The sequence below is a fragment of the Flavihumibacter petaseus NBRC 106054 genome (genome assembly GCF_000974785.1).
Classification (GTDB): Bacteria; Bacteroidota; Bacteroidia; order Chitinophagales; family Chitinophagaceae; genus Flavihumibacter; species Flavihumibacter petaseus.
On sequence record NZ_BBWV01000004.1, the window covers coordinates 346,029 to 403,699 of the forward strand.

The following is a 57,671-nucleotide window of genomic DNA, read 5'->3' on the forward strand; positions in this document are numbered from 1 at the left end:
TCTCGTGAAAATCATTTCCGATATAGATGTCCGGATAGCCATCGAGATTGATGTCTGAAACAACAATTCCGAGCCCGTACCCGATTGCGCTGCTGTTGATGCCACAGGCCCGGGTGATGTCAGTATAGCGGTTCCCTTCATTACGGAAAAACCGGTCACCTGACAACGGATGGTAAGTACCTGTAAATAATTTACGTTCACCGAAAGTGCCATTGTGATGTACGCTATGGTTCAGCAGGAACATATCGAGATCCCCGTCTTTATCGAAATCCAGGAAAGCAGCCTGTGTTGAAAATCCCGAAAAATCAAGTCCCCATTCCGCGGCAGCTTCGCGGTAAGCCGGGATACCGTTTTTAATGCCAGTGCAGAGCAGCAGCTGGTTTTTGCTGATCAGATGTTCATATTGCCCGACCCGGCAAACATAGATATCGAGAAGGCCGTCATTATTGATATCCACCACTGACACGCCGGTCGACCATGCGTGATCATCGGGAATACCGGCTTCGGCGGACACGTCCGTGAAATGCAGATCGCCTTCATTGAGATAAAGCCTGTTGGATTGCTGGTTGGCTGCAAAAAAAAGGTCAATCTTTCCGTCATTATTAAAATCACCTGCCCCTACTCCTGCACCATTGTAGAAATACATGTATTTAAAAAGGTTCAGTTCCGGAGAAGGCGTAAGCACGTTACTGAACGCTATTCCGGTTTTTTTTGCCGGCACCAGGTCAAATGCCGCCTTTTCCTCAGGCGCTGAGCATGCTGCCAGGAATCCCGAAAACAGCACTACCAATACTTTTTTCATAGTCAGTGCTTTTCAGATTTAGCGTGTTGCACCGACAGCAAAACAGGAACACTATCATTCTGTGTCACCAATAACGACAGGCGTTGCTGAAATTCCAGGAACTGCAATCCCCTTATTTCTCCTTTCAACTGCAATCCCGAAAATGCAGGATCATTGTTTTGCCATTGCCGGTTTCCCTGGTTGAACAGGAGATGTCCTTCACTGGCATCAAGCCTGCAGAATTGCGGTTGCAGGTGGAGGTTATTCCCGCCCATAACCATGTCAGCCTTTCCATCGCCATTAATATCCTTTACAGCAATTGCATTTACAGACGACAATTGAACAGGATACGGCAATTCACTGACGGAGAAATTACCCTTCCCGTCATTCCAGGCCACAATGGATGCATTGTAATTAAAGATCCTGACGGTAGCCTTAGACAAAACTTTCTCAGGAAACAATTCCTGGATAGATTTCAAAGCGTATTGTTCATGCTTTAGATTCTGTTTTTTCAAACTCGGAATCTGATCCGTCAGTTCTCTTTTCAGAAACACCGGTTTGTCTTTCCCGTCAATGGTGCGGGTCAGTATTTTCTCTTCCTGGCCATTCTGGTCAAAATCGCCGATCCAGAGTTTAATCGGATGTTTTTCATCCGGTTTCAGGTAGAAATTCTTTCCGGAATTTCCGAGTACCAGGTCCGTTTTACCGTCATTATCAAGGTCTGCAGCAACCAACGCACCCCACCATCCCTGTAAGGCATCCAGTGATGTTTTAGTGCGAACAAGTTTTCCACCCTGGTTGAGAAACACCTGAGGCGACATCCACTCACCGGTGATCACGAGGTCAGCCCTGCCGTCCTGATTAATATCCGCCCATGCCGCACCGGTAATCATCCCTGCCTGAACCAGTTCAGGACTGACAGATGCCGTCTGATCAGAAAAATTTCCCTTTCCGTCATTGATGTAGATATAACTATTCGGGGCATTGCCATACTGCTGCGGCACATTCCTGCCACCCACAAAAAGATCGGCATCACCATCACCATCTATATCGTTTGCTATGGCCACGCTGATATTTTCTGTGTTTGCCGGAAAGGCGTTCTGCTTCCATTCAAAATTGCCCTTTCCGTCATTCAGGAAAAGCCGGTGTGCGAGTCCTGATGGCTGCGGCGTAATAAAGTTGCCGCCAGCGCCGATAAACAGGTCCTGGTCGCCATCATGATCTGCATCAAAGAACAATACAGCATCGTCATCAATCCCGCGGTTAAGGTTGAATGCAGGGATCTCTTTTTTCACAAACCCGTTTGCCTGCTGCAGGTAGATCATCCTCGGCTGGTTCACTGCACTTCCGATAAACAGATCCGTCAGGCCGTCTCCGTTCACATCTGCGGCTGTTATTTTCGGTCCTTCCCGGGACAGCATCACAGGAAGGTTTCTTTCATAGTAAAAATCGATATAATCATCTTCCTGGTGCTTGTCAAAAGGGGCACCGGCAACCCGGGTAAACAGCACGGGCGGGACGCCGGCATCCGGAACGAATGGTTTTGCTGCAGCGGACGCTGTTAAATGGTAAGTGGAATCCACAGCGGGATGAAGCCAGGTGTCAACGCTCCTGTCAGGCCAGATCACCTGCATACTGTCAACGGGCAACTTGCCGGTACCGATCACAATTTTATAATCAACTGAAGACTGAAATCCACGGGAAGGTATCAGTTCACGCGACAAGACTTTACCGCCCTGGAAAATCCGCACCTGCGAACCAACTGCAAAAGTATTCAGCCCCTTTCCTTTCAGCACAACGGAGATCGTATGATTGCCGTCATTTCTGTTCTGCATATTCCTGTACACAAATGCCTTGGCGTTAACGTTGTTCACCACGAGGTCCAGGTCACCGTCATTGTCCAGGTCCCCATAGGCAGCGCCATTGGAAAAGGACGGTTCATCGAGGCCCCATCGGCTGGCCATGTCTTCAAACTGAACGTCACCTTTGTTGCGGAACATTTTATTGGCGATCGGTCTTGACGGCATATTGTTGATGACCTCATCCACTTCTTCCCGCTTTCCCGTGAGCACCATTTTTTGAATAATATCGTTGGCAAAGAAGTCGATGAAATCCTGGTCCGTAACATCCTGGAAGATCCCGTTGCAAACGTAGAGATCGGTAAGTCCGTCATTATCGGCATCGAAGAACAATCCGCCCCAGCTCCAGTCGGAAGCTGCCACGCCACTGTAAAATGCTGTTTCCATAAATTGACCATTACCATTATTCACCTGCAGCGTATTCTGCATGAACTGATTGTAAAAGCCGCTTTTCTGTTTGAGGCGTTGTATGTCGATGTTCTCAAAAGAAGTGGTTGTTTTCAGCCTGGTTTCATTGTCGGGAAGCATTTCCGTAACGAAAATGTCTTCACGTCCGTCGTTGTTGATATCAGCCATATCTGCACCCATGGAAGAGTGGCTGATGTGCTGTACCCTGTTTTCCAGTTCGTCACGGAAAGTGCCGTCCCGCTGGTTGATATAGAGATAGTCCCGCTCGAAAAAATCGTTGGACACATAGATATCGGGATAGCGATCACCGTTTACATCGCCTACTGTTACGCCGAGACCGAAGCCGATCAGGCTTCCGTAAATATGGGCGGCTTCACTGACATCAGTAAACCGACCACCATCATTGCGGAGCAGTTTGTCGCCACCTCCTTTCAGGAAATCTGCCACGGGCCAGTCTTTGGCACGGAGGTCCCGTTTATTGGCATAGTTGAGTGTATTGACAGGAATAAAACTGTTGTTCAGAATATAGCAGTCGAGATCCCCATCCAGATCGTAATCAAAGAATGCGGCATGGGTGGTATAGCCGCCTTTGTTATCGAGGCCATATATCGCAGCATGATCAGTAAAAGTATTGTCGCGGTTGTTTACATACATTTTACAGACCGGCACGCGGCCGTTGATATACCCTGCATTGCACACAAAAATATCCAGCCAGCCATCGTGATTGATATCAACCATTACAACTCCGGTGCTCCAGTTTTCTGCATCGGCAACGCCGGCTTTGTCAGTAATGTCCTGGAAAGCGAAATTGCCCTTGTTGAGGTAGAGTTTGTTGCTGCCCATATTGGCAGTGAAAAAGACATCGGCCAGGCCATCATTGTTGATATCGCCGATTGCACAACCGCTTCCGTTATAAAAGTTGCGGTAGTTGAAAATGTTGAAATCGCGGGTGTTCTCAATCTTGTTCTGAAAGTCGATACCAGAATTTTCCACCCGGTTGAACAGGGGGTTTGAACTGGATTTATCGCGGCAGGAAATCAGCAAGCAGCCCATCAACGCGAACAAAGCGATTCTTTTCATAAAGGACTCAATCTAAATAAAAAAAGGTCATTACAGGAATGACCTTTTTTTATTTAAGAAAAAACTAAGGTGATTAATAGCCGGGGTTCTGCTCCAGGGCAGGGTTTGCAGCTTTAGCTGCATTGGGAATCGGGAACAGCAGGTATTTATCGTCAGATTTTTCAGGCTTTGTAGGTCCGAACGGATCCAGGAATTTACCGAAGCGGATCAGGTCGTTCCTGCGCCAGCTTTCCCAATACAGTTCGCGGCCACGCTCATCGAGGAGTTTGTCCAGGTCAAGCGTTGCCAGCGCTGTTGCGCCGCGCTTCACACGGATCTCATTAACGATGTCCAGTGCATCCTCTGCATTACCGGTGCGGAGCAGGGCTTCTGCTTTCATGAGCAACACATCTGAATAGCGGAGAAATACATAGTCATTCTCTGCGATATCCTTGTCACCGCTGTAATCTGACTTCATATCCGGAACATATTTCACTACGCGGATACCGGGCAGCTCAACGTTTCCATCGACAATCGGGGTAATATCACGGGTGAACACCAGGGGATTACCACCACGGTCAACCAACGCAACATTGTCTTTGCCATACTGCTGACCAACCAGGAAGCCAACCCTCATTCCCACCTTGTCGGTGAAACCGGTGTAAGCTTTACCCTTCCGCTGGTCCTGGTCTTCAAACTTGTCGTAGAAATTTGCCAGGGTCGTGAAACCATTCCAGCCGCTTGGGTTCTGGTTGTAGTGGGTACCGGCATGCCAGTGGAAACGCACGTTACCTGCTTCTGTTGTTGTATTCTCGTTGGCAAAAATGATCTCTTTGGAAGTCTCCGTATTCTTGGGAATAAAGCTGGAATAAAAATCACTTTCCAGGGCAAACTTGCCGCTGTTGATGATCTCATCAGCCAGGGAGATGACCTTCTGCATGTCAGCTGCGTCGAAAGTTGGCGCTTTTCTGTTCAGGAAGGCGCCCCTGTTCAGATACAGTTTCATGAGTATGGCTTTTGCCGCCCATTTGTTGGACTTGTTGGCCGGGCCGTCGCCGAGATCCGGCAACGCCTTGTCAATATCCGCTTGTATCTGGTCGATTGCAGCCTGCCCCTCAAGAATTTCAGGAGGAAGGTTAAGATCAGATCCTACCTGGCGGAAAGGCACTTTGTTGTACAGGTCAAACACGTTATAGGTTACCCAGGCACGCAGCATATAAGCCTGCGCTGCAACATCTGCAGGCGGATTATAATTCTGGATATCCGTTGTAAGGAACACAATCTGAAGGAGGTTAGAAAAGTTGTCGCGGATCCGCTGATTCTCAGCATCCCATTTCTGCGTATGCAACACGCGCCACACGCCGTTATCATCCCAGTCACCACCACGGGTTGGTCCGATTGCATCATCAGATGTCATATCCTGCAGACACCAGATACCTGTCTGATCCTGGAATGGTCCGTACATGGCAGTGTAACAGGATTTCAGCAAACCAGGAATGTCCGCATTCTCTTTGAATTCATTTTGGGGAATGGAACCATTCAGGCTCTCGTCCAGCTTGGTACAACCAACGGTTGTAACCATGCCTCCCAGGACTATTATAAATGTTTTTAACGCTTTCATTGTTTCAGCAATTGAGATTAAAGTGACAGATTAAGTCCCACCATGAAAACTCTGGCAGAAGGGTAAGGCGTGTACTCGATACCGAATGAAGGAACACCATCAACAGGTTTGGGGGTGTTTACTTCCGGATCAAATCCTGTGTATTTGGTAATCACGAACAGGTTTTGTCCGGTGATATATACAGAGGAATTCCTTACATACTTTGAAATTTTGCCCAGCTGATAAGAAAAGGTCAGGTTGGCCATTTTGAAATAGTCACCTTTTTCAAGATACCGGGTAGACACCGGCTGGGGAGCATTGGTAACTTCATGCAGACTCGGTACATACACAGAGCTCGCAACGTTTTTGTTGGTAGCGAGGTTGTTAATGGTCAACACTGCCTGGGTGGTGTTGTTGTAAACTTCCTGGCCGAATGCACCATTCATATTCGCTGTTGCTGAAAACTTCTTATAGGCAAAAGTAGTGCTGAAACCCAGCAAAGTTTTGGGGTTGGGATCTCCTACAAAATATTTGTTCGCTACATTATTGGGATCGCCGCCTTCAAACTGTGCATTACCATTTTTGTCAATGCCCAGGAATTTACCCATGTAGAAAGCATTGATGGGCTGACCATTCTCCAGTTTTTGAGAAGTGGCTCCTGTAAGGCCCTGACCTGTGATAGCACCGGTATAGATCGGGGGACCGAAATAATCATTCATTTCATTCTTGAGGAAAGAAGCAAACACGCCTACGGTCCAGGTCATGTCATCCTTACTGATAATCTCACTGTTGATGGTAACTTCAAGACCACTATTGGTTACCGTTCCGGGGATGTTGCTCCACCCGAGGTAACCAGGAGCAGGATCGACTGCCTTGGAATTGATCAGGAGGTCATCTGTTTTCTTGATAAAGTATTCTACACTACCATACAGGCGGCTCTTGAACAGGGAGTAGTCAACACCGAAGTTCAGTGTGGTTGAAGTCTCCCATTTCAGATTGGGGTTGGCGAGCTGGATTTGTCGAACAGTACCGGGACCAGTATATACGTACCTGGCCTGGGAAGCTCCTGAAGGGAAATCCTGGTTACCCGTTACACCATAACCAACGCGGAGTTTCAGGTTGTTCACTACGCTGGAACTTTTCATGAAATCTTCGTTGGTGATATTCCATGCAAAAGCTGCAGAGGGGAAGTAACCGTACCGGTTGTTTTTACCGAATTTATTGGACCCGTCAGCACGCATTGTACCGGTTAGCAGGAAACGGTCCTTGAAGTTCAGGTTTACCCTGCCAAAGAAAGATTGCAATTCTGCAGTGGGATCGATAAAGGAACCCATATCCCTGGAAGCAACAGACGAACCGCCCATGTAGTCCCAGTAAGGCAATGAATTGGAAGGGAAGTCACGGGCAGTCTGATAGTGACCATTGTAGTCAAACTTCATGTATTCGTAACCCAGCGTAGCACCGAGATAGAGCGACTTATTCAGTTGCTTGTTGTAGTTCAGGGTGTGGGTGAGTTGTTTGGTAGTCATCTCGTTGTCGAGAATGCCTGCCCAGCCACGATCCAGGTTACCCTGGAGATTCATCCAGTTCGCCATTTGCGCTTTACGGTTACCAAGGCCATAATTGATGGATACCAGGAAACGGTATTCCAGGTCATTGGTAATCTTAAAATAAGGGGAGAGGCTGGCCAGAATGTTGGTAGTCCGGGCGCGGTCCTCATAAGCTTCTGACATCGCGAGCGGGTTATAGTTCGTTTCCGGGAACGGCGCCTTGCGGATGTTCAGCGATCCGTCAGGATTGCGGAGCGGACGCGTTGGGTTCCACTGAAGCGCCATACCGATCAAACTTCCTTCGAAACCGGCGTCATTCGAAATAGGCGCCACATGTTCTACGGTCTGTGATGTCAGGATATTGATATCAAGACCGAGTCTTTTGTTTTCCAGGAATTTGAAATTGCCGTTAAGGGAAGCGGTGTATTTTTTCATGTCGGTCTTCTGCACGATACCATCCTGGTCGTAATAACCGATGGATGCACGCAGTCTCGCATTTTCATTTCCACCACTGATACCGGCAGTATAATTCTGGAAGAAACCGGAACGGGTAATGGCGTCCATGGCATCAACATTTCCGCCATAATCGTTGGTATCTTTTTTATATAAACCATAATCTTTCAGTGCGGCCCGGTATTGATCACCGTCAAGAACGTCCAGTTGTTTCAACATCTGGCTGAAACCGAAATTGGTAGTAACATCCAGTTTCGGCGCACCTGAAGTACCTCTTTTGGTAGTGATCAGCACCACACCGTTTGCACCGCGTGATCCATAGATCGCTGTCGCAGAGGCATCTTTCAGCACATCCATGCTGGCAATGTCCTGTGGGTTGATGAAGTTAAGAGGGTTGGCGTCAGGTGTATTACCCAATCCCGGAGAGTTCAGACCCGGACGGGCAGAACGGCCATCAAGGGGAACACCATCCACTACGTACAAAGGACCACCGCCTGCACGGATAGTGGCCGTACCGCGGATCCTTACTGTTGTGGCGCCACCAGGCTGACCACTGTTGTTCAGGATCTGAACACCGGCGATCTTGCCCTGGATCAACTGATCCGGAGCACTCATGATACCCTGGTTAAAGTCTTTTTCCTTTACGGTGGCTACTGATCCGGTCAGGTCCTTTTTACGGGCTGTACCATAACCTACCACCACCACCTCATTGAGGTTGGAGTTTGATGCAGTCAACGCTACCGCCAGATCTGATGTCGTTGCCGAAATCGACTGTTCGGTAGAACCAAATCCAATTGAACTGATAACCAGTGTCTTGGCAGAAGCCGGAACACTGATCTTGAATGTACCATCAGCACCGGTAGAGACCCCCTGTGTAGAGCCTTTTACCGTAACTGTCGCCCCCACAATCGGAGACCCATCTTTTTGATCCGTGATTTTTCCTGAGATCACCCTTTGGTCCTGTGCCTGGATGGCAGAGCAGAGCAAGAGCAGTAGCAAGAGAGCAGAGAGCCCCCTTACCCAACGTGGCAATGCAGCAATCATAATGTTAGAGTTTTGATTTTTGTTTCTCGTGACGGTTTATAAAAAAAGAGTTTTTAGTAAACATTGTCTTTCGAACACCAATCAAATCGGCAGCAATCTTCAATCTCACCTACAAGCATTTCTTCTGATCCACAAGCAATCATTTCACTTCGCTTATTACTTAAAAGGCACCGGAAGATGTCAAAATGCTGCCAGACGGGACAGCTATTTGTTCATATTTTCTTAACCTTTCAATCAACAACAGTCTGCTGACTATTTGCTGTGTACAAAGTACATATATCGGGTAAAAATAGTGGTTTTTTTTTAACAAAAACTTATTTTTTTTAACCTCAATAAATAACTCCCGGAGTTCTAATGCATTAATTATCAGTACCCTAGTTCACTAGATAAGTACAACCCAATAATCGCCGGAAATCCCGGTCCGGTTTCTTCGCGGTTCACCAAAATGACAGGAATAAAGGTATAAATGACACTACTCCACGCTGGCAAGGACTGCCGCTTTCCTGGCGGTATTTTTTGCAGGCGGAAGAACAATCCTGTTCTCCAGCAAACCCGCAAAAGCCTCCAGATACGCCTCCAGGTCTTCCCGCCGGTTCCGCTTCAGCCACCGGAAACCGCCCGGCAGGGCCTCCAGCACCTCCCGGTCGCTCAGGTATTCCAGGTGATGGATATCTGTGGGTGTCATGCCGATATCCGTCAACGCCTTCATCAGCAGCTCCACCGGTGTTCCCGTTACCGGACAATATTCCGCCGCAATCTCTGTCCATTCTCCCGGTACAGTATGCGCCCCGGTCAGGATCTCCTCCTTGCTGAAATGGGTTACCACCTGCAGTAGCTGCCCGCAATTACAGGCACCATGATGCCCCCAGGAATAGTAAACTCCTTCCCTTAAACGATCGGCTGCGGCACGAAGGGCCGCGATCAGTGTTGGATGAGGATATGCCATTGTATCTGTTTTGTGCACCACTCATACCTGAATTCCTGCGGTGATGCAAAGGCGCTTTTTCAATTCAGCCGGTTGGCTACCTTTAAATCTACTAAATAGCTGACACATGAAACTTCTCACCACTGCCCTGCTGCTGGCGGCCGGAATAGCCCCCGCCCTGGCGCAGGACAATCCCCTCTGGTTAAGGTACCCCGCCATCAGTCCCGATGGCAAAACCATCGCATTTGGTTATAAGGGTGATATCTACCGCGTGGACGCCGGCGGCGGCATTGCCGTTCCCCTGACGATTCATGAAGCGCATGATATGATGCCCGTCTGGAGCCACGACGGCAAAAGCATCGCATTCGCCTCCGACCGCCACGGCAACTTCGATGTTTACATCATGCCGGCCACCGGTGGTAATCCCACCCGTGTTACGACCAACAGTTCCGGCGACTATCCCTACGACTTTAGCCCCGACGACAAAAACGTGATCTTCGGCAGCGCCCGCAACATCCCCGAAAAAAACATCCGTTTCTACAGTCCGCGGCTCTTTCTCAACCTCTATTCAGTTTCTGTAAAGGGCGGCCGCAACCTCCTGATCAGTTCCGCCGGTATGGAAAATGCCCACTACAACAGCAAGGGAACGGAACTGGTATTCCAGGACCGCAAGGGGTATGAAGATGCCTGGCGCAAACACCACAATTCTTCCGTTACCCGCGATATCTGGATCATGGAAACGGGCAACAATACCTTCCGGCAGATCAGTGGCTACGAAGGGGAAGACCGCGAACCCGTTTTCAGCGGCGATGACCAGTTCGTCTATTACCTGAGTGAAAAATCGGGCAGCCAGAACATCTTTAAGGCTCCCGTCAAAAACCGGATGGCGGAGCAACAGATCACTCAGCTAAAGAATAATCCTGTCCGTCACCTCAGCGTCAGCAAAAACAACACCCTCTGCTTCACTTATGACGGCGAGATTTATACCCTTAACGACGGGGGACAACCGAAAAAACTGACTGTCCAGATCTTCAACGACGGGCGTGCCGGGGTGGACAAGAATATCTCTATCAACGGCAGTGTTTCCGAATTCGCACTTTCGCCCAACGGCAAGGAAATCGCATTTGTCAATCGCGGGGAGATCTTCGTTACCAGCGTAGAAGGCACACAAACCAAAAGGGTGACCAATACACCAGAACAGGAAAGAATGGTGGAATGGAGTCCCGACGGCCGCTCCCTGATTTATTCAGCAGAACGCAACGAGAACTGGGATATCTACACGGCAACGATCAGCCGTAAAGATGAACCCTATTTCTATGCCGCCACATTGCTCACCGAAACACCGCTGATTGCCAACGCCGCCGAAGAATATCAACCAAAATATTCTCCCGACGGAAAAGAAGTGGCCTATGTGAGTGACCGCAACATTCTTAAAGTATACAATATCGCTTCCAAAACTTCACGCACCCTTTTGCCTGAGGGACATAACTATTCCTATTCAGATGGCGACTGGTCCTTCAACTGGAGCCCCGATGGCAAATACATCATCAGTGACGACGGCGAAGGAAATTTCTTCACCGGCAATGCCGCACTCATCAAATCCGATGGCTCCGGTGGTATCGAGCATCCGCTGCGTAGCGGGTTCGGCCAGGGCAATGTTAAATGGGCGATGGACGGAAAAGTGATTACCTGGGCCAGCGCCCGCGAAGGCCGTAAATCACTTGCGAACCAGGGCAGCCGTGAAGTTGATATCTATGCAGGTTTCCTCGACCAGGACCTGTATGATAAATTCAAACTCAGCAAAGACGATTATGCCCTGCTGAAAGAAAAAGAAGAAAAGGAAAAAGCAGAGAAAGATAAGGCTGCAAAAGATGCCGCTGCATCAGAATCAGCTGATAAAAAAAGTAAGGATAAGAAGAATGGGGACAAAAAGAGCAGTGCACCTGCAGCACCTGCCAAGCCGGCGTTCCAGCCCAACCTCGACAACCTGGATACCCGCATGGCCCGTCTCACCATTAACTCCTCTTCCATCGCTGACTATGCACTCAGCAGTGATGGCAGCAAGATCTACTATCTCGCTTCCTTTGAAAAAGGATATGACCTGTGGGTGACTGAGCCCCGTACACGGGAAACCAAAATACTGGCGAAACTCGGAGGCTCCCCCAGTGGTATTGAGATGAGCAAAGACGGCAAGTCGCTTTTCGTTACCAACCGCGGCTCGCTGGTGAAAGTGGATGAAACCGGAAAAATCACACCGATCGGCATCAACGGCGAAATGGTGCTGGATGCCGCGAAAGAAAGGGAATACATATTTGACCACGCCTGGCGCCAGGTGAAAGAGAAGTTCTACGATCCTAAACTTCACGGAATTGACTGGGATGGATTCAAGACAAATTATGCGCGTTTCCTGCCGCATATCAGCAACAACTATGACTTCCAGGAACTGCTGAGCGAACTGCTGGGAGAACTGAATGCTTCGCATACAGGTGGTCGTTACAGCCCCAAAATGGACAATCCTGATGCTACGGCAGCACTCGGTCTGTTATATGATGAAACCAAAGGTGGAAACGGTCTCCAGATCACAGAAGTGATCGCAGGTGGCCCGCTTGACCGCAGCAGCAGCAAGGTGAAGGCAGGCGCCATTCTTGAAAAGATCGATGGCGAAGCGATCACCGACAGCACCGACTGGTCAGCCTTCCTGAACCGCAAAGACGGCAAAAACACACTGCTTTCCTTCTATGATCCAGCTACCAAAAACCGCTGGGATGAAACCGTAAAACCGATCACCTTTGGCGAAGAAGCAGGGTTGATGTACAAACGATGGGTGAAGAAAATGGATGATATGGTCAACAAGCTCAGTGATGGCAAAGTAGGCTACGTGCACGTGCAGGGCATGAACGATGGCAGTTTCCGCAGCACGTTTGATGCCGTATTGGGCAAGAACTTCGACAAGCAGGCCCTCATTGTGGATACCCGTTTTAACGGCGGCGGCTGGCTGCATGATGACCTGTACACTTTCCTCAGCGGCAAACGTTACCTGGATTTTGCACCGCAGGGGCACCGGCTGAATGACGGCGAACCCATGGGCCGCTGGTCCAAGCCCAGCTGCGTGCTGATGAGTGAAAGTAACTACAGTGACGCCTTCATCTTTCCCTATGTGTACAAACAGAATGGCACCGGCAAACTGATCGGAATGCCTGTTCCGGGTACCGGTACAGCGGTATGGTGGGAGCAGCAGATCGATCCGACAATCGTATTTGGTATTCCGATGATCGCCACCATTGGTAAGGAGAACCGCCCGACGGAAAACCTCCAGCTGGAACCGGATATCAGGGTACCCTTGAAGTATGAAGAGTTTCTGAATGGAAAAGATGCGCAGATTGAAGCGGCCGTGAAAGAAATGCTGAAAACGTTGAGTGAAAGCAAAGACAAGAAGGCATTTTAAGTTTACCGCGCCCTCCGAAGCTTTAGCGTAGGTGGGGAAGTTTAACAGTTGGGTCCCCGGGTGGGGACCCAACTGTTTTATGGGGTACCCTGTTGAACATCGTTTTATTGGATTTTCTGTTGACTATATGTTTTGTGCTTTACTGATTTTGGATTTGAGCTCCTCTGTTTCGGGATGTAAAACTGGGTTTTATACAGAAACAAGGCCGGTCTTTTCTGGGTAGGAAGGTACTAGCAAGGTAGTAGGAAGGTAGTAGGAAGGATAAGAACCACCTACAAACCCCGAACACCCTCCCTTCAGATACGGTTACCATCCAAAAGGAAAGGTATTTGATGCCGCTGTCAACTTTACCATTTCGTTTGTACTAGTTTTCCCATCAGTTCGTTAGTTTGGTGACAACAAACCATCCATGCTGAAACCAATTTTGTCGTACCTCACTGTCTTCCTATGTCTTTTTATCGTAAACGTTCAGGCTCAGACGATTACCGGCGTCTGGCGGGGAAAGGTCAACCGCCAGCAGACGGAACTGAAACTGGTCAAAAACGGTGACCAGCTGGTCGGGGTAGCCTATTATTACTCAGGAAAAAATCAATACAAAAAATATAGCGTGAAGGGCCATTTCGACCCGGAAACCAATGGGGTGATCTGGTGGGATGAAGTATTGCTGGAAGAACAGAAATCCAGGTTGCCGCTGTCTTTAAAGGCAAATCCTGATGCACAGCTGATGGTTGCGGATTTTAATTGTCCCGGTGCCGATGAAATGCTCCTGGATGGCAACAGTACGTCGCGTGACGATAAATCGAAAAAACATGGTACGCTTCACCTGGAGAAGACCAGCGATACCATGTTCCCGGATGAATGGGATGAGATCATAGAGAACTATTTCGTAGGCGCCAATGATCCGGAACTCATCGACAGCATCTACCGGTACAGCCTGGCAGCCAATTTTCCCGATGAGGAGTCTGCTGATCTGCCTCCCGCAGCAGTAAGACAGGATCGCCCCGCCGGGCCTTCCGGAAATGCTGTTGTAGCAGCTCCCCTACCGGCAAAGACAGCAACGGCTGCAACAGCTCCGGTTGTAACACCACCTGCTGCAACTGCGCCGGCAACGGTGGCGGCCGCGGCACCCAAAACACCCAATCTGACCAAATTCAGCACCCGTAAAAATGTGCTGCAGACCGTCATCCCGATAACGGCAAAAACCATCGAACTGCGCTTCTATGACAATGCGCAGGTCGATGGTGATTCCATTGCGTTATTCCTCAATGGCAAGCTGTTACTGGAGCACATCCTGCTTACAGAACAGCCCTACACGGTTAAACTTGATGCCAGCGAACTGGGCGCCGACAATGAACTGGTGATGGTGGCCGAAAACCTTGGCAGTATACCTCCCAATACTTCGTTCATGGTGGCGATCGTAGGCGACAAAAGGTATGAAGCCCGTCTCTTTGCCAACGAGAACAGCAGTGCACTGATCCGCATCATCCGCGAACAGGAAAAATAACCGTTATTTTCTCACTTCAAAAACGCGGTTAAAGGGTGTTTCTGCGGCCCTGCGGAAGCGCTTGAAGCCGGCTTTATTGCTAACTTCTTCCAATGCCTGGTCGCTGGCAACGGTTCCCAGCACGTATCCGCCAGAGGCCATGGCGTTCGGGGAGCAGCACAACACTGATGCGCCGGAATAGACCCTGCCTACGGGGTTCAGGTTCTCCACAGCTTTCCTTCCGGCCATGGGCTCCACGAGCATGATGGTGCCGTCATCTTTCAGCACTTCCCTTGCGTGGGCCATGGCGCCCACGGGATCACCCATATCATGGAGGCAGTCAAAATAAGCGATCAGGTCAAACTGGCGGTCTGGAAACTTCTGAGCACTGCCGACATCAAAGCGAACGTTTTTGAGCCCTTCTTCACCGGCCAGCGCATTGGCCCTTTCGATGGAAGGCACGTGGTTATCGTAACCAACAAAATTAGATTGCGGGAAGGCCCGGGCCATGATCATTGTACTGATGCCATGCCCACAGCCGATATCAGCTACCAGGGCGCCTTTCTTGAGTTTGTCCACCACACCCTCCAGCGCAGGCAGCCACTGGGCTACCAGGTTACCGGTGTAACCCGGACGGAAAAATCTTTCGGTGCCTTCAAAGAGTCCATGGTGATGTTCTCCCCACAACATGCCCGCACCTGTTTTGAACAGTTCGGTGATGCGCTCCTCTGCTTTCTGCATGGAGCTGATCACCTGGAATCCCCCGGCAACATAAAAGGGGCTGTTTTCATCGGTGAGCGCAACGGCATGTTCGTCCGGAAGGCGGTATGTACCTTTCTTTTCATCAAATTCAATGTATCCGCCGGCGGCCTGGTTGATCAGCCATTCCCGCACATACCGTTCGGTTGTGTTGGTTTTTTTGGCCAGATCTGCCGCCGTTACCGGACCGGCAAATGCCATGGCTTTGTACAATCCCAGTTTGTCGCCGATAAAACTGAGGGTGATACTGAGGGAAGAACCGAAATCGCTGACTACTTTGTTCAGGAAGCTCTCCATCTTACCCATGTCGATGGCGGGAGCACCCGCAGTTTTTGCTGAAGTTGTTGCTGTTTCCATACCAGTATTTTTTTTGAGGACAACTAAGTTATTCTCCCAGCCCGCGAAGCACGCCTTTTGTGAAGGAGTTACCGCCTTCATTTGACACATTTTTAAACCAACCAGACAGCCGGGTATCTGGGATATGCCAGACGGGTAGAAATCAAATCAATGGGCAAAAGAAAGTCCCGCCTGGACGGGCGGGACAAATTTTTTTCCGGGACGAGTTACAACCAGTGGGCATCATAGGTATCGGCTGTTCTTTCATAGGATCAGTTTCCATGCCCGGATAAGGATTGTGCTTTCAATGGATAATGGATACATCGCTTTCAAAGGATCTGGATCAACTTAGGACGGACAAAAACGCTTGCGGAACAAAATTGCGTTACCTGCAGTCATCTGCCGAAACACTTCGATCAATCCCCTGCTTTTTTCGATTTTTGGGCGCGGAGCAGGGATTTTCATCAGTTCCCCTGCCCCGCGGGATATTATATGACCACATTGATCATCTTATTCTTTACGTAGATCACCTTTTTCGGTGCGCGGCCTTCCAGCCATTTCGCTACCGTTTCATCTGCCATGATAATACTTTCCACATCCTGCTGGCTGGCATCAAGAGAAATGGTGATCTCCGCCCTTGTTTTGCCGTTGATGGCAACAGGGTATGCCTTGGCTGATTCCCGTACGTACTGCTCTTCAAAAACGGGAAACGCGGCATCGAGGATGCTTCCTGTATTGCCGATCTGCTTCCAAAGCTCTTCGCAAACGTGCGGCGCATAGGGTGTCAGGAGGATTAATACCTGTTCCAGTATACCTTTCTTGCGGCATTTCAGGTCGCTGAGTTCATTGGTACAGATCATGAAGGTGCTGACGGCTGTATTGAAAGAAAATCTTTCCGTATCCTCTTCAATTTTGCGGATAGTGCGATGAAGCACTTTCAGTTCCGTTGGTGTTGCCGGCTGATCCACTACCTGCAGCCCTTTTTCTTCATCGGCGAAAAGTCGCCAGAATTTCTTCAGGAAACGGTGTACACCTTCAATACCCTTGGTGTCCCAGGGTTTGCTCATTTCAACCGGGCCAAGGAACATTTCGTACATGCGGAAGGTATCAGCACCATATTTGTCTACGAGGTCATCAGGGTTGACGGTGTTATACAGTCGCTTGCTCATTTTCTCAGTTAATGAGCCGCAGATATATTTCCCTTCTTCCAAAATAAATACAGCACTTTGATATTCTGTTCGCCATTTTTTGAATTTCTCAATATCCAACTCATACCCATCAACAATATTGACATCGACATGAATAGGCGTAACAGTTATTGTGGAGAAGTCTGAATTCTCTTCAAGGTTAAAAAACGCAATCTGTTCATTGACCAATAATGCAAGCTCTTTTCCTGTTATCTCACCGCTGACAAATTTCTGATAGTAATGACCCGAAATAAATACCGGCGTTGAAGTATTGACTACAATGCCTGCGCTACCGTCATCATTACGTCCCATGCTATCAACCCGGTATACAAACCGGCTGCTGCCCTGGATCATTCCCTGGTTCACCAGTTTGCGATAGGGTTCATCAAACCCGATATGACCGAGGTCATACAGGGCTTTGGTCCACATCCGGCTGTACAACAGGTGTCCTACAGCATGTTCGGTACCACCGATATACAGGTCTACCTGGTTCCAGTAGTCACTGGCTTTGCGGCTGCAGAATTCCTGGTCATTGTGCGGGTCCATATACCGGAGGAAATACCAGCTGGAACCGGCGTATCCGGGCATGGTGTTGGTTTCCAGTTCGCGGGCAACCCACTCAGGGATATTGGCCAGCGGTCCTTCTCCGTCGGGTCCGGGCTTGTAACTTTCCACATAGGGAAGTTCCAGCGGCAAAGCGGATTCGGGAAGCGGTACCGCTACTCCTGATTTCCACTGAACCGGGAAAGGCTCACCCCAGTAACGCTGCCGGCTAAACGCCGCATCGCGCATTTTGAAATTCACTTTCTTGCGGCCGATACCCAAGGCTTCCACTTTGTCATTTACCACATCAATGGCTTTCCTCATCTGCAGTCCGTTAAGGAAGCCGCTGTTTTCCAGGATGGCATCTTTTGTGGGATTGGCTTCGTTGCCGTCGAAGGCATCACCAATGATATTGGTAACCGGGATATTGAAATGGCGGGCAAATTTGAAATCTCTTTCGTCACCACAAGGCACAGCCATGATGGCGCCTGTACCGTAACCGGCCAGCACATATTCAGAGATCCAGATCGGGATCTCCCGGCCGTCGAAGGGGTTGATCGCATAGGCACCGGTGAATACGCCGGTGATCTTTTTCTCGGCCATGCGTTCACGGTCGCTCCGGCTCTTCACGTATGCCAGGTAGGTTTCCACGGCTTCAGATTGAGCGGCAGCAACCAGTTGGGGTACCCATTCCATTTCCGGGGCTACTACCATAAAGTCGACACCGAAGATCGTGTCGGGCCGGGTGGTGTACACCCGCAGGGTTTTCATCAGGTTCTGCTCACTTTTTACGGCGAAATCCATTTCTGCACCAAAGCTCTTGCCGATCCAGTTGGATTGCATTTCCTTCATGGCATCGCTGAACTCAATCTGTTCCAGTCCTGACAACAGGCGGTCGGCATATTCGGTAATACGCAGGTACCACTGGCGGAGTTTTTTCTTGACTACCGGAAAGCCGCCGCGTTCACTTACCCCGTTGATCACCTCATCGTTGGCCAGGACTGTGCCCAGCGCTTCGCACCAGTTCACTTCGCCATAACCGCAGTAAGCCAGGCGGTAATCCATCAGGATTTCCTGTTGCCGCGAATTGTCATAACTTTTCCAGTCAGCCGCGGAAAACTGCAGGGAAGGGTTGCCAGGGCTCGGATGGCTGCTATTCCCTTCAGACTCAAATGCTGCAGTGAGTTCGGTCAGGGGTTCTGCCTTGCCTTTCTGCCGGTTAAAAAAAGACTGGAACAACTGGAGGAAGATCCATTGCGTCCAGCGGTAATATTTCGGATCGGAAGTGCGCACTTCGCGGCTCCAGTCATAACAGAAGCCGATATTGTCGAGTTGTTTCCTGAATGTGGCGATGTTCTTTTCGGTGCTCACGGCGGGATGCACGCCATTTTCGATGGCATACTGTTCGGCAGGAAGTCCGAAGGCATCATAGCCCATGGGGTGAAGCACATTAAAACCTTTAAGCCGTTTGAAGCGGCTGTAAATATCACTGGCGATATAGCCCAGCGGGTGGCCTACATGAAGCCCTGCACCGCTTGGATAGGGAAACATGTCAAGCACGTAAGCTTTCGGCTTGCTGCTGTCGTTGGAAACCTGATACGCGCCGGCGGATTGCCAGGCTGCCTGCCATTCTTTTTCGATTCGTCTGAAATTATACTCCATCGATGGTATCTGTTATCGGGAAGGATGTTTGGGAATTGTGAAAGGCAACTTAAAAATGTCAGCCTTCGCTGAAACCCGCAATAACATTGCCCCTCCCCTTCGTTTAACGGGCGACAAAAATACAAACTGAATAGCGAAAACGGCTATTTTTGTCACTAGCCGCCAGTACTAACCCACTGAAAATCTATAAAATGACGCAAATCGGAAAGTCATCCGCGAAACGTTCGCAACCCTCCTATTTTATGTCCATTCTGGGCGTATCCCTGGTACTTTTCATCCTGGGGCTGCTGGGATGGATCGTGATCAACGCCAACAAGCTGGGGCAGTATTTTAAGGAGAATGTGGAAGTTCGGGTATACCTCCGGGAGAATATCAACGAGAAAGACAGTGTGACACTGGTTCAATACATTGCCAACAAGCCATATGTAAAGGAGTACGAATATATTACCAAGGAAATGGCCCGTGCCAAGTTCCTGGCGGATGGCAATGAAGACTGGAAAAACATCCTGGATGTCAATCCTTTGCCTGCGAGCATTGATTTCAAGCTGCGGAACCAATATGTTCATGCTGACAGCCTGGCGGCGATCAAAGCCGATCTGATGCAGAACATCGGGGTGAATGATGTGCAGTATCCGCAGAGCCTGGTCAGCAACCTCAATGAGAATGTCCGTAAAATCAGCCTGATCCTGCTGATCATCGCCATTGTCCTATGTGTGGTGGTGATCGTGCTGATCGACAATACCATCAAATTGGCCATGTTCAGCAACCGTTTCCTGATCAAGACCATGCAAATGGTAGGCGCTACCCGGGGATTTATTTCGAAGCCAATGGATCTGCGGGCGGTGATCAACGGTACCATCAGCGGACTGATCGCCCTGGCGGGAATCCTGGTGCTGGTGGTTTTTGCAGAAAAGCAGCTGCCTGAACTCAGGGCCATGCGGGACATCACCTGGCTGACCCTGCTGGGAATCGGCATCGTTGTATTGGGCATTCTGATATCTTTGCTCAGCACACACCGCAGCGTGGTGAAGTATCTCAAGATGAAACTCGACGAACTGTATTAATATATTGACACATGTCCAGGAAAGAAATAAAGACCGCCTCGATTCACACTTCTGAAAACCTTTTCGGAAAAGAAAACTATCTCTATATGATCGTTGGCGTGGTGATCATTGCCATCGGCATGCTCCTGATGTCAGGCGGCAAGAGCAGTGACCCTGCTGTATTTGATCAGAAGGAAGTGTACAGCACTACGCGCATTACCATTGCTCCCATCCTGATCCTGCTTGGACTCGGCGTAGAAATCTTTGCCATTTTCAAGAAGCCGAAAGCCTAGTTTACATGACGATAGTTGAAGCGGTCATCATTGCCATCGTGGAAGGATTGACCGAGTTCCTTCCGGTTTCCTCAACCGGCCACATGATCATTGCCAGCTCCCTGATGGGCATTGAAAAAGATGCCTTTACCAAATTGTTTGAAGTGGCGATCCAGCTTGGAGCGATCATGGCGGTAGTGGTGCTCTACTGGAAAAAATTCTTTGATTTCAAGAGGCCGCTGTTTTATGTGAAACTGGCGGTTGCCGTAATCCCTGCCCTCGTGCTCGGATACCTGTTTTCAGACAAGATCGACGCGATGCTCGAGAGTCCGCTGACGGTGGCGCTCTCCCTTTTACTGGGCGGCCTGGTACTCGTTTGGATCGACCGCGCGTTTCAACGGCCGGGCATTCACGAGGAAGAAAATATCTCCTTCGGAAAAGCCTTTATCATTGGCTGCTGGCAGTGCCTGGCGATGATCCCCGGTGTGAGCCGAAGCGCATCCTCCATCATTGGCGGTATGCAGCAGAAGCTGGATCGCAACCTCGCAGCCGAGTTCTCATTTTTCCTTGCTGTTCCGACGATGGCAGCTGCAACTGCACACAGCCTGATCCTGAAAGACTGGGAACTGGCACCCGGCGTGAAAAGCAAAGGTTATGAGATGCTGCTCGGGTCAACTGATAAACTGGTATTGTTTATTGTGGGCAACGTAGTGGCCTTTGCCGTTGCCTGGCTGGCGATCCGGTTTTTTATCGGGTTCCTGCAACGCCATGGGTTCCGGTGGTTTGGCTACTACCGTATCGCTGCAGGTGTTATTCTTCTTATATTGCTGGGATTGAAGGTTATCCAATAGATAATCCAAAAAGCAACTATGCCAACTGCTTCGAAGAAAGTCATCAATGGCTGGGCCATGTACGACTGGGCGAACAGCGCCTATAATCTTGTCATCACCACTACCATTTTTCCAGCCTACTATATTGCCATTACCGAAAAGGGCAATGAACATGGGGCACACTATGTGAATTTTTTCGGCAGGAACTTCATCAATACAGCGCTGATGGATTATACACTCTCAGTGGTTTTCCTGCTGGTTGCCCTTTGTTCTCCCATCCTGGGCTCAATAGCCGATTACAGGAGAAATAAGAAAGTCTGGCTCCGTTTGTTTTGTACGATTGGTTCAGCAGCAAGCATCGGTTTGTTCTTTTTTTATCCCGGTAAGGTCGAATATGGCATGATCATCTTTGCCATAGCCACCCTGGGCTTCTGGGCAAGTCTGGTATTTTACAATTCTTATCTTCCGGAGATAGCGGCGCCTGAAGACCAGGACAGGGTCTCTGCCAAAGGATTTTCACTGGGATATTTAGGCAGCGTTTTGCTTCAGCTTATTTGTTTTGTCCTGATTCTGAACCCATCCCTGCTGGCTTATTTCGGACTGAACCCGGAAGACGGCACAGCTGGTCCCCGATTCGCCTTCCTGCTTGTCGGACTTTGGTGGTTTGGCTTTGCCCAGATCACGCTCAATGTTTTACCGGGTACCAGCAAAAGTGAGCGTAAAGCCAAAAAGAATGTACTGACCAATGGCTTCCACGAGCTGAAACTGGTATGGAAACAACTGACCCATCTGCCCCTGCTCAAAAGATTCCTGCTGGCTTTTTTTCTCTACAGTATGGGCGTACAAACAGTTATGCTTGTCGCAGCAGGATTTGCCAAAAAAGAGATCTTTCCTGATCCGAATGACCAGGGAAAGCTGATGGGCACCATGATCATCATTCAGCTGGTTGCCATTATTGGCGCCATTGCTATGAGCCGGCTGTCGCGCCGCATTGGTAACCTGTGGGTACTGGTGCTGGCAGTGTGTATCTGGATTGGCATTTGTGTGGCAGGCTATTTTATCACCGGCCAGATGGAATTTTATGTGCTTGCAGGCGTCGTGGGACTGGTAATGGGTGGCATTCAGAGCATGAGCCGGAGTACCTATTCCAAGTTTCTTCCCGAAACCCAGGACACCACTTCCTTTTTCAGTTTTTATGATGTGACAGAAAAGATTGCAATGGTGATCGGCCTCTTTACCTTTGGCTTCCTGGAAGACCTTACGGGAAGCATGCGGAATTCCATCGTCGCACTTGGCATATTTTTCGTTTTGGGATTACTGGCACTCTTCTACACCAAAAAAGTTTACGATCGCAGCCATGCAACTGTACACCATTGAAACCGGATTCTTTAAGCTCGATGGCGGCGCCATGTTCGGCGTGGTGCCCAAACAAATGTGGAATAAGCTGAACCCGGGTGATGAGAACAATCTCTGCTCCTGGGCTATGCGGTGCCTGCTGATCGAGACCGACGGCCGGCTGATACTGGTGGATAATGGTATCGGCGACAAACAGGATGCAAAATTTATGGGGCATTATCATCTTCATGGTGATGCCACACTTGACAGGAGCCTTGCTGCCCATGGATTTCACAGGAATGATATTACAGACGTGCTGCTCACCCACCTGCATTTTGACCATTGCGGTGGCAGTATCCGGAGAGAAGGTGAGAAACTCGTACCGGCATTTCCCAATGCCGTCTACTGGTCCAATGAGGGGCATTGGAACTGGGCTGTTCATCCCAATGATCGGGAGAAAGCTTCTTTCCTGAAAGAGAATATACTGCCCATCCAGGAAAGCGGGCAGCTGCGTTTTATCGCGCATCCGCTGGTGCCGGATAACCATCCTTCCCTGCATGCCCCATTGGCCACAGCCCGGTTTGCGCCGGGGATAGACGTCCGCTTTGCACAGGGCCATACTCATGCCATGATGTTGCCGCAACTGCAGTACAAAGGCAGAACAATCGTGTTCATGGCTGACCTGCTTCCCTCAGTGCACCATATTCCATTGCCGTATGTGATGGCATATGATATGTTTCCTCTTACCACACTACTGGAAAAAAAATCGTTTTTACAGGAAGCACAGCAGCACAATTATGTACTGTTTTATGAACATGATCCCGTAACCGAGTGCAGCGAGCTTGTACTGACGGAGAAAGGCATCCGGGCGGGCAGCAGCTTTACTATCGCAGACTTATAAGTGATGAAAGGGGATAACGCAGGTTCTTGTAATCCATCATATCCACTTTCACGCTGCCCACGCTGATGGGGCTTTCCACGCGGAGCGGAAGGTGATTGGCATCATCACTTACCCACACTTCCATTTTTTCGCCGCCCTCAAAGATGGTTCCTTTTACCAGCAGGGGCTTGAATTTGATGGCTTTGAATTTCCCGTATTTGGTTTTGATGGTTTCTTTGCCGAGGTAACGGATATACAGGTTGTAGGTTTCGTTATCCAGGAACATGGAAAAAGGAATGCGGTCGTTCACCTTGTATTTGGAGAAATCAATATTACGGGCGTAATAGATCGCGCTGACAACATCCTGCACACAATTGGGCACATTGAACACCCCTTCATTGGTCACCGCCTTGTTGTTCTGGTGATCGAAAGCCACGGTCTGATATTTGGTATACCCCCCTTCATAAACGTTGCGGATGAATTTATAGGGTTGAAGGGAGGCTGTATCCACATAAGATTCGTACCGGTCGCGGACTTTAAAAAAACTATCGTAAAAACTATAGGTTTTGCCATCGCCCACCAGGTGGTAGACCGGAGTGGTGTTCAGTTTTTCGAGGGATGCGATAAATTTGGCTTCACCGGCACCGATGTACACACCTGCCAGTGTATAGAAAACCTTGAAGGTGATGCTTTCGGAATGTTTGAAAGCAACATTCCGGATACCGCAAAATTCGTCGCCCGCATCGAGCCGGGAAGTCAGCAGAACCAAACAAAAGGCCAGTAAGGTCATTCTCTTCATCGCATCATTTTTCTATAGGTGTGCGCGTAGCAAAAATTTTGATCCTGATGATCAGCAACGAGCCTGCTACAGCAGGCAGTACCAGGTTGATCAGCCAGATACAGCTCGAAGCGGTAATGATCCCCAGGGAATTGGTACTGATCCATCCAAACAATGTCAATGCCACTCTTCCGCGAATACCCAATTCTGCCAGCGCAATGGATGGGATGACTGCCATCACCAGGAATTGCACGGCAACGAGCCATCCGGCAATCAGCCATTCATCCGTTACATCAAACAATTGCAACAGTAATATATACTGAAACAAAAAAACAGCATACCGCAACAGGGACCACCCCAACACTCTTAACAAAATTCTAACCGGCAGGTGATCAATCAGCCACCCGGGAATCTTGTGAACCCACCGCACCATCCAGCTTATACGAAGGTATATCAACAACGATAAACCGCTGATAGTTGTAAGGATCCAGCACAAAACACCAATCCACAAACGGTAAGACTCCCAACCTTCGGGAAGGTTTAGTCCGGGTTTGCCTGCATACATGCACCATAACCCCGCCGTACCAACGATCATGGTCACCAATAATTGTGCGAAGCTTCCGAGAATGGTGAGTGAAACTGCTTCCAGTCTTTTTCCTTCCGGCATGTACAACACCCTGCCGCCATATTCGCCGATCCTGTTGGGAGTATTTACTGCAAAAGCAAGGCCTGCCAGTACAGCTTTTAAGGAACGCATCCAGGAAACAGGAGTGAGCGGAAAAACGAGCAGCTGCCATTTTGCTGCTTCAATGCCCCAGTTTGCCAGCATGAGCAGTAAGACGAGCCAGCCTTTCCATGCAGCGTTTCCACTCATGGCTGCCTTGATATGTAACCATGCATCGGGGAGGTCGGGTTGCCTGCGAAGCTGGTGAAAAATGGACCAGGACAACCAGAGGAATATCACCGGACCCAGCCAGTAGTTGAGAAAGATTTTGATACTTTTGTTCCTGATCATCCCCGATAAAAATAAGTTGTTGTTGCAAAACCCTCCGAAAATAATTCTCGGCATTGATCCCGGCACCATCGTGATGGGTTATGGATTACTCCAGGTGCAGGCGGGTCGTCTGTCTTTACTTAAGATGGATGTATTGAAGCTGAATCCGAAGGCGGATCAGCATTTGCGGTTGGAACTGATCTACCGGACAGTAGCTGAACTGATCGGCACCTTTCGTCCGGATACTTTTGCCATTGAGGCACCATTCTACGGGAAGAATGTACAGAGCATGCTGAAACTGGGAAGGGCCCAGGGCGTTGCCATCGCTGCTGCTATCCAGGCAGGGCTCGAGGTATGTGAATATTCTCCCAAAAAAGTGAAGCAGTCGATTACCGGTAATGGCAATGCCGATAAGGAACAGGTGTGGCAGATGTTGCAGCGTATACTCCCGATCGGCGAGGCACCACAATACATGGATGCATCTGATGCGCTGGCGGTTGCGATCTGTCATCATTTCCAGGCCGGGCATCCGCAATTGCCTGCGGCGACATCGAAAACCGGAAAAGGTAAAAAGGCTGCTGCAAAAGCCGGTAACTGGGAGGCCTTTGTTAAACTGAATGCCGACAGGGTCAGGGGTGTCTGACCAGCTGCATTTTTTACAGGTAGGCCAGGATTTTCTCCTGGCAGGTCTTCAATTCTTCGGGAGACAGTTTGAGTTTGGGCCTTGTAAAGTTGAGATCGTCTGAACCGTTGATGGGTGCCAGGTGAAGGTGTGCATGCGGAATTTCGAGGCCTATAACGGCTGCGCCTACCCGATCACAGGGAAAAGCCTGTTCAATGGCTTTTGCGATGGGCTTGGCAAATACAAGGATCTCAGACAGGTAAGTATCCGGCACTTCGAAAAACTTATCCACTTCAATTTTGGGAACGACCAGTACATGACCGTGTACCAGGGGGAAGATATCGAGGAAAGCGTAAAATTTATCGTTTTCGGCGACCTTGTAGGCAGGGATTTCGCCGTTAATGATCCTGGTGAATAATGTCATCTTGCGGTGATTGGTTGCAGATCTGCCCCCAATGACATCGTCAGTTTGATCTCTTTTGCGTCCCAGGTATCAAAGAAAGGCTGCCAGCGGCCCATACTGTAAAAGATATCGAAAAGCTCCCTTTCGTTGGCAGGAATGTCTTCCTTATCTGCCCATTCCACATTGGTCACCTTGCCCGATGCATTGATGGTGAGTACAAAGTTATGGTTCCAGTTGGGAATGGTATTGCTTTTATAATAGGCTGCGCTGAAATATTCCTGCAGTCTTGCACGGCCAAACATGTACAGCGGATCGATCTTGGTGGTGTAACAGGTCTTAAGGTCTTTCAGATCGCCGTCAGAGAAACCTTCGGGTAACCTGTCGAGTTCGATCCTGAATTTGTCGTTTACCCAGGAGAACAGGCCGCTGATGGGCTGACCATGGTAATAATAGATGAAGTGTTCGGAACTATCTTCCGGCGAAAAGCGGAGCAGGGTAGTGTCGCCGGCGGAATTATAGAACACGCGCGGCCCGGTGGGCTGATCATTGTGGAAAGCGCATTGCATCCTGACAGTGCCGGTGCTGTCGAAAAATAGCCATTCTCCCTGCTTTCTGCCCTGTTTGTCCAGCGCGTTCAGCTGCATTCCTTTCCAGGCGATCGTCTTCTGTGCGAGGAGACCGAGCGGAAGGAGGAGGACCAGCAGGAATAGTTTTTTCAACATGCCGCAAAGCTACCGGCCCAATGTTACCTCAATGTAAAGTCAATGTTACCGGAATATTAACTGCAATAAAAAACCGCCCCGTCGGGGGCGGCTTCTTCCGGATATGGGTCCGTTCAACTGCCTGTCAGGCAGAAATCTTGTCAATTCTGAATTTCAGTACGCCGGCAGGCGCCTTCACTTCGGCAACTTCGCCTACCAGTTTACCCAGCAGGCCCTGACCGATCGGGGACGTAACGGAGATCTTTCCGCTCTTCAGATCAGCTTCCTTTTCAGAAACGATCTGGTAGGTCATGGTCTTATTGGTAGTAATATTGGTCACGGATACGCGGGTCAGGATCGAAACCTTAGAGGTATCAATCGCATCAGCTTCGAGGATACGTGCGTTTGCCATATCCCCTTCCATTTTCTTGATCTTGGCTTCCAGGATGCCCTGTGCCTCTTTAGCCGCATCATATTCGGCATTTTCCCGCAAATCTCCCTTTTCCCTTGCTTCGGCAATCGCTCTGGAAGCAGCAGGCCGCTCAACTGCCTTCATATGGTGCAGTTCAGCTTTCATTTGCTCCAGTGTCTCTTTGGACACATAAATAACATCAGACATAATTAACCTCCTTTGGTTAAAAAGTAAAAAAAAAGAACAACGCCTTCAGATCTCTTGAAAGCGTTGTACTTGTATTTCAAAGATAGGAAAACAGGGCTACAATCCCAATTTTTCCAGTACTACCTGTGCCATTTTAAGATAGGCTTCATGGCTGTATCCCGCGATATGGGGAGTTACCAGCACATTCGGTTTGCTGACCAGTGTCTGGAGGCGGTTGTATTCTTCGGGAGAATAGGTATCGAGGCGCTCATTTTCAAGAACATCGAGGCCGGCGGCGCTTATTTTACCGCTTTCCAGTGCCCTGATCACAGCATTGGTATCATGAACTTTACCGCGGCTGGTATTCAGGAAAACAGGTTTCTGTTGCAGGCTGTCAAAAAAGGTATCGTTTGCCAGATGATGCGTTTCCGGGGTCAGCGGTATATGCAGGCTGATCACGTCAGCATACCTGGCGATCTGTTCGGGATTGGCCTCCTTAATATAGTCGGCACCAAATCCGAACTTGTACTTGTCATAAGCCAGTACCGTTACCTGGAAAGGTGCCAGCAGACGGGCAAAAGCCCAGCCGGTATTGCCGTAACCGATGATACCGACCGTTTTACCGGTCAGTTCGGCACCACGATTGGCGTCCCTTATCCATTTTCCCTCTTTTACTTCGTTGGCGCTGCTGTGGAGATTGTTCAACAGGCAAAGCAACATTCCGAGTTCCTGCTCGGCAACAGCGTTCCTGTTTCCTTCAGGGCTGCTCACACACCGGATGCCGCGGGCTTCCGCATGCGCCACATCGATAAGCTCCATACCGCTGCCGAGGCGGGCGATCCATCGGAGCTGCGGTGCGGCATCAATTGCGGCTGCATCTATCTTCAGCCGCGTGGTAACCACCAGTGCGTGGGTATCGGGCAGCTCCTGTAATAGTTCGGAATAAGTGATCTGGGGTAGATAGGAAACTGTGAAACCCAACTGTTCCAGTCTTTCAAGCATCCAGGGGTGCACTTTGGCAGTAACCAGGCATTTCTGCATTATCCATTCATTTTAAAAGTCAACGCGGCGAAATCGTCTACGGACAATTGTTCCGCCCTTTTGTTGAAAAAATCATCTTCCAGAACTGCCGGCGGAAAGATCCCCCTGACAGCATTCCGCAGGGTTTTGCGCCGCTGGTTAAAAGCTGTTTTCACCAGTAGCCTGAAATCTTTGCGGCTGCGCATCGCCGGTGGCTGGCCATTGGGCGTCAGCCGGATCACACCGCTCATTACCTTAGGCGGCGGATTAAAGGCTCCGGGTGGTACGTCAAACAGGTAATCAACCTTATAAAACGCCTGGATCAGTACGCTGGTAACGCCATAGATTTTTGAGCCGGGCCCCGCTGCCACCCGTTGCGCCACTTCTTTCTGGAACATACCGATCACGGACTCAACCATCGGATCCCAATCCAGCACCTTAAATAAGATCTGCGTGGAAATATTATAGGGGAAATTGCCCACCAGGGTAAATGGCTCATCAAATGGAGGGTCGATATCCAGAAAGCTTTTATGGATGAGCTTGCCCCTGATCGCCGGAAATGTATTTTCGAGGTACGTCACTTTCTCAGCATCCAGCTCCACTGCTTTAAACGTGATATCCGGCAGTTGCAGCAGGTATTTGGTCAATGCTCCTCCCCCGGGGCCCACTTCGAGCAACCTGGTGATAGGGCGTTCCTGTAGTGCCGTCACAATATTGCGGCAGATCTGTTCATCTTTAAGGAAGTGCTGGCCCAGCGATTTTTTGAGGGTATACATAAGCGCTGCAAAAATACATGTATTTTTACCCCCTTATTACGGAGCATCATGTCTAATCACCCGGAAACGAACAAACCAACGATCGGTATCAGCTGTGGCGACCTCAACGGAATCGGTCTTGAACTGATCATTAAAACCATCGCCCAGCCCAAACTGCTGGAGCTTTGCACACCGGTGGTTTTCGCTTCCAACAAGGCCATCAATTTCTACCGCAAATCGCTTCCGGAATTCAATTTCAATTTTCAGCACATCAAGGAGTTTTCCCGCATTAACCCCCGCCAGGTGAATATTTTCAACTGCTGGGATGATGAAGTGTCGATCACCCCCGGACAGCTTACCGAGATCGGCGGAAAATATGCAGTCCTGTCGCTGACCACTGCCGTACAGGCACTGAAAGATGGCCATATAGACGGTCTGGTCACCGCACCGATCCATAAGAAAAACACCCAGAGTGAACAATTTCCCTATACCGGCCACACGCCTTTCCTGCAGGCAAGTTTTGAAGCAAAGGAAGTACTGATGTTCATGGTGGCAGAAAACATGCGGGTCGCTCTACTGACGGAGCATGTTCCCGTATCGGCAGTAGCCCAGTTTGTTACACGTCCGCATATTCTTTCCAAATTGCGCCTGGTAGAAGACAGCCTCCGCCGTGATTTTGGCGTCGACAAACCCAAAATTGCCGTGCTGGGCCTCAATCCGCATGCCGGCGACGAAGGCCTGATCGGCAATGAAGAAGAAACGATCATTCGTCCGGCCATCCGCGATTTCAAGCAGCAAAGCAACAGTATTGTACAGGGACCATTCTCAGCCGATGCTTTTTTTGCCCGTGGTTACCATGAAAGATTTGATGCTGTACTGGCCATGTATCACGACCAGGGGCTTATTCCCTTCAAATCACTCGCGATGGGACAGGGAGTTAACTTCACCGCCGGGCTTCCTGCAGTAAGAACTTCACCTGACCATGGCACCGCTTTCGATATTGCCGGCAAAAACCGTGGAGACGAAACGTCCTTTATCGGTGCCATTTTCACCTGCATTGATATCATCCGCCAGCGTTTCGAGTTCGCGAATAACCGGAAGAACCCGATGAAAAAGCTTACTAACCGCCTGCTTGCCAATGCGGTAGACGAAAAAATTGAAGAGTAGTAAAATTCCGAAGGGTTTTTTCATGCCCGTTTTTTTGCAGTTGCCGGAAGCGCATATTATCTTGGTCCTACAATTCCTACGAATACATACCCGTCCAATCCCCTCTGTCTACTGTTTCAAATCCTCTGAACGGAACCATTAGTCCCGATCTCGATTCCGTAATCACTTCAAAAAAGTACTACTATGAAACGGTATGTAATTGTTGTATTGTGCCTTGCCCTGATGATGAGCTACGCCAGCAAGACTAATGCCCAGCAGGCTGCTATAAATATGGAGCTGCTGAACGATGACGCTGGTTTGACTTCTCCGATTGACTACGCTCCTGCCGGTTCCGGCATCCGGTCAATCTCCGCTTCTTTTAATGAAAAAACTGTCGTCCTGAACTGGATGGCAAAAGACAATATCAGCTCCGCTGCTTATGTAGTGGAAAGAAGTCTTGACGGATCGAGCTTTGAAGCTGTTGGCGATGCTGTTACCATGTCAGACAATGGCCGCTTTGACTTTGCGGACCGCCTTGGTTCAAAAGCCATCAACACCCGCGATATCTATTATCGCATCGGCTGGAAACAAGACAATGCCCGGATGACCTATACCAAGCCCATGCTGGTTCGCGTCAATAAATCAGGTATTGTAGAATATGTGACCGTGTTTCCGCATCCGGAACAAAATGATATCAACCTGCTGTTATCCCTGAAAGACCAGGGTTTCATGACGGCTGTACTGACCGACGACAACGGGAAGGAAGTGATGCAGCGCCAGGGTAAAATGGAAGCCGGCCAGCACCAGCTGGCACTGACCGGAACCAATAACCTGAACAAAGGTATCTACTGGCTTGAAGTGCGGGTCAACAGCAAAGAAGCGCTTCGCCTGCAGCTGATCAAAGAATAATCAGGTAACTACCTGGTCTTGATATAAGACTGCAGATTTTTGACGTATTCCCTGAATGCCTTTTCGCCAGTGGCGGTTATCCTGCAAATGGTTTGCGGATAATTATCCCGGAACTGTTTCACTATATCTATATAGCCGGCATCCTTCAGCTTGTTGATCTGCACGCTGAGGTTGCCGGCTGTTGCATTTGTCTTTTCCCGGAGGATGGTGAACTCTGCTTCCTTCTCCTGAATAAGCAGCGATACAACAGCCAGTCTCAAAGGGGTATGTAATATCGGATCAAGGGACTTAAACATCAGGTGCCGTTCTATTTACATTGGTCCAGAAAATACTGGGTGGAAGCTTTGCCCCAGGCAGGTTCGAGATCGCCTGCCGGCTTAAAAGTATCGAACATGCTCAGGGCCTTTTCAAAATAAGGCTTTGCGACGGACTTACCGCCACCAAATTGCTCTGGTGTATAAAACTTCGCCTGTCCCTCCAGGTAAACCGGGCGCGGATTGGTGGGATCAGCCACTTTTGCCTTTTCAATATTCTCACCGGAAATCTTTCCATACTGCATCCAGCGGTTCTGCGGATCCACCTGCATGCGTGCGGAAGCAACCATACTTTTCACCACAAAGATTTCGCTGTTCGGCTTTCCGTTGAGTGTTTCCGCTTTTGTGATCATGGCGTCGGCCTTGTCGGCAATGGCATCCACTTTCGATTTGTCGGGCGAGAGATAAGCACTCATTACATTGGCGTAGGCTGCATAGTAGTAAGGTAGCCACTGCGTCTTTTCAGCATCACCAATGCGCTCAAAACTGTTCGCCAGCTGGGGGAAATCGTTATTTTGAAATGCTGTTTCCAGTTTGCCGATCTGATCTTTCATGGCAGCCTTGTACTTGTCGCTTTGTGCGTTCACTGCCAGTGCGAATGCCACTGATAAAAAGAGAAAAGTAAGTTTTTTCATGTTTGATGGTTTTGCTTTAATGCGTATTAAAGATTGTTATTGATAACATCATCCGTACGGTCTATCCCAAAACTGATGAAGCAACCGATAAAAAAGAATTGATTGGCTGGTGGCTGTACCGGTGTTTTGATCAGGCCATTGTAGGAGTAATTGTAATTATACACCTGTTTCTGGTTCAGTACGTTATTGACAGACAGCACCCACACGGTAAAAAACTTTCCATCCGGTTTGCTGAGGCTGGGCAGGTAGTTGATGCTGATGCTGAGATTGTTGTAGGTACTGGTCTTTCCGTTATCGCGCATCTCAAATTTTGAAGCGCCGGAATTATAGGCGATATCGTAATAAGGCCTGCCGGTAGCGAACGAATAGGAACCATTGATATTGGTCTTCCATTTGGTGATCAGTTTTTTGATCACCAGAGACGCGGTATGGTTGGCGGCAAAATTGGGCTGGATGGAATAGGGATAATTGAGGTAATCCCGTTTGGTATCCAGGAACGAATAAGACACCCAATAGTCGACCCCTTTAAAAGTCTTTTTATCGCGCCAGAACAATTCCACGCCTTTTGCATAACCATAACCACTGTTGTTCAACCCCGGGTAAGTTTTCACGAGGTCATCATATTTTTTATAGAAAGCTTCAATCCGGAGTGTATTCACCGATGTCACCTTCTGCAGGTTAAAAATGTAATGCGATGCCTTTGCATAACCCAGTGTCTGGCTTACAATCAGCTGGTTCTTTTCAGGTTTCTGGAAGAACAGCCCGTAAGCAAAGGATGCCTGACCCAGTGATCCAAGCTTGTATGCAATTGAAAGTCTCGGTACAATATTGGAACGGTCCAGGAGGCTTGAATGCTCAAACCTTGTCCCGAGTTTGGCCGCGAGATTGTTGGTGATGTAGATATCGGTTTCTGCAAAAGCCGCTGTGAACCGGTCGTTCATGACGTTATGGCGGCCCAGGGTATCGGCAAAAGACATGTCATCATGAAAATACAGGTATTCACCACCAAACCGGATTGCACTCAGCCCGCGGAAGCGATGTTCCAGCACAGTTTTAAGCGTGGTAAGATTTCCCTTTAAAACTGCCGTGTAGTTTTTCAGGCTGTAGGGTATTTCGTCTATTTCCTGGCGTTCGTTATCCTGGTTCTGCAATTCGTTTGAATAGTTGTCTTTATTGGTGCTGTAGGAGGAACCGATATAGATCCGCCAGCTGCGGCTGAGGCTTTCTTTCCATGACAGGTTAAAGTAAATATTATGGTTCTTCAGGGTGAAAGCATTTTTCAGGGCCAGTGAATCAACATCGGTGCTTCGCAGTCCCAGCTGGTTGCCCTGGAAAGTCGCATAACCTTTCAGCATTCCCGTTTTGCTGGTTTTTATCCGGAAGTTGCCGTCTGCATACTGGAATTCAGGTACACGGAAATAATCTACGCGTTGTTTGACGAGCTGGAAGTATGCCCACAGGTTGGTATAGGCATAGTTGACACCCCAGCTGGCATTTTTCTTTTTATTAAGGTGCTGGTAACCGGCTGTTCCACCGACGGAATGTATGCCGATATTGGCTGAAGTCTTTTCGGGGAGGTCGATTGTCTCCAGGATCAGTGCGCCGGAAAGTGCCTGTCCGTATAACGCCGAATAACCGCCGGAGCTGAAGATGGTCCCTTTGAAGAGAAAGGGAGAAAACCTGCCACGCTGGGCAATATCAGGAACAGGTGAATAAAAGAAATTATTGACGAGGGTACCATCGATGAACACCCTTGCCTCCTCACCGCTGCCACCGCGAATGAACAGGCCTTCCTTTTCACCGATCTGCTGTGTGCCGGGCAGCGTTCTGAGAGCAGCTGTGACATCAGCGTTGGCACTTGCCGTAGTGACGATATCCAATGAGGTAAGCACCGTTGTCCGCTTGGAATCGCTGGCTTCAAAACTGCCCGCTGTTACCACCACTGCTTTTAGTTCATTGGCAGCTTCCCTGACCTGGATATTCAGGTCTATTTGCTGATTATTCAGCGTGATCTCTTTTTCGTAGGGATTGTAACCGATGCAGCTTACGGTGACCATTCTGGCGCCGGTTTCGCTGGTGACAAAGCGGTAGTGACCTGTGCTGTCAGATGTTGCGCCGTCGTAGGAATCTTTGATGGAAATACTGGCATTGGGAATGGCACGCCCCCTGGTGTCGGTGAGTTTGCCTGAAATAGTGGTCTGGGCGGCGGCCCCGAGGCAGCTCAGGAAGATTAATAAGGTCAGCAGGAGGCTGGAGCGTATCAAGGCAGTTGTTTTACCAAATATAAACTGGTTTACGATATAAACCAAATATTCAAAAAAATGGCCCGGCTAAGAATAGCCCGGCCTTTGTTGATCGTACCCTTTAAAACTATAAATATGTAGTGGAGTGCAACATGAAGTTGACCCTATGCTGGTAATAAATTAAATCGGAAAGGTTGTGCTGAATTGAAAAACAGATGGAGGTAAATCGGAGAAATTGGATAGGCGACCTGAGTAGTACAAAGATTGAAAGAGAATTTCATATTTGCAAGTATCGCTTTCATTTTTTTTCGCTTAATGGACCCCGTTAGCTTAAAGAACGTTTTCAATCATCAGTTGCTGCACTGCAAATTCTTTACCGCAGCTGGCACGTACCACAACTGTTCCTGCAGGCAGGCCACTTAAATCGATCGTCAGGTTTGTGGCTGACCGGTGTTCGATCACCTTTCGCATCAGTTTGCCGTCTGCGTTATAAAAATCAAACACAACTTCCTTTTCCATCCAGTTGATAGGTATGCCCAGTTTCAGCTGGTCTGTCACCATCTTGTGCAGCACATTCATTTCCACCTGCTGCATATCGTCTGCCCTGTTCAATTGATTTGCGTTCTTCTGACGTGCGTTGCCATTATGACCGGCAGGAACAACCGGAAGGCTATCGACAGTAGTGTAATGTGAAACTTTGGGTGAAGCGGGCGCTATGCTTTGCGCCTGTGAGGAAGCAACACATCCTGCCAGCAGGAGCGTGCATATATTTCTGAGTACCGGGTACAATTGTTTCATGATCTATAGCTTAGGGTGGTCCGAAAACACTATAGATATTGGAATACGAACGGATTAGTTCGCAGGATCTGGATCATGTAACAAAGGGACGGGAATCAACGTCTGGTAATCAGGGGGTATGCGGATTTCAGTGAGAGTAGGTCAAAGATGGAAGATAATTCCCGTTTTTGCAAGCGGGAAGCGAGGTTTTCGACGAATGGAAAAATAGAAGTACCTTAAAAAGACCCTAGATCACCGTCGGGCTTCAATTCCTGAGGGCGGAAACTGCTTACCCGGTTAAAGCATTGCGGTCAGAATAATATCCCAATAAAAAAGGGGCCGATGGCCCCTTTTTCCTTTATCAGAAAACTGATTATTTCTTGTACTGTGGCACCAGGCTTTTGGTGAGTTCGGTCACTACCTTGATACCTTCATCAGACAGGTTACCTTTTTTGAATTCGGCCAGGATATTGGCGTGTTTGTTTTCCATTTCCAGGAGGAAATGTTCTTCAAATGCCTTCACCTTGTTTACCGGTACTTCACGGAGAAGACCCTGTGTACCGAGGTAAATGATCGCTACCTGTTTTTCAACAGTAAACGGTGTGTATTGAGCCTGTTTCAGGATTTCCACGTTACGGGCACCTTTGTCGATTACCAGTTTGGTAGCGGGATCGAGGTCACCACCGAATTTGGAGAATGCTTCCATCTCGCGGTAGAGGGCCTGATCGAGTTTCAGGGTACCGGCCACTTTCTTCATGGATTTGATCTGTGCGTTACCACCCACCCGGCTTACGGAGATACCTACGTTGATCGCAGGACGGATACCGGCGTTGAAGAGGTTACCTTCCAGGAAGATCTGACCGTCTGTGATAGAGATAACGTTCGTCGGGATATAAGCGGAAACGTCACCAGCCTGGGTTTCAATGATCGGCAAAGCGGTCAGGGAACCACCACCCTTAACCAGGTGTTTGATGCTGGCGGGCAGGTCGTTCATGTTTTTGGCCACTTCATCCTTCGCAATGATCTTGGCAGCACGCTCAAGCAGACGGCTATGCAGGTAGAATACGTCACCGGGATAAGCTTCACGGCCTGGTGGACGACGAAGCAACAGCGACACCTCACGGTAAGCAACGGCCTGCTTGGACAGATCATCATAAATGATCAGTGCGGGACGGCCGGTGTCACGGAAGTATTCACCGATGGCAGCACCGGCAAAAGGAGCGTAAAACTGTTGGGGTGCGGGGTCAGAAGCGGAGGCTGCCACGATAGTGGTATACTCCATTGCGCCATGCTCTTCCAGTGTCTTCATCACACCGGCAATGGTGGATGCCTTCTGGCCGATCGCAACATATATACAATAAACAGGTTTGCCTGCCTTGAAAAATTCTTTCTGGTTGATGATGGTATCAATGGCGATCGCAGTTTTACCTGTCTGACGGTCACCGATGATCAGTTCCCGCTGGCCACGGCCGATGGGAATCATCGCATCGATAGATTTGATACCGGTCTGAAGCGGCTCTTTTACCGGTTCCCGGAAAATTACACCCGGTGCTTTACGCTCCAGGGGCATTTCGTAGAGTTCGCCGGAGATCGGGCCTTTGCCATCGATCGCTTCACCCAGCATATTGATCACGCGACCTACCAGTCCCTCTCCCACTTTAATGGAAGCGATCTGACCGGTACGGCGTACTTTATCACCTTCTTTGATCTCGGAAGATTCACCCATCAATACCACACCCACATTGTCTTCTTCGAGGTTGAGGGCAATGGCCTTAACACCATTCGGAAACTCCACCAATTCACCGGCGCGTACATTGCTGAGGCCGTATACGCGGGCGATACCATCACCCACCTGCAATACCGTGCCCACTTCTTCCAGCTCAGCGGAAGTGTTGAAATTGCTCAACTGCTGGCGCAGGATCGCTGATATTTCATCTGGTTTAATATCTACCATGTCGTTGAATATTTAGACGTTTATCGAATTATCTGATTTTCTGTATATACATATTCTCAATGAACTGGGTCTTGATGTCTTTCAGGTCGCGCTGAATGCTTGCGTCAAAAAGATCATCTTCCATCTGCAGCACGAAGCCACCGAGGATATTGGCGTCCACCTTTTCCTGGATCTGGACGGTTTTGCCCTGGTACCTTTCCATTTTCAGAAGACGGTTGCGGAAATCGTTCCGCAGTTCGTCGGAGATCGGTACAGCCGTGGTTAGTTCCACGATCCGGATACCCTTGAGTTCGCGGTAGCGATCGTTGAAAGCATCAAGGATTTCCACCATCGACAATTCACGTCCCTTGGTAAATACCAGGTCGAAGAATTTCTCTGTGATGGGCAATACTTTTCCACCGAAGAGGGCTTTGAAGATCTGGCACTTCTTGTCGTGACGGATCACGGGAGATACCAGTGCTCTTTCCAGTTCACCCGTAGTAGCCTTGCGGATACCATCGATGTCAGCCTTAACGGCATCTACCTGGTTGGTCTCGATTGCGAGATCCATCAGTGCCTTGGAATAACGGTGTGCAACGCGCGTATTGGACATTTGTGCGGTGTTTTTGCTTTAGTTCCTGTTCGTCAGCGGTAATTCATCTGCAAGTGTGCGGATGTACTGTTCCTGTTCTGATTTATTGCTCAATTCGCGGCGGATAACCTTCTCCGTAACCTCAATCACCATATTACCGATCTTGTTCTTTACTTCTGTGAGGGCGGCATTTTTCTGTTGCTCGATAGAAGCCTGCGCATCGGCAAGAACCTTGTTGGCTTCCACCTTTGCCTGCTCTTTGGCTTCGTTTACGATCTTGTCGCGGATTTCCTTGGCTTCCTTCAGCATTTCAGCGCGCTCTTCACGTGCCTTTTGCATCAGGGCTTCATTCTCATTCTTCAGCTGCGCCATTTCCAGTTTCACGCGCTCCGCCGTAGCAATGGAGTCGGCAATATTTTTCTCCCTGTCGCTCAGGGTACTGAGGATTGGCTTCCAGGCAAACTTCTTCAGGATCAGGAACACAATGACGAAAGCGACCAGTGTCCAGACAAAATATCCTAAAGCGGGCATTAATAATTCCATGAAATATAATTTGGAGGCTGATGATTTGATTTTACACGGTCATAGCAACTGAACGCGATAGAAATGCTGCAGCGTCGGCCCTTTGCGTCAGCTGCAGCATTTTTGTTGTGGTTACTTGGACAGAACTGCCAGCAGACCCGCGATTACAGCGAAGAGGGCAACACCCTCGATGAACGCTGCAGTCAGGATCATGTTACCACGAATGTCGTTAGCAGCTTCAGGCTGACGGGCGATAGATTCAACCGCACCTTTACCGATCTGACCGATACCGATACCGGCGCCGATAGCAGCGAGGCCGGCACCGATGGCACCACCCAGCTGAGCCTGTCCTACTTCCAACAGAATGTTCATGAATGACATACAACTTGTGTTTTGATGTTTATATAAAAAATTCTTAGTGTGTTTTTGCTGTTTCGTGACCATGTGCTTCATCGTGGTGATGCTCTCCTTCAAATGCCTGGCCGATAAACACGGCGGTCAGGTTGGTGAAGATGAACGCCTGGATAAAGGCCACCAGGATCTCAATCACATAGATAAACACCGAGAATGCCATGGATACGGGCGAAAAGCCCCAGCCGGCAACCGAGTTCATCTGACCGAATATGAAGATCAGGGAAACGAAGCTCAGGATTACAATGTGGCCCGCCGTCATGTTGGCAAAAAGACGGATCATGAGGGCCGCAGGTTTGATAAAGATACTCAGCAGTTCCACCGGGATCAGGATCAGCTTTACGGGAAGGGGCACTCCGGGAGGCCAGAATATGTGTCCCCAGAAATGACCATTGGTGCTGAACAGGATCACGATAAAAGAAATTACTGCCAGCAGGGCCGTAAAGGCAATATTACCAGTTACGTTGGCCGCACCTGGCAACAGGCCGAATATGTTATTGATGAGAATAAAGAAGAATACCGTCAGCAGGTAGGGCATGTACTTCTTGTACTTGTGCCCCAGGTTGGGCCGCGCAACATCATCGCGCACAAAGGTGATCACGGGCTCAATGGCGTTCTGCAATCCGCTCGGCGCTTTACCTGCACCTTCCCTTGTATATTTTTTAGCAACACCGGTCATGATCAGCACCAGCACCACCACTGCGAGAAACATCTGCGCTACGTTCTTGGTGATGGAGAAATCATACACTTTCGCAGCTTCATCCACCTGACCGGCTTCATTTACCGCCACAATATGATCGTGTTCATTCCTGTAGCCGTTGTAATCCGCCTTTCCATGTTCGAAACGGGATGAAGAAAACACACTTAAGCCACGCTCGGGAGAATACAGGATTACAGGCAGCGGGAGAACCGCATGATTGTCTCCCATGCTGAAAAAATGCCATTCGTGAGAATCGGCAATGTGGTGAAGAATGGCTTTACCCGCATCGAAACCCTCTTCCTTGCCTTCACCATGGCCTCCTTCGCCTCCTTCGTTCGCCCGGGCGGAAGTGCCCAAAACCAGTAAAACTACGCTGAAAGCCGCTACCAGTATAGATTTCACGCTTTTTGCTGCCATGCGGGTTCTAAATTTTGCGCAAAGATAGGGAGAAGCCAGTGAACGGTAAAACGTCGGAGCGGAAAAGAAGGCCGCCAGCCGAAATATTTTACAGGTTTCCGTTATATTACAGATAATAACTATTTATATTATGCCCGTCCGGCCTTCCGGTTCCCTTCATACTGGCTTTCCACCAGGGAATAATAAGCGCCGCCCCTGGCCATCAGCTCTTCATGTGAGCCGATTTCCCGTATTTCACCCTTATCGAGCACAATGATCTTGTCTGCCTTCCGGATCGTACTGAGGCGGTGGGCGATCACAATGGCCGTTCTGCCCGAAATAAGGGTATCGATCGCCTGCTGGATCAGCTGTTCGCTTTCCGTATCCACACTGGAAGTAGCTTCATCAAGGATCAGGATCGACGGATTGTACAGGAGCGCCCTGATAAAACTCAGCAGCTGCCGCTGCCCAAGGGAGAGGGTACTCCCCCTTTCCATAACCTTATAATCATATCCCCCGGGCAGCTGTTCTATGAATTGGTGCATGCCGATCAGCCTGGCGGCCGCTTCCACCTGTTCCCGCGAAATAGCCGGGTTCCGCAGGGTGATATTCTCCATCACAGACCCGGAGAAAAGGAAAACATCCTGCAGCACCACACCCGTCTGCCGCCGGAGAGCATTCAGCGTGTAGTCATCAATGTTAACGCCGTCAATCCGGATCTCACCCTGCTGGATATGGTACAACCGGTTCAGCAGGCTGATAATAGAGGTTTTGCCACTGCCGGTATGGCCAACGAGTGCTACAGTTTCGCCGGGCTGCACCGTAAAATTGATATCCTTCAGCACGTAACGGGTATCGGTATAGGCGAACCACACATGGTTAAACTCAATCTTTCCCATAACCTTGGCGGGCGCAAAACTGCCTTCGGTTTTGATCACATCATCGTTATCGATCAGTTTAAACACCCGCTCACTCGCTACCATACCCATCTGCAGCACATTGAACTTATCGGCAATCACCCGGAGTGGCCGGAATAACAGGTTCAGAAAAAGAATAAAGGATATCATCTTTCCCGTCAGGGCTGCAGCCTGATCCGGTGGCAGATTCAGACTCTTGCCGGCACCCCACCACACCAGTATAGCGGAAGATACGGCCAGCACGATTTCGACCACAGGGAAGAACACCGAGTAAGCGAATATGGCATTGATATTGGCGTTCCTGTGTTCGCTGTTGATCTTTTTGAACTTCGCATACTCCCTGCCTTCAGCGGCAAAAGCCTGGACGATCTGGATGCCGGTCACATGTTCCTGAACAAAGGCATTCAGGGCAGTTACAGCGTTCCTGACCCGGATAAACGAACGGTTGACCGATTCCTTGAAGATATAGGTGGCAAGGATCAGGATGGGGAATGGTGCCAGGCTGATCAGGGCCAGTTTCCAGTCCACCACGAACATCACCACCAGAATGGAGATAATGGAAAGGAGGTCAGCGATTATCGGGATGAGTCCATCCGAGAAAATCTCGTTGATCGACTCAATGTCATTAATTGTTCTCGTGGTAAGGGTTCCGACAGGCGTTTTATCAAATTGTGACAGGTTCAGATGAAGTACCCTGTTGAAGACCGTAACCCTGAGATCCTTTACTACTGTCTGTCCCAGCCAGGCAGTAATAAATGAAAAAAGGAAACGGAATGCTGTTTCCAGCAGCAGGAACACCATCTGTATGAGGGTGATCCTCACCACCATATCGATCAGGCCATTTTTAATGTAATCGTTAACGGTAATCTGGATCAGGTAAGGTCGCACCGGCGAAAGCACCGCCAGGGCTATGGCCAGTGCCAGGGAGAGATATACCCGGTTCCGGTAGGGCGCAGCCAGCCGGAACACGCGCCGCAGCAAAGCCGTGTTGAAAATTTTCTTTTCTCCGTTCATTCCGGGCAAAGATAACCACCCAGGGTTATTCCTCGTCCTCTACGCCGCGATAGGCTTTGATAAAGATCGCACCAAGATTCTTGTATGGGGGAATGTAATCATCAAACCGCTCGCGGCTTTCGCCGGTAAACTGTTTGCTGAGTTCCTGCCACATCGGCACCCAGTCGATACTGCGGCCATTCCGCAGACTGGTGTTGATGGCATTCAGGATCGGTTCATTCACCGTACGGGTTCCGATCTGTTTGGACGAGATAATATGGGCATCCGGGCTGATCATGAGTACTTCATTCAGGTTATTGTACCCACCGCAGGAACCGAGGATAACGATCCTGGCTGATGGTGTCACCTGGTCAAGCGTCGATTTCACATGGTAGCTGTGGCCGCGGTGGATATAAATTGACGGTTCCAGCCCCTTGTCGTCAAAATAAGCCCGGAGTTTTTGCTGTGCCTTGGCATCCGGGTCATCTTCCCCGTAAAGCGGCTTATTGGCAAAGATCCAGACGGGTTTCCCTTTCGTGGACTTGATCGTAACGAAGTCGGGATTTTCGGTTATGGCCCAGTCTGCTTTATTCCTGAACAGGGTCATGAAGTTGGCATAGCTGTTCTGGCCGTCCTTATCTTCATCGCCATAAAAGAATACCTGCTGCACAATCCGTCCGGCGGTATCCAGCAGCCGCTCGTAAGGTACCTGGTAAACAGGAGGTATGCCCAGTATTTTGGAGATGTCAGTATGGTTGGTACTGTCAGCCGACTCGAAGAGGGATTTTTCAATAAAATATACTTTCTGGCCATTGGGGTCGCCGTTTCGCTGGCAGCGGTCATAGTTCTGACGGGCCTCTTCCAGCATATTGGCCGCGAGTGTCTTGTTCTTCTCGAAAATGCTGCTGTAGGCATCAGCAACGTCTACGGCATCTTCCACATTGACGAGGGAAGTATTACGTTCCAGGCCGAACATGAAGGATTTCATCAATACAGTAGCATTGCTGTCCGGCATCAGTTTCAGCAGGGTGTCGAGCTCGTTGTAGGCGGCCGCCATTTTAATGAACTTCCGGAAATAATCGAAGTTCATTGTCATGAAAAGACTATCGGTCGGTGTGCCTTTCAGCCTCTGGATGATCCGTTTAAAAACACCCCGGTAGCTGGAGGTATAGATTTCATCTTCTCCGAGCACGCAGAGATAATACAGTTCATGTGGCTGCAGCGGTTCCAGTACTTTGAACCGCACCGGATCGGGTGAATTGTGAAGGCCATTGATCTGACTGATATAAAACTGGCGGGCCTTGTTTTCCATCCTTTCCACAAGTGCTTTCCTTTCCATTGGAGTATCGCGCTGAATCATCCTGGCAGTATGCTGCATCCGCACTTTTACCATAAGGCGGTAGTATTCCAGGTCATTGCCCTTTACCTTGTCGATTTCGTCAAAAGAGATTTTGCCCCGGTAGATCTCGTCTATAAACGGGAAATACAATTGCCCGCTTTTACTGCTGGCCATCTCTGCCACCACTTTTACAACGGGATCGGGGTGTATCTTGATATAGCGGGCCAGCGCATCATTGGCAGCCGCAAAATCATATACTTTACGGGGATCGCGACGGGCTTCGGCAGCAATCAGGCTATCCCGTTTCGGGTAGTTGAGGTTCGTTTTCAGGAAGGCCATGGTCCTTTCCGGGTAGAGCTGCAGGTATTTAATGGTCAGGATATCCTTACTGGCCGGCACCCCCTTGTTTTCGGGGTAGCTAAAGCAATCCACCAGCGTTTTGCCTACCCAGTAGTGATTCTCGCGCACCACAGGGTCAATTCCCTTGTTATTGCGGTCCAGCTCCATGGAGGCTTCAAATCCTTTTACCATCTGTGGTACCAGTGCAGCTGTGAAAAGGCGGCTTTTCACGCCCTGGCCTGCCTGTTTTACCAGTATTTCAAGGCCTTTCAGGTATTTTTTCTTTTCATTGTCCTTGAATACAGAATCCATCTCGATCTCCATTTGCATGTTGTCTACCTCATCGATGATGGCAAATCTTACCTGGCCGTTAAAAGTTTCGTCTTTGGTAATGGGAATATAGCCCCGTATGTAGGACCCGGGCTGGGTATAGAGCTTTTTTTGCTCCTTGTCGATATTTTCGTGGAAAATCAGCCTTCCACGGTCGATCACGTATTTCGGGGCCGCGTTCTGGGCGGTTACCATTCCGGTAATCAGGCTTGCCAGGAGTAATGACAATAATCTGTTCATAGATATCGGGCGATTCAAAGGTACGTCCAATAGTGAAGAACGCAATTACCCCCCCTTTGCGTATGCAAACCGCTTAACAATTTCATAATCGGTTGAAAAATCAGGGGTTACACAAGGGCATTAACTTTGCGTAAACAAATTGTTAATGGACACCAAGGGAAAAAAGATACTCATTGCCGACGACGAACCGGATATCCTGGAGATTATTCAGTATAATCTACAGGCTGAGGGGTATGAAGTATATACGGCAAAGGATGGTGATGAGGCTTTGGCGCGGGCAAAACAGATCAAACCGGATCTGATCATACTTGACATCATGATGCCCAAAAAGACCGGGGTGGAGGTTTGCGAATTATTGCGGGCGCAGGCGGCTTTCAAAGATACCCTGATCATATTCCTGACAGCGTTGAACGATGAAGGCAGCCAGATGAAAGGCCTCGACACCGGCGCGGATGATTACGTAAACAAACCGATCAGTCCAAAGTTGCTGCTGAGCCGGGTGAATGCCCTGTTCCGCCGGGTCAGCAAAAAAGACGCACCGGTCAACGGGGTACTGGCCATAGAAAATATGGTAATCGACCCGCATAAGTTTGTGGTGATGGTCAACCAGGAGGAGAAAGTGCTGGCAAAAAAGGAATTCGAACTGTTATACCTGCTTGCTTCCCGGCCCGGTAGGGTATTCCTCCGGAATGAGATCCTGAACCAGGTATGGGGGAACGACGTGATTGTAGGCGACAGGACCATCGATGTGCATATCCGGAAGATTCGTCAGAAACTGGGGCTGGATTGTATTACCACTGTAAAGGGTGTAGGATATAAATTTGACCTGTAAACACCCTGCCCCCCGGGGCAAATACCGGAACCATGTTCAATTTTAAAAATCTATCACCCCGGCAGGTGGCCGGTGTGCTGGCATTTTCAATTGCCGCACTCGTCAGCCTGGCGAACCTCGCGCTCGATAAATCCTGGAAGATAGCCTTGATTTATTTTGCGCTTCTTTTCATTGTCTCCTATGCGCTGATCTTCTATTTCCTGCAGCAATTCATCTACCGGAGAATCAAACTCATCTACAAATTCATTTACCAGACCAAGGCCAGCAAGCGGGAAGAGTTTTACAACAAGTACATCATTCCCCAGAAGAGCATTGACGAAGTGAAGGAAGATGTAGAGAAATGGGCAGAGCAACGGGAAGGCGAGATCCGGATGCTGAAGAAAAATGAAGCTTTCCGGAAAGAATTCCTGCAGAATCTGGCGCATGAATTCAAGACGCCGATTTTCGCCATCCAGGGCTATGTGGATACATTGCTCGGCGGCGCCATGGAGAATACGGAGGTACGGAAAAAATTCCTTGAAAATGCCAGCCGCAATGTAGACCGGCTGGTGAACCTGATGACGGACCTCGACGAAATCTCAAGATTGGAATCAGGCGAACAGGTGTTGTATAAACAATACTTTATCATCCAGGACCTGGTAAGGGAAGTTATTGAATCGCTTTCCATCAAACTCAGCCAGAAACAGATTACTGCGTCCATAAAAAAAGGGTGCGAGTCCCCTCCCATCTATGTCTTTGCTGATAAGGAAAAGATCCGTCAGGTAGTGATCAACCTGGTGGCGAACGGTGCCAAGTACGGCAAACCAGGAGGAACCATTGTAGCCAGCATGTACAATACAGATGAATTCAAAGTACTGGTGGAGATCAGTGATGACGGCATCGGGATTGAAGAAGAACATCTGCCCCGCATCTTTGAACGTTTTTACCGGACTGACAAAGCACGTAGCCGCGATAAGGGCGGTACCGGACTTGGTCTTGCCATTTGCAAACATATTATTGAAGCGCACGGAGAATCCATGCATGTGCGCAGTAAGCCGGATGTCGGCACCACGATCGGCTTTACACTCCCTTCCAGCAAAGAATAAAAAAGCCAACGTATGGAGATACACCGGCTTCACTGCATGAGAAAAAGCTAACGCTTTTGTACACAACAACTGAGATATGTATGACAGCCCAAAGCTAGGGCTGCAGTGTTACTGCAATTTGACCTGCACATTACGGAACTATGAAAAAAAGCCCGTCACCAGAGTGACGGGCCCTCACATTCAAACCATAGAAATCAGTAAGTATTGTTTTTCGGATTGAAGCTGGTCCAGCCCTCCATCCAGTTGGTTGTACCAAATGCTCCGCGGAATGTTGTCGGTGTGAAGAACACATCCATCCCGGTAAAGTTGCCGCCTGTCAGCGCAGGAGAGCCGGCTTTCGGCAAGAAGTTGGGCGCGTTCAGGTTGAACGGATCAGTCAGTTGTACATCATCGCGGGATGGCAGCACAGTGTTACCCTGGGCAGCAGCAAAAGCCTGAAGCTGTGCAGCCGTGAAAACTGTGGAGGCGGGGTCGGGAGCCGGGTTACCGCTACCATCTTTCTTGTCTTCAGAAGTATAATACGGATTTTTATACACTGCAATGATATTGTCCATGAATTCAGACAAACCATCTTTATAAGCCTGCGCGGTCTCTTTACTTTCCATAGAGAATCCCGCCTTGCGATGGCCGATCAGGAGAGAGTTGCGCAGCACGAAACGGGTGGAACGGCGCCAGCGGTTGCTGTAGCCATGGTTGGCGCTTGAACCGGTGGTATCGTATGGTCCGATCAGCGTAAGATTGCTCAGCTGGGGGCGTGTAAATGGTTCTGTCTGTGTACCACTGCCATCATTATCACACTCAATGCCGTTGGCCTGATCTGTATCTGCCGGCTTGTCGCGAAGGGAAACTGCATATTGGATCTTTCCGGTATAGCCAAAGTCGAAGTCATAGTCATCATCCATTGTACCGAAAGCAACCAGGTTTTTACAATTTACAGTACCGCCAAAAAATTCGTACGCATCATCACCACCGTAAGAAACCTGAACGTTCTCAATAATAGTACCCGCACCAACACCGCCGAAGGTGATGCCGTTGATCTCTGAACCCGGCTCGGCAGCGATACCGGAAAATTCAACCCTTACATATCGCAGGATACCACTGTTGTCGTTAGGATCAGTTCCGCCGTAGGGGCGGCCGATTCCGCCCTCAATAATGGGCGCTGGTGATGTGGGACGGTTGGTGGGTGCTTTGCCCAGCAAAATAATACCTCCCCAGTCGCCGGGCTGACGTTCGCCGGCAGCCTTACCGGAGGTGAAGATGATCGGTGCGTCGGGGCGCCCATCGGCTATGAGCTTGGAACCCCGTTCAATAATCAGCGCACCTTTATCTGCCACATCGCTTTTGATAATGGTGCCTGGTTCAATAGTAAGCGTAGCGCCATTGTTCACATATACATACCCCTTCAGTGTATATACACCTGCTGCAAGGGTACGGCTCTGGTCAATCGTTCCGTTCAGCACCTTGCTGGTGGAGTCTGTCCCATCCGGCGGATAGTTGTATTCGTCGCCCACTTCCACCTTGATGCAACTGCTGATCATGAGTGCACTCACTGCAACTGCTGTTATTTGCTTTACCAATTTCATACCTCTTTGTTTAAAAATTTCTGGTTGTTTTACGGTCTTTATTTGCGTTTCTTAAGTTCAAAATCGTAGGTGAAGCCGATGGTGATGGTGGTTCCCGGCTTGTAACTGCTGAAGATCCTGTCCTCACCGTTAAATGCTTTACCTGAGCTCCTGTTCTCGTAAAGTGTAATGGAGTTGTTGAAGATGTCGCTTACACTGAGTTTTAATTCACCTCTCCTTTCCATGATCTTGCGCGATAACTGGAAGTCAAGCAGGTTCCGCGGACGTTCATAGATATCCGGGAATTCCTGCTGAAATTCTCCGTTGACATCCTTGGTAGGCGTGCTGCCTACGAGTGCCAGGCGCGGTCCGATGACATTGTACAGGAGCGTTGCACTGAAAAGCTTGTCTGAAGTATACTGGATACCGGCATTCACGAGATATGGCGACTGTCCCTGGATCGGACGGTTGCTGTTGATTGGCTGTCCTGATGTTTCGTCGGGAAAGCTGACATCAGAGAACAGGTAAGTGATGTTTCCGAAAGCAGTCATGTTGCTGAGCACTTTGCTGCCCTTGTTCAGGAAATCGAGGTTTTTCCTGAATTCAAGTTCTGCTCCATAGGTATTGGCGTCTGTGGCGTTCTGATAAAAGTATTGGCGGCGGTCTGCATTGGAACCCGGATCAAGCCTGAACTCGATGGGATTCTTGAAATTCTTGTAAAAAGCGCCAACAGAAAAAGTTTCTCCTGCTGCAGGATAGATTTCATACCGTACATCAAAGTTGTTGATCTTGGTACGCTTCAGGTCCGGGTTACCCACGATGCCGTAGTTGGCTTCATAATCAAAGAAGGCAAACGGAGCAATCTCCCTGAACTCTGGCCGTGCAACAGTCTGGAAGGCTGAGAAGCGAAGGTTGTTTTTGGTGTTCAGCGACCAGGTCAGGTTGACGGAAGGAAGGAAGTCCCATGTTTCCTGGTCAACATCCACTCTTTTGGCTTCCTGGTTCTTGGTAGTCAGGTACTGTTCAAAAAATTCCAGCCTGGCTCCCCACACTAATCTTACTTTTTCACTCAGCTTGTTGTCAAACATGGCGAAACCAGAATTGATGGTGGAGATACCAAAATACTTATCCTGATTGTTGGTAAAGTCGTCCAGCACAAATCCTGTTCTGCTGATATTTTCTTTTTTAAAGATCTGGTCGTAGGGAAGTGATGCCAGTTCCTGGTTGAAGTTGGATTGATTGGTTTCCACATACCGGAAAATGCGACTCTGGAAATCGCGGAAACGAATGATCGTTGAAGCGCCGCCCTTGAATTGCTGCTTTTGTCCAAACAGTTCGAAAGGAAGGGTCAGTGCTCCCGAAGCCGTAATCGTATGATCCTGCAGGTCACTCCAGAAACGGCGGGTGTCATCGGGATCGATTTCAAATTTATTGCTGCCGATCGCACGCACATACTGCTGCGTGCGCAGATCGGGCTGGGAACGGGTAACGAGTGAATAACCGGTGTTCCAGCGGAACTTCATCTTTGCCAGTTTCAGCTGGTGATCGCCCTCAAATTGTCCGCTGTAAAAGCTTCTCTGGTTCAGGAAAGAGGAATAAAAATTGATATCCTGGTTCCGGTTGGAGTTAAGTCCGGTGCGAACGAAGTAGTTGTCGTCATAGAACCGGTTGAAAATATTCTTGAAAGAGATTTTGTTGTTCTTCTGGGCATAGGTGATATTCACCAATGCACCGATATTGGTCTGGTAGCGGTTCTGGTTATCAGTCAGCTGAAAGATAGGTGTGGCATCAGACTGCAACAACTGGCGCTGCACATCATATTTCAGCATGGTGTTGCGATATATGACAGATGCGATAAAGCCCAGTTTAGCATCATTCTTCAGTATGCGTGTGGAACCATAGGCAAGATTGTAGGTTTGTGCTGGCCTTGCAGTGGCATTCGCCTGGGCGTACACATCATCACGCATGAGCTGCGATTTGGAGATCTGGTCATCAACAGGAAGTGCGCGGTATTCCTGGGGAGTTGCCGGAAATGCGGAAGGGAATTTCCTTGTTCCGTTATCCCATCCCAGCCAGTCTGTGCTGGTGCGGGGGTTGCTCGTGAAATCCCTGAATACTGAATTCAGGTTGAACCCCAGCTGGAAACCGATAGAAAGGAAATCTTTTGTAGGTACATCCTTTGTCTGCACCTGGATCAGGCCACCGGCAAATTCACCGGTCAGTTCCGGGGTGGCTGTTTTATTGATCACAATATTGTCGATCATATTCGCGGGGATCACATCAAAGGAGAATGCCTTGCGGTCCGGTTCACTTGAAGGCAGCTGCGAGTTGTTGATAAAGGCGGCATTATACCGGTCGCTAAGACCACGAACGATTACGAATTTGTTATCCTGGATACTGGCGCCGCTCACACGCTTCAACACTTCACCCGTAGTGCGGTCAGGTGTCCTCCTGATCAGGTCGGCTGCTATACCGCTGGATACTGCTGTATTGTTCCGCTGAAGATTGATGAGTGCGCTGGTAGTTTCTTTCCGCACTGAACTTCTTACTACTACCTCTCCCAGTTCTGATTTGCTTTCGAGTACAACAGAGAGTGTATTGTCTTCACCTGATTTCAGTTCAACATCTTCAAGTGATTTGGTGGTATATCCGGCACTCGAAATCTTAAGGGTGTATTTCTTTCCGGGTTCCAGCTGCAGGGTAAATCTTCCTTCCACATCAGCGGCTGTTTTACGGTTGGTACCATCTACTGTAATGGTAGCACCAGGAACAGCTTCGTTACGGGAATTGATCACTTTTCCGCTGAGCCTGAGGCTGCTTTGGGCAGAAAGTTTCAGCAATGCGATCAGAAGAAAACTCAGCAGAAATAGGGTCTTTTTGCGCACAGTGACTGGTTTGTTTGCGCGCAAAACTAGTTGCGTAATGTTACCGTGTTGTTATTGGCTGATTAACGAATTGTAACGCTAATATTACCGGAATGTTACCTCAGAAGCGGAATTGCAGCCGAACCGTCAGAACGTTGTCGCTCAGGTCTTTGGTATATCCCGGAAGATGGGTGGATTCGTTGGTGACAAAGTCGTACCAAAGTACCAGTTTGAGGTTCTGGTTGATATAATTGAGGTAACCCAGCCCGAGTGTATTGTAGCGGATATCCGCGGCGTGGTAATTGCCTTCTTCCCTGATGTCCTTCCCCCTGACCTTGGTATTCGGATCGTACCAGTCATATTTGGCTGCAAACTGGTGCTTTCCGATGGAATGTAACAGGTAAAAGAATGCACCGTTAAACGGTCGCGTATAGAGAGGTTCAGTTGGTAATCCCCCGGGGGTCTCACTGGTCAGGGCCAGTGATGTCTGGCGGCCGAACCAATACTCAGCCCTTACGATGGTTTTACTTTTGGGATGCTTGAACTCCCATTGCATGTCTGCACCAGCATATTGCCTTGGTGCCTTGCTGCCCACATTGCCTTCGCTGGAATCCACCACAAAACCCTTTCCCTCTTCCATATTATATATGTACTTCGAGCTCTGCATGAACCCGCCATACAGCAAAGACATAGCAGCAGACAATTTTATTTTCGGGGTTAGCTGCCTGGGTTTCATCCCGGCCCGCATGATCAGGTCTTTATAGGAATCATATTCCGTTGGTCCGGTGAGGCCCTGCCCATTGAATACGCCAAAGTCCACCTTTAACCACGCATACTTGTGACCTTTCCGCCTGGGTTCAAAACTGACCATGGCCCCCAGGTCGCGCTCAGTGCGCATCAGGGTCTGTGACATCCGTCCCCTTTCCGGCGATTCCCGGTCAATGGAGGACAGGTTGACTTCGTAACCGAAAGGCCGGGCAAACATCCCCATGGCCAGGGTAAATACTTCCCACCGGTTTTCGAATACCCTGCCCCAGAAATCCCGGATAGCGACCCCCCTTTCGGTGCCATCGAACTGAAAGGCAAACTGCACACTGGCCTTTTCATCTTTATTGAACCGGGTATAATCGAACCGGACCCGTCCTCTCCTGAGCATAAACCGGCTGTTCACATTGGGAGGGAAATCCGGACCAGCAAAAGTGCGGATACCCTTTTCAGATGCCAGCTGGAACTGGGGCTGCATATAGCCAATGATGGTGAGGTAATTGTACTTTTCGTAGATGCCCAGCAGGTTCTTATTGGTCATTTTTGACGTGTCCATCATATCCATCAGGAACTGGGATTTCGCATGAAAGTTTAGTCCCAAACACATGAAAACCAATAGAAAAAGATTCCTGAAGTACCGTGAAACCTGCGTTAACGCCATATTACCAAATTATTAACGGCCGCAAATGTAGTTCCGGAATGCAGGCTGGACGGGACTTTCCATGTTAAGGAATTATTATCAACTGGAAAAAGCCTTAACTGGAGCCGAAAGACTCTATTTTTGCGCAAAATTCAAGTATGTCCATATCGTCCATCCTGAAATTATTCACTCCCAAGGACAAGGTTTTTTATTCCTTATTTGAAGAGGTGGCTGGTACTGTGGCTAAAATGGGCCGGTTGATGAAGGATGTGGTCAACGAGACTGATTTCGACAAAAGGGCGGCGCTGATCGCCCGGATGGAAGACCTGGAACATGTAAACGACGATCTTACCCACAAGATCTTTACTGAATTGGGCCGGAACTTCATTACTCCCTTTGACCGGGAAGACATTCACTACCTGGCCAGTTCCCTTGACGATATCTGCGACTATATTTTTGCTTCTGCCAAAAAGATCAATTTCTACCGTGTTAACCCCAACGATCCCGGGATCCAGAAGATGGCTGACCTGATCGATCAGGGTGCGGACCAGATCCGGAATGCGGTGCTTGAACTCCGGAACATGAAAAACATGCGGCAGATGACAGATGCGCTGGTTAAGGTAAACAGCATTGAAAATCAGGCCGATGATATATTTGACCTCAGTATTGACCGGTTGTTTGAAACAGAACCCGATGCGAAAGAGGTTATCAAAAAAAGAGAGATCTACCAGGTGATGGAAATCGTTACAGACAAGTGCGAAGACGCCGCCAATGTGATCGAAAGCATCATCATCAAATACGCGTAACCACTCCTTCGTATGACCTTTCTCGTTATCATCATTGTTCTCGCGCTGGTTTTCGATTATATCAATGGATTTCATGACGCGGCCAACTCCATTGCCACTATTGTTTCTACCAAAGTACTGACGCCGTTTCAGGCGGTTTTGTGGGCGGCATTCTTCAACTTCGCCGCCTTTTTTATTTCCAAATACTGGATCGGGGAATTTAAGATCGGCAATACGGTAGCGAAATGGGTGAATGAAGATTTTATCAACCTGCATGTGGTTTTCTCGGGATTGATCGCAGCCATCGCCTGGAACCTGATTACCTGGTGGTTCGGCATTCCTTCCAGCTCCTCCCATACGCTGATGGGTGGATTTCTTGGCGCGGCACTTGCGCACGCAGGGGGACTCAGCCAGAATGGGCACAATGTGGTAAACTATGCCAAGGTAATTCCAACTTTCCTGTTCATTTTCCTGGCGCCACTCATCGGTATGGTGATCGCCTATATTATAACGGTGATCATCCTGAACATCTGCAGGAAGGCTATACCGCACAAGGCCGACAAATGGTTCAGGAGGCTGCAGCTGGTATCCAGCGCCCTCTTCAGCCTCGGGCATGGCGGTAATGATGCCCAGAAAGTTATGGGTATCATCGGTGCAGCCATCATTTACCACGATAAGATGAAGGGCATTTCCATGGATTTCAACACTTTTGTCAATATCTACTGGTGGGTACCGCTGGCCAGCTTTACTGCAATCGGTCTCGGAACACTGAGTGGTGGCTGGAAGATTGTCAAAACAATGGGAACCCGTATTACCAAAGTTACACCGCTGGAAGGTGTTGCCGCTGAAACTGCAGGTGCAGCCACCTTGTATCTTACCGAGCATCTGGCCATTCCCGTTAGTACCACGCACACCATTACCGGAGCAATTATTGGTGTGGGCGCAACCAAAAGATTATCTGCAGTCCGCTGGGGTGTTACGATCAACCTGTTATGGGCCTGGATCCTGACGATCCCCGTCAGCGCCCTTTTTGCAGCGATCATTTACTTCCTGGTGAAATTGTCCGGAATCTAACCAGCCTTCCCTTCCATCGCCTGTTTGGAGCTGCTTTTTGTTTATCTTGTGCCATCATTTGATAAGCATGAAGGGAATTATTTTAGCAGGTGGTTCCGGTACCAGGTTACATCCGATCACTTTTGCCATCAGCAAGCAGATCATGCCGGTTTATGATAAGCCGATGATCTATTATCCGCTTTCTACACTGATGCTTGCCGGTATCAATGAAATTCTCATCATCAGCACCCCCCACGACCTCCCGTTATTTCAGAAATTATTGGGTGATGGCACGCAGCTTGGCCTCCGGCTGAGCTATGCAGAACAACCGGTTCCCAATGGACTCGCACAGGCCTTTGTAATCGGTGCCCCCTTCATCGGCACAGACAAGGTTGCCCTCGTTCTGGGAGACAATATTTTCTACGGAAGTGGCCTGGGAGAACAACTGGCAAAAAACAGTAACCCTGACGGCGGTATTGTATATGCGTATCATGTAAGCGATCCGGAACGCTATGGCGTAGTGGAATTTGATCAGAACAAACAGGCACTGTCGATCGAAGAGAAACCCGCGAATCCTAAAAGCAATTACGCCGTACCAGGGCTCTATTTTTACGACAACGAGGTAGTGGAAATAGCTAAAAACCTTCAGCCCAGTGCAAGAGGTGAATATGAGATCACCGACGTTAACCGGGAATACCTGAGGAGGGGCAAGCTGAAAGTGTCTATCATGGATCGCGGAACCGCGTGGCTCGATACCGGCACCTTCGACTCGCTCATGCAGGCTTCGCAGTTCGTACAGGTGATCGAACAACGGCAGGGAATCAAGATTGCCTGCGTTGAGGAAATCGCCTGGCGGAAGGGTTTTATCAATAACCAGCAACTGGAAACGATTGCGCAACCTCTTCTGAAAAGCGGATATGGTCAGTATCTTACGGGACTTTTAAAAGAATCAAACCAGTATAAAGCAAACATCAGCAAATCATGAGCAAAATTCTTGTAACGGGAGGATGTGGATATATCGGGTCACACACACTGGTTGACCTTGTTGAAAACGGGTTCGAGGTAATTTCCGTGGACAATAACTCACGGTCTACCCCACATATTCTCGAAGGCGTGGAAAAGATCACCGGCCAAAAGATCAAGAACTACAAAGTTGATCTCTGCAACTTTGACGATACCTACGCAATTTTCCAGGAAAACGAAGACATCACCGGCATTATTCATTTCGCGGCATTCAAGTCAGTAGGTGAATCTGTTGCCCAGCCGCTGATGTATTTTGAAAATAACCTGACGAGCCTGATGAACCTGCTCAAATGTGTTCAGGAATTCAAAGTGCCCTATTTTGTCTTTTCTTCTTCCTGTACTGTATACGGAAATCCGGATGTGATCCCGGTAACGGAAAGCACACCGCCCAAACCTGCAGAATCCCCCTACGGGTATACCAAACAGATGGGCGAACAGATCATCAGTGAATTCGCCAAGATTCATCCCACGCAATGCATCCTGCTGCGGTACTTCAATCCTGTTGGCGCCCATCCCAGCATCGAGATCGGGGAACTGCCGATCGGAAGGCCCGCCAACCTTGTACCCGCCATCACACAGACTGCCATCGGCAAATTGCCGCAAATGACCGTTTTCGGTGATGACTACGACACCAGGGACGGCAGCTGTCTTCGTGATTTCATCCACGTTTCCGATATCGCTCATGCCCATACCCTGTCGCTGCAGTACCTGATCCAGGGACGCACCTTGAAATTCTGTGAAGTTTTCAATCTTGGAACAGGAAATGGCGTAACAGTACTGGAAGCAATCAGGGCGTTTGAAAAAGTGAGCGGAAGATCCCTGAACTATGTTATTGGTCCACGCCGGCCAGGTGATGTAATTGCCATCTACGCCAACAACGAACATGCTGTCAACGAACTTGGCTGGAAGATCCGGTATTCACTCGAAGACATGATGAGCACCGCATGGAAGTGGGAATTGCGGATCAAGGAGGATGAAGCCTTCTATCTTGTTCAAAATGCAAAACTGAACTAACTCAATACGAAACATATAAAATCGAAACATGCTGAAAGATATCCAGGTAACAGGGAAAAAAGATACCCGCAGCGGATTTGGTGATGGCATTGCCGAACTCGGCCGCAATAATCCCAATGTTGTTGCGCTGACCGCCGATCTTGCAGGCTCACTGAAACTTAATCAGTTTATCAAGGAAAATCCTGACCGTTTTATTCAGTGCGGTATCGCGGAAGCGAATATGATCGGCATCGCTGCCGGATTGACCATTGGAGGAAAAATTCCATTTACAACCACATTTGCCAATTTCTCTACCGGCCGCGTATATGATCAGATCCGTCAGTCCGTAGCCTATAGCGGCAAGAACGTGAAGATTTGTGCTTCACACGCGGGGCTGACACTTGGCGAAGATGGCGCAACCCACCAGATCCTGGAGGATATCGGCATGATGAAGATGCTTCCTGGCATGATGGTGGTAGTTCCCTGCGATTATGCGCAAACCAAGGCAGCCACACTGGCTGTCGCCGATCACGAAGGACCCGTTTACCTGCGTTTCGGACGTCCGGTATGGCCGATCTTCACTGAAGGACTTCCATTTGAACTCGGCAAGGCACAGATCCTGAACGAAGGATCTGACATCACACTGTTCGCCTGCGGCCACATGGTCTGGATAGCGATCGAAGCTGCAAAACAGCTCGAAGAGAAAGGCCTGAGTGTTGAAGTCATCAATATTCACACCATCAAACCGCTGGATGAAGCTGCAGTTCTGGCCTCTTTAAAGAAAACCGGCTGCGCGGTAACAGTGGAAGAGCACAATATTCTTGGTGGTCTGGGAGACAGTATCGCGCAGGTTGCTGCCCGTCACCTTCCCACACCGATCGAATACGTTGGCACCAATGACACCTTCGGTGAAAGTGGTACGCCAACACAACTGCTGGAAAAATACGGACTGAACGCAGACCATATCATTAAGGCAGCTGAGAAGGCGCTCGAACGCAAAAAATCCTGATACCTGCATGGAGGATAGCGAGCTTCTATTGCAATTCAGATCTCCCGAAACCAGGGAGAAAGCTTATACAGCCATCATCCGCAAATACCAGGAACGGCTGTACTGGCATATCAGAAGAATGCTGGTGGACCATGATGACAGTAATGATGTTCTGCAGAACGTCTTTATCAGGGTGTGGAATGGTCTGGAAAACTTTCGCGAGGATGCCAGGCTTTTCACCTGGCTCTACCGGATTGCGACAAATGAATGCCTCACCTTTCTCGACCAGAAAAAACGAAGAAGTTCGGTACCGTTGGGAGATGTTGAAGAAGGTTTGGCCAACCAGGTAAAAGCGGATAAGGACTTCGATGCGGCAAAAATTGAATGGAAGCTGCAACTGGCCATCCAAAGGCTGCCGGAAAAGCAACGCCTGGTGTTCAACCTCCGGTACTTTGATGAGATGCCATACGAAGAAATGAGCAGGATCCTGGAAACATCAGAAGGGGCTCTGAAAGCTTCCTATCACCATGCGGTAAAAAAAATAGAAGACTTTATCCTGAATCATTAAACTTTGACCCATATCAGCGTCTAATAGTTGATGAAACCCGAAGCCCAAATAGCAGCAGAAATGTTGTCAATCAGTCCATGGTTGGCGGAAAAAGGCAGACAATCAATGCCTTATGGCATTCCTGGGGGCTATTTTGAAGGTTTTCCCGACAAGATGCTGGTCTTGGCCAGAAGCGCCTCGGAACTCGGAGATTACACTGATAATCAAGATATTGTCATTGATCCAATAGATTCCAGATCCGAAACGGAGGGTCTGTCGACCCTACTCGCCGGAATTTCCCGCAAGGCACCTTTCAATGCGCCCGAAGGTTATTTTGAACAACTGGCAATACCGGAGAATGTTGGAGACCCGGAAATTTCCCCTGTTTTGACCCGTTTGAATCCCTACGCCGTTCCGGAGCGTTATTTTGACGCCTTTCCTGAAAGGATGCTTGCTGCAGTGACGCCGTCACG

General features: G+C 49.2%; 47 protein-coding genes (2 of these 47 cut by a window edge). 19 read left to right on the plus strand and 28 right to left on the minus strand.

What is annotated here, in order from left to right:
- From FPE01S_RS20915 to FPE01S_RS20935, 5 genes are all read right to left on the minus strand, one after another.
- Positions 1–802 carry the start of a VCBS repeat-containing protein gene (locus tag FPE01S_RS20915; protein ID WP_046371028.1) on the minus strand. 2,516 nt of this gene lie to the left of the window's left edge, so only the first 802 of its 3,318 coding nucleotides appear in the window; the start codon lies at positions 800–802; its stop codon lies beyond the left edge, outside the window.
- A gap of 2 nt (positions 803–804) precedes the next feature.
- Positions 805–4,128, minus strand: coding sequence for a VCBS repeat-containing protein (locus FPE01S_RS20920; RefSeq protein WP_046371029.1), 3,324 nt, complete (start codon positions 4,126–4,128; stop codon positions 805–807).
- 73 nt (positions 4,129–4,201) lie between these two features.
- On the minus strand, positions 4,202–5,728 hold the full coding sequence (locus FPE01S_RS20925) for a RagB/SusD family nutrient uptake outer membrane protein (protein WP_046371030.1): 1,527 nt from the start codon (positions 5,726–5,728) through the stop codon (positions 4,202–4,204).
- Positions 5,729–5,745: 17 nt separating this feature from the next.
- Positions 5,746–8,754 (minus strand): SusC/RagA family TonB-linked outer membrane protein, encoded by a 3,009-nt coding sequence (locus FPE01S_RS20930; protein WP_052956070.1) that lies wholly within the window; start codon positions 8,752–8,754, stop codon positions 5,746–5,748.
- 472 nt (positions 8,755–9,226) lie between these two features.
- Positions 9,227–9,700, minus strand: a complete 474-nt coding sequence (locus tag FPE01S_RS20935; RefSeq protein WP_046371285.1) for a hypothetical protein — start codon at positions 9,698–9,700, stop codon at positions 9,227–9,229.
- Between the two features lie 106 nt (positions 9,701–9,806).
- Between FPE01S_RS20935 and FPE01S_RS20940 the strand changes: the two genes are divergently transcribed.
- Complete coding sequence (locus tag FPE01S_RS20940; protein WP_046371032.1) at positions 9,807–13,124, plus strand: S41 family peptidase; 3,318 nt, start codon at positions 9,807–9,809, stop codon at positions 13,122–13,124.
- 409 nt (positions 13,125–13,533) lie between these two features.
- Positions 13,534–14,628, plus strand: coding sequence for a hypothetical protein (locus FPE01S_RS26105; protein ID WP_046371033.1), 1,095 nt, complete (start codon positions 13,534–13,536; stop codon positions 14,626–14,628).
- A gap of 3 nt (positions 14,629–14,631) precedes the next feature.
- On the opposite strand, the gene FPE01S_RS20950 is transcribed toward FPE01S_RS26105, so the two are convergent.
- Together FPE01S_RS20950 and FPE01S_RS20955 are read right to left on the minus strand one after the other, a co-directional pair.
- The gene (locus FPE01S_RS20950; RefSeq protein WP_046371034.1) at positions 14,632–15,723 is read right to left on the minus strand and encodes a class I SAM-dependent methyltransferase; all 1,092 of its coding nucleotides are present in this window, start codon (positions 15,721–15,723) and stop codon (positions 14,632–14,634) included.
- Positions 15,724–16,190: 467 nt separating this feature from the next.
- Complete coding sequence (locus tag FPE01S_RS20955) at positions 16,191–19,094, minus strand: leucine--tRNA ligase (RefSeq protein ID WP_046371035.1); 2,904 nt, start codon at positions 19,092–19,094, stop codon at positions 16,191–16,193.
- A gap of 191 nt (positions 19,095–19,285) precedes the next feature.
- Between FPE01S_RS20955 and FPE01S_RS20960 the strand changes: the two genes are divergently transcribed.
- The 5 genes from FPE01S_RS20960 to FPE01S_RS20980 are packed head-to-tail and all read left to right on the plus strand — an operon-like array spanning position 19,286 to position 23,475.
- Positions 19,286–20,158, plus strand: coding sequence for a cell division protein FtsX (locus tag FPE01S_RS20960; protein ID WP_046371286.1), 873 nt, complete (start codon positions 19,286–19,288; stop codon positions 20,156–20,158).
- A gap of 11 nt (positions 20,159–20,169) precedes the next feature.
- Complete coding sequence (locus FPE01S_RS20965) at positions 20,170–20,430, plus strand: DUF3098 domain-containing protein (protein WP_046371036.1); 261 nt, start codon at positions 20,170–20,172, stop codon at positions 20,428–20,430.
- A gap of 5 nt (positions 20,431–20,435) precedes the next feature.
- Positions 20,436–21,260: an undecaprenyl-diphosphate phosphatase gene (locus tag FPE01S_RS20970; RefSeq protein WP_046371037.1), complete on the plus strand. Its 825-nt coding sequence runs from the start codon at positions 20,436–20,438 to the stop codon at positions 21,258–21,260.
- An 18-nt stretch (positions 21,261–21,278) separates the two neighbouring features.
- Positions 21,279–22,616 (plus strand): MFS transporter, encoded by a 1,338-nt coding sequence (locus FPE01S_RS20975; protein ID WP_046371038.1) that lies wholly within the window; start codon positions 21,279–21,281, stop codon positions 22,614–22,616.
- Entirely contained in the window at positions 22,597–23,475 is an 879-nt protein-coding gene (locus tag FPE01S_RS20980; RefSeq protein ID WP_046371039.1) for an MBL fold metallo-hydrolase, read from the plus strand. The genes FPE01S_RS20975 and FPE01S_RS20980 overlap by 20 nt, the downstream gene beginning before the upstream one ends.
- Here FPE01S_RS20980 and FPE01S_RS20985 read toward each other — a convergent pair.
- Complete coding sequence (locus FPE01S_RS20985) at positions 23,459–24,253, minus strand: DUF3108 domain-containing protein (RefSeq protein WP_046371040.1); 795 nt, start codon at positions 24,251–24,253, stop codon at positions 23,459–23,461. The genes FPE01S_RS20980 and FPE01S_RS20985 overlap by 17 nt on opposite strands.
- Positions 24,254–24,257: 4 nt before the next feature.
- Positions 24,258–25,247, minus strand: a complete 990-nt coding sequence (locus tag FPE01S_RS20990) for a lysylphosphatidylglycerol synthase transmembrane domain-containing protein (protein WP_046371041.1) — start codon at positions 25,245–25,247, stop codon at positions 24,258–24,260.
- Between the two features lie 19 nt (positions 25,248–25,266).
- Between FPE01S_RS20990 and ruvC the strand changes: the two genes are divergently transcribed.
- Complete coding sequence (gene ruvC, locus FPE01S_RS20995) at positions 25,267–25,869, plus strand: crossover junction endodeoxyribonuclease RuvC (protein ID WP_245624041.1); 603 nt, start codon at positions 25,267–25,269, stop codon at positions 25,867–25,869.
- Between the two features lie 13 nt (positions 25,870–25,882).
- Here ruvC and FPE01S_RS21000 read toward each other — a convergent pair whose 3' ends face one another.
- The 5 genes from FPE01S_RS21000 to rsmA form a co-directional block, all read right to left on the minus strand.
- On the minus strand, positions 25,883–26,272 hold the full coding sequence (locus FPE01S_RS21000) for an HIT family protein (protein WP_046371042.1): 390 nt from the start codon (positions 26,270–26,272) through the stop codon (positions 25,883–25,885).
- A complete protein-coding gene (locus FPE01S_RS21005) occupies positions 26,269–26,973 on the minus strand; it encodes a toxin-antitoxin system YwqK family antitoxin (protein WP_046371043.1) in 705 nt (234 codons plus the stop codon). Before FPE01S_RS21005 ends, FPE01S_RS21000 begins: the two co-directional genes overlap by 4 nt.
- A 124-nt stretch (positions 26,974–27,097) precedes the next feature.
- On the minus strand, positions 27,098–27,571 hold the full coding sequence (gene greA, locus FPE01S_RS21010) for a transcription elongation factor GreA (protein WP_046371044.1): 474 nt from the start codon (positions 27,569–27,571) through the stop codon (positions 27,098–27,100).
- A 96-nt stretch (positions 27,572–27,667) separates the two neighbouring features.
- Positions 27,668–28,591, minus strand: a complete 924-nt coding sequence (locus tag FPE01S_RS21015) for an NAD(P)-dependent oxidoreductase (protein ID WP_046371045.1) — start codon at positions 28,589–28,591, stop codon at positions 27,668–27,670.
- Positions 28,591–29,346 (minus strand): 16S rRNA (adenine(1518)-N(6)/adenine(1519)-N(6))-dimethyltransferase RsmA, encoded by a 756-nt coding sequence (gene rsmA / locus FPE01S_RS21020; RefSeq protein WP_046371046.1) that lies wholly within the window; start codon positions 29,344–29,346, stop codon positions 28,591–28,593. The genes FPE01S_RS21015 and rsmA overlap by 1 nt, the downstream gene beginning before the upstream one ends.
- Positions 29,347–29,394: 48 nt before the next feature.
- On the opposite strand from rsmA, the gene pdxA reads away from it, so the two are divergent.
- Together pdxA and FPE01S_RS21030 are read left to right on the plus strand one after the other, a co-directional pair.
- Entirely contained in the window at positions 29,395–30,492 is a 1,098-nt protein-coding gene (gene pdxA / locus FPE01S_RS21025; protein WP_046371047.1) for a 4-hydroxythreonine-4-phosphate dehydrogenase PdxA, read from the plus strand.
- 183 nt (positions 30,493–30,675) lie between these two features.
- On the plus strand, positions 30,676–31,380 hold the full coding sequence (locus tag FPE01S_RS21030) for a T9SS type A sorting domain-containing protein (RefSeq protein WP_046371048.1): 705 nt from the start codon (positions 30,676–30,678) through the stop codon (positions 31,378–31,380).
- 8 nt (positions 31,381–31,388) lie between these two features.
- On the opposite strand, the gene FPE01S_RS21035 is transcribed toward FPE01S_RS21030, so the two are convergent.
- From FPE01S_RS21035 to FPE01S_RS21085, 11 genes are all read right to left on the minus strand, one after another.
- Entirely contained in the window at positions 31,389–31,676 is a 288-nt protein-coding gene (locus tag FPE01S_RS21035; RefSeq protein WP_046371049.1) for a winged helix-turn-helix domain-containing protein, read from the minus strand.
- Positions 31,677–31,687: 11 nt separating this feature from the next.
- Positions 31,688–32,329 (minus strand): hypothetical protein, encoded by a 642-nt coding sequence (locus FPE01S_RS21040; protein ID WP_046371050.1) that lies wholly within the window; start codon positions 32,327–32,329, stop codon positions 31,688–31,690.
- A 26-nt stretch (positions 32,330–32,355) separates the two neighbouring features.
- A complete protein-coding gene (locus FPE01S_RS21045; RefSeq protein ID WP_245624042.1) occupies positions 32,356–34,593 on the minus strand; it encodes a TonB-dependent receptor in 2,238 nt (745 codons plus the stop codon).
- 309 nt (positions 34,594–34,902) lie between these two features.
- Positions 34,903–35,370 carry a T9SS type A sorting domain-containing protein gene (locus FPE01S_RS21050; protein WP_046371051.1) on the minus strand — a complete coding sequence of 156 codons (468 nt, stop codon included), beginning with the start codon at positions 35,368–35,370 and terminating at the stop codon, positions 34,903–34,905.
- 352 nt (positions 35,371–35,722) lie between these two features.
- The gene (gene atpA / locus FPE01S_RS21055) at positions 35,723–37,303 is read right to left on the minus strand and encodes a F0F1 ATP synthase subunit alpha (RefSeq protein WP_046371052.1); all 1,581 of its coding nucleotides are present in this window, start codon (positions 37,301–37,303) and stop codon (positions 35,723–35,725) included.
- 28 nt (positions 37,304–37,331) lie between these two features.
- Positions 37,332–37,895 (minus strand): ATP synthase F1 subunit delta, encoded by a 564-nt coding sequence (gene atpH / locus FPE01S_RS21060; protein WP_046371053.1) that lies wholly within the window; start codon positions 37,893–37,895, stop codon positions 37,332–37,334.
- An 18-nt stretch (positions 37,896–37,913) separates the two neighbouring features.
- The gene (gene atpF, locus FPE01S_RS21065; protein WP_046371054.1) at positions 37,914–38,417 is read right to left on the minus strand and encodes a F0F1 ATP synthase subunit B; all 504 of its coding nucleotides are present in this window, start codon (positions 38,415–38,417) and stop codon (positions 37,914–37,916) included.
- A 111-nt stretch (positions 38,418–38,528) separates the two neighbouring features.
- Complete coding sequence (atpE, locus tag FPE01S_RS21070) at positions 38,529–38,777, minus strand: ATP synthase F0 subunit C (protein ID WP_046371055.1); 249 nt, start codon at positions 38,775–38,777, stop codon at positions 38,529–38,531.
- A 34-nt stretch (positions 38,778–38,811) separates the two neighbouring features.
- Positions 38,812–39,924, minus strand: coding sequence for a F0F1 ATP synthase subunit A (gene atpB, locus FPE01S_RS21075; protein ID WP_046371056.1), 1,113 nt, complete (start codon positions 39,922–39,924; stop codon positions 38,812–38,814).
- Between the two features lie 128 nt (positions 39,925–40,052).
- Entirely contained in the window at positions 40,053–41,834 is a 1,782-nt protein-coding gene (locus tag FPE01S_RS21080; RefSeq protein WP_046371057.1) for an ABC transporter ATP-binding protein, read from the minus strand.
- Positions 41,835–41,859: 25 nt separating this feature from the next.
- Entirely contained in the window at positions 41,860–44,061 is a 2,202-nt protein-coding gene (locus tag FPE01S_RS21085; RefSeq protein ID WP_046371058.1) for a hypothetical protein, read from the minus strand.
- A 145-nt stretch (positions 44,062–44,206) separates the two neighbouring features.
- On the opposite strand from FPE01S_RS21085, the gene FPE01S_RS21090 reads away from it, so the two are divergent.
- Positions 44,207–44,893 carry a response regulator gene (locus FPE01S_RS21090; protein ID WP_046371059.1) on the plus strand — a complete coding sequence of 229 codons (687 nt, stop codon included), beginning with the start codon at positions 44,207–44,209 and terminating at the stop codon, positions 44,891–44,893.
- A gap of 32 nt (positions 44,894–44,925) precedes the next feature.
- Positions 44,926–45,978: a sensor histidine kinase gene (locus FPE01S_RS21095; RefSeq protein WP_046371060.1), complete on the plus strand. Its 1,053-nt coding sequence runs from the start codon at positions 44,926–44,928 to the stop codon at positions 45,976–45,978.
- Between the two features lie 194 nt (positions 45,979–46,172).
- On the opposite strand, the gene FPE01S_RS21100 is transcribed toward FPE01S_RS21095, so the two are convergent.
- From FPE01S_RS21100 to FPE01S_RS21110, 3 genes are all read right to left on the minus strand, one after another.
- Complete coding sequence (locus FPE01S_RS21100) at positions 46,173–47,561, minus strand: beta-helix domain-containing protein (protein WP_046371061.1); 1,389 nt, start codon at positions 47,559–47,561, stop codon at positions 46,173–46,175.
- 38 nt (positions 47,562–47,599) lie between these two features.
- On the minus strand, positions 47,600–50,425 hold the full coding sequence (locus FPE01S_RS21105; RefSeq protein ID WP_046371062.1) for a TonB-dependent receptor: 2,826 nt from the start codon (positions 50,423–50,425) through the stop codon (positions 47,600–47,602).
- Between the two features lie 100 nt (positions 50,426–50,525).
- Positions 50,526–51,830, minus strand: coding sequence for a putative porin (locus tag FPE01S_RS21110; RefSeq protein ID WP_217998253.1), 1,305 nt, complete (start codon positions 51,828–51,830; stop codon positions 50,526–50,528).
- Between the two features lie 137 nt (positions 51,831–51,967).
- On the opposite strand from FPE01S_RS21110, the gene FPE01S_RS21115 reads away from it, so the two are divergent.
- The 7 genes from FPE01S_RS21115 to FPE01S_RS21145 form a co-directional block, all read left to right on the plus strand.
- Complete coding sequence (locus tag FPE01S_RS21115; RefSeq protein WP_046371064.1) at positions 51,968–52,615, plus strand: DUF47 domain-containing protein; 648 nt, start codon at positions 51,968–51,970, stop codon at positions 52,613–52,615.
- A gap of 12 nt (positions 52,616–52,627) precedes the next feature.
- Positions 52,628–53,668, plus strand: coding sequence for an inorganic phosphate transporter (locus FPE01S_RS21120; protein WP_046371065.1), 1,041 nt, complete (start codon positions 52,628–52,630; stop codon positions 53,666–53,668).
- 67 nt (positions 53,669–53,735) lie between these two features.
- Positions 53,736–54,632 (plus strand): glucose-1-phosphate thymidylyltransferase RfbA, encoded by an 897-nt coding sequence (gene rfbA / locus FPE01S_RS21125; protein ID WP_046371066.1) that lies wholly within the window; start codon positions 53,736–53,738, stop codon positions 54,630–54,632.
- Positions 54,629–55,684: a UDP-glucose 4-epimerase GalE gene (galE, locus tag FPE01S_RS21130; protein ID WP_046371067.1), complete on the plus strand. Its 1,056-nt coding sequence runs from the start codon at positions 54,629–54,631 to the stop codon at positions 55,682–55,684. Before rfbA ends, galE begins: the two co-directional genes overlap by 4 nt.
- A gap of 28 nt (positions 55,685–55,712) precedes the next feature.
- Positions 55,713–56,672: a transketolase family protein gene (locus FPE01S_RS21135; RefSeq protein ID WP_046371068.1), complete on the plus strand. Its 960-nt coding sequence runs from the start codon at positions 55,713–55,715 to the stop codon at positions 56,670–56,672.
- A gap of 7 nt (positions 56,673–56,679) precedes the next feature.
- Positions 56,680–57,219, plus strand: coding sequence for an RNA polymerase sigma factor (locus FPE01S_RS21140; RefSeq protein ID WP_046371069.1), 540 nt, complete (start codon positions 56,680–56,682; stop codon positions 57,217–57,219).
- 60 nt (positions 57,220–57,279) lie between these two features.
- Positions 57,280–57,671, plus strand: the 5' portion of a protein-coding gene (locus FPE01S_RS21145; RefSeq protein ID WP_157474119.1) for a hypothetical protein. 379 nt of this gene lie beyond the right edge of the window; 392 of the gene's 771 nt are visible here — the first part of the coding sequence; it begins with the start codon at positions 57,280–57,282; its stop codon lies beyond the right edge, outside the window.

What these genes read in the sequence shown, in the direction of transcription:
- FPE01S_RS20920 (WP_046371029.1), bottom strand. Translation starts at nt 4,128, where the DNA reads ATGAAAAGAATCGCTTTGTTCGCGTTGATGGGCTGCTTGCTGATTTCC.
- FPE01S_RS20925 (WP_046371030.1), bottom strand. Translation starts at nt 5,728, where the DNA reads ATGAAAGCGTTAAAAACATTTATAATAGTCCTGGGAGGCATGGTTACA.
- FPE01S_RS20930 (WP_052956070.1), bottom strand. Translation starts at nt 8,754, where the DNA reads ATGATTGCTGCATTGCCACGTTGGGTAAGGGGGCTCTCTGCTCTCTTG.
- FPE01S_RS20935 (WP_046371285.1), bottom strand. Translation starts at nt 9,700, where the DNA reads ATGGCATATCCTCATCCAACACTGATCGCGGCCCTTCGTGCCGCAGCC.
- FPE01S_RS20940 (WP_046371032.1), top strand. Translation starts at nt 9,807, where the DNA reads ATGAAACTTCTCACCACTGCCCTGCTGCTGGCGGCCGGAATAGCCCCC.
- FPE01S_RS26105 (WP_046371033.1), top strand. Translation starts at nt 13,534, where the DNA reads ATGCTGAAACCAATTTTGTCGTACCTCACTGTCTTCCTATGTCTTTTT.
- FPE01S_RS20950 (WP_046371034.1), bottom strand. Translation starts at nt 15,723, where the DNA reads ATGGAAACAGCAACAACTTCAGCAAAAACTGCGGGTGCTCCCGCCATC.
- FPE01S_RS20955 (WP_046371035.1), bottom strand. Translation starts at nt 19,094, where the DNA reads ATGGAGTATAATTTCAGACGAATCGAAAAAGAATGGCAGGCAGCCTGG.
- FPE01S_RS20960 (WP_046371286.1), top strand. Translation starts at nt 19,286, where the DNA reads ATGACGCAAATCGGAAAGTCATCCGCGAAACGTTCGCAACCCTCCTAT.
- FPE01S_RS20965 (WP_046371036.1), top strand. Translation starts at nt 20,170, where the DNA reads ATGTCCAGGAAAGAAATAAAGACCGCCTCGATTCACACTTCTGAAAAC.
- FPE01S_RS20970 (WP_046371037.1), top strand. Translation starts at nt 20,436, where the DNA reads ATGACGATAGTTGAAGCGGTCATCATTGCCATCGTGGAAGGATTGACC.
- FPE01S_RS20975 (WP_046371038.1), top strand. Translation starts at nt 21,279, where the DNA reads ATGCCAACTGCTTCGAAGAAAGTCATCAATGGCTGGGCCATGTACGAC.
- FPE01S_RS20980 (WP_046371039.1), top strand. Translation starts at nt 22,597, where the DNA reads ATGCAACTGTACACCATTGAAACCGGATTCTTTAAGCTCGATGGCGGC.
- FPE01S_RS20985 (WP_046371040.1), bottom strand. Translation starts at nt 24,253, where the DNA reads ATGAAGAGAATGACCTTACTGGCCTTTTGTTTGGTTCTGCTGACTTCC.
- FPE01S_RS20990 (WP_046371041.1), bottom strand. Translation starts at nt 25,247, where the DNA reads ATGATCAGGAACAAAAGTATCAAAATCTTTCTCAACTACTGGCTGGGT.
- FPE01S_RS21000 (WP_046371042.1), bottom strand. Translation starts at nt 26,272, where the DNA reads ATGACATTATTCACCAGGATCATTAACGGCGAAATCCCTGCCTACAAG.
- FPE01S_RS21005 (WP_046371043.1), bottom strand. Translation starts at nt 26,973, where the DNA reads ATGTTGAAAAAACTATTCCTGCTGGTCCTCCTCCTTCCGCTCGGTCTC.
- greA (WP_046371044.1), bottom strand. Translation starts at nt 27,571, where the DNA reads ATGTCTGATGTTATTTATGTGTCCAAAGAGACACTGGAGCAAATGAAA.
- FPE01S_RS21015 (WP_046371045.1), bottom strand. Translation starts at nt 28,591, where the DNA reads ATGCAGAAATGCCTGGTTACTGCCAAAGTGCACCCCTGGATGCTTGAA.
- rsmA (WP_046371046.1), bottom strand. Translation starts at nt 29,346, where the DNA reads ATGTATACCCTCAAAAAATCGCTGGGCCAGCACTTCCTTAAAGATGAA.
- pdxA (WP_046371047.1), top strand. Translation starts at nt 29,395, where the DNA reads ATGTCTAATCACCCGGAAACGAACAAACCAACGATCGGTATCAGCTGT.
- FPE01S_RS21030 (WP_046371048.1), top strand. Translation starts at nt 30,676, where the DNA reads ATGAAACGGTATGTAATTGTTGTATTGTGCCTTGCCCTGATGATGAGC.
- FPE01S_RS21035 (WP_046371049.1), bottom strand. Translation starts at nt 31,676, where the DNA reads ATGTTTAAGTCCCTTGATCCGATATTACATACCCCTTTGAGACTGGCT.
- FPE01S_RS21040 (WP_046371050.1), bottom strand. Translation starts at nt 32,329, where the DNA reads ATGAAAAAACTTACTTTTCTCTTTTTATCAGTGGCATTCGCACTGGCA.
- FPE01S_RS21050 (WP_046371051.1), bottom strand. Translation starts at nt 35,370, where the DNA reads ATGAAACAATTGTACCCGGTACTCAGAAATATATGCACGCTCCTGCTG.
- atpA (WP_046371052.1), bottom strand. Translation starts at nt 37,303, where the DNA reads ATGGTAGATATTAAACCAGATGAAATATCAGCGATCCTGCGCCAGCAG.
- atpH (WP_046371053.1), bottom strand. Translation starts at nt 37,895, where the DNA reads ATGTCCAATACGCGCGTTGCACACCGTTATTCCAAGGCACTGATGGAT.
- atpF (WP_046371054.1), bottom strand. Translation starts at nt 38,417, where the DNA reads ATGGAATTATTAATGCCCGCTTTAGGATATTTTGTCTGGACACTGGTC.
- atpE (WP_046371055.1), bottom strand. Translation starts at nt 38,777, where the DNA reads ATGTCATTCATGAACATTCTGTTGGAAGTAGGACAGGCTCAGCTGGGT.
- atpB (WP_046371056.1), bottom strand. Translation starts at nt 39,924, where the DNA reads ATGGCAGCAAAAAGCGTGAAATCTATACTGGTAGCGGCTTTCAGCGTA.
- FPE01S_RS21080 (WP_046371057.1), bottom strand. Translation starts at nt 41,834, where the DNA reads ATGAACGGAGAAAAGAAAATTTTCAACACGGCTTTGCTGCGGCGCGTG.
- FPE01S_RS21085 (WP_046371058.1), bottom strand. Translation starts at nt 44,061, where the DNA reads ATGAACAGATTATTGTCATTACTCCTGGCAAGCCTGATTACCGGAATG.
- FPE01S_RS21090 (WP_046371059.1), top strand. Translation starts at nt 44,207, where the DNA reads ATGGACACCAAGGGAAAAAAGATACTCATTGCCGACGACGAACCGGAT.
- FPE01S_RS21095 (WP_046371060.1), top strand. Translation starts at nt 44,926, where the DNA reads ATGTTCAATTTTAAAAATCTATCACCCCGGCAGGTGGCCGGTGTGCTG.
- FPE01S_RS21100 (WP_046371061.1), bottom strand. Translation starts at nt 47,561, where the DNA reads ATGAAATTGGTAAAGCAAATAACAGCAGTTGCAGTGAGTGCACTCATG.
- FPE01S_RS21110 (WP_217998253.1), bottom strand. Translation starts at nt 51,830, where the DNA reads ATGGCGTTAACGCAGGTTTCACGGTACTTCAGGAATCTTTTTCTATTG.
- FPE01S_RS21115 (WP_046371064.1), top strand. Translation starts at nt 51,968, where the DNA reads ATGTCCATATCGTCCATCCTGAAATTATTCACTCCCAAGGACAAGGTT.
- FPE01S_RS21120 (WP_046371065.1), top strand. Translation starts at nt 52,628, where the DNA reads ATGACCTTTCTCGTTATCATCATTGTTCTCGCGCTGGTTTTCGATTAT.
- rfbA (WP_046371066.1), top strand. Translation starts at nt 53,736, where the DNA reads ATGAAGGGAATTATTTTAGCAGGTGGTTCCGGTACCAGGTTACATCCG.
- galE (WP_046371067.1), top strand. Translation starts at nt 54,629, where the DNA reads ATGAGCAAAATTCTTGTAACGGGAGGATGTGGATATATCGGGTCACAC.
- FPE01S_RS21135 (WP_046371068.1), top strand. Translation starts at nt 55,713, where the DNA reads ATGCTGAAAGATATCCAGGTAACAGGGAAAAAAGATACCCGCAGCGGA.
- FPE01S_RS21140 (WP_046371069.1), top strand. Translation starts at nt 56,680, where the DNA reads ATGGAGGATAGCGAGCTTCTATTGCAATTCAGATCTCCCGAAACCAGG.